At 44.3% G+C, this 57,671-nt stretch carries 46 protein-coding genes (1 of these 46 running past the window's edge); 32 read left to right on the forward strand and 14 right to left on the reverse strand.

The window, feature by feature from the left end; translation table 11 throughout:
- Positions 1 to 48: 48 nt before the first annotated feature.
- Entirely contained in the window at positions 49 to 864 is an 816-nt protein-coding gene (locus Q0590_RS31085) for a choice-of-anchor tandem repeat GloVer-containing protein (protein WP_302041560.1), read from the reverse strand.
- Positions 865 to 1,430: 566 nt separating this feature from the next.
- On the opposite strand from Q0590_RS31085, the gene Q0590_RS31090 reads away from it, so the two are divergent.
- Entirely contained in the window at positions 1,431 to 1,559 is a 129-nt protein-coding gene (locus Q0590_RS31090; RefSeq protein WP_302041561.1) for a hypothetical protein, read from the forward strand.
- A gap of 407 nt (positions 1,560 to 1,966) precedes the next feature.
- Here Q0590_RS31090 and Q0590_RS31095 read toward each other — a convergent pair whose 3' ends face one another.
- Entirely contained in the window at positions 1,967 to 4,255 is a 2,289-nt protein-coding gene (locus Q0590_RS31095; RefSeq protein ID WP_302041562.1) for a carbohydrate binding family 9 domain-containing protein, read from the reverse strand.
- A 540-nt stretch (positions 4,256 to 4,795) separates the two neighbouring features.
- Here Q0590_RS31095 and Q0590_RS31100 point away from each other — a divergent pair.
- Both Q0590_RS31100 and Q0590_RS31105 read left to right on the forward strand, forming a co-directional pair.
- Positions 4,796 to 5,029 (forward strand): hypothetical protein, encoded by a 234-nt coding sequence (locus Q0590_RS31100; protein WP_302041563.1) that lies wholly within the window; start codon positions 4,796 to 4,798, stop codon positions 5,027 to 5,029.
- Positions 5,013 to 5,399: a hypothetical protein gene (locus Q0590_RS31105; protein WP_302041564.1), complete on the forward strand. Its 387-nt coding sequence runs from the start codon at positions 5,013 to 5,015 to the stop codon at positions 5,397 to 5,399. The genes Q0590_RS31100 and Q0590_RS31105 overlap by 17 nt, the downstream gene beginning before the upstream one ends.
- A 414-nt stretch (positions 5,400 to 5,813) precedes the next feature.
- On the opposite strand, the gene Q0590_RS31110 is transcribed toward Q0590_RS31105, so the two are convergent.
- Positions 5,814 to 6,773: a serine hydrolase domain-containing protein gene (locus tag Q0590_RS31110; protein WP_302041565.1), complete on the reverse strand. Its 960-nt coding sequence runs from the start codon at positions 6,771 to 6,773 to the stop codon at positions 5,814 to 5,816.
- 525 nt (positions 6,774 to 7,298) lie between these two features.
- Here Q0590_RS31110 and Q0590_RS31115 point away from each other — a divergent pair.
- Together Q0590_RS31115 and Q0590_RS31120 are read left to right on the forward strand one after the other, a co-directional pair.
- Positions 7,299 to 7,973, forward strand: coding sequence for a Crp/Fnr family transcriptional regulator (locus tag Q0590_RS31115; protein WP_302041566.1), 675 nt, complete (start codon positions 7,299 to 7,301; stop codon positions 7,971 to 7,973).
- Positions 7,954 to 8,688, forward strand: coding sequence for a CatA-like O-acetyltransferase (locus tag Q0590_RS31120; protein WP_302041567.1), 735 nt, complete (start codon positions 7,954 to 7,956; stop codon positions 8,686 to 8,688). Before Q0590_RS31115 ends, Q0590_RS31120 begins: the two co-directional genes overlap by 20 nt.
- Positions 8,689 to 8,731: 43 nt before the next feature.
- Here the strand turns inward: Q0590_RS31120 and Q0590_RS31125 are convergent, their stop codons facing one another.
- The 3 genes from Q0590_RS31125 to Q0590_RS31135 form a co-directional block, all read right to left on the reverse strand.
- On the reverse strand, positions 8,732 to 9,271 hold the full coding sequence (locus Q0590_RS31125) for an RBBP9/YdeN family alpha/beta hydrolase (protein WP_302041568.1): 540 nt from the start codon (positions 9,269 to 9,271) through the stop codon (positions 8,732 to 8,734).
- Positions 9,272 to 9,366: 95 nt separating this feature from the next.
- Positions 9,367 to 9,537, reverse strand: a complete 171-nt coding sequence (locus Q0590_RS31130) for a hypothetical protein (RefSeq protein WP_302041569.1) — start codon at positions 9,535 to 9,537, stop codon at positions 9,367 to 9,369.
- Positions 9,518 to 10,960, reverse strand: coding sequence for a pyridoxal phosphate-dependent decarboxylase family protein (locus Q0590_RS31135; protein ID WP_302041570.1), 1,443 nt, complete (start codon positions 10,958 to 10,960; stop codon positions 9,518 to 9,520). The genes Q0590_RS31130 and Q0590_RS31135 overlap by 20 nt, the downstream gene beginning before the upstream one ends.
- A gap of 104 nt (positions 10,961 to 11,064) precedes the next feature.
- Between Q0590_RS31135 and Q0590_RS31140 the strand changes: the two genes are divergently transcribed.
- Positions 11,065 to 11,643 (forward strand): Crp/Fnr family transcriptional regulator, encoded by a 579-nt coding sequence (locus Q0590_RS31140; RefSeq protein WP_302041571.1) that lies wholly within the window; start codon positions 11,065 to 11,067, stop codon positions 11,641 to 11,643.
- Between the two features lie 258 nt (positions 11,644 to 11,901).
- On the opposite strand, the gene Q0590_RS31145 is transcribed toward Q0590_RS31140, so the two are convergent.
- On the reverse strand, positions 11,902 to 12,429 hold the full coding sequence (locus Q0590_RS31145) for an SET domain-containing protein (protein WP_302041572.1): 528 nt from the start codon (positions 12,427 to 12,429) through the stop codon (positions 11,902 to 11,904).
- A gap of 568 nt (positions 12,430 to 12,997) precedes the next feature.
- On the opposite strand from Q0590_RS31145, the gene Q0590_RS31150 reads away from it, so the two are divergent.
- The 6 genes from Q0590_RS31150 to Q0590_RS31175 all read left to right on the forward strand — a co-directional run bounded on the left by Q0590_RS31150 (position 12,998) and on the right by Q0590_RS31175 (position 23,219).
- Entirely contained in the window at positions 12,998 to 13,603 is a 606-nt protein-coding gene (locus tag Q0590_RS31150) for an RNA polymerase sigma factor (RefSeq protein WP_302041573.1), read from the forward strand.
- A gap of 78 nt (positions 13,604 to 13,681) precedes the next feature.
- Entirely contained in the window at positions 13,682 to 14,701 is a 1,020-nt protein-coding gene (locus Q0590_RS31155) for a FecR family protein (protein WP_302041574.1), read from the forward strand.
- 119 nt (positions 14,702 to 14,820) lie between these two features.
- Positions 14,821 to 17,898, forward strand: coding sequence for a TonB-dependent receptor (locus Q0590_RS31160; RefSeq protein ID WP_302041575.1), 3,078 nt, complete (start codon positions 14,821 to 14,823; stop codon positions 17,896 to 17,898).
- 125 nt (positions 17,899 to 18,023) lie between these two features.
- A complete protein-coding gene (locus Q0590_RS31165; RefSeq protein ID WP_302041576.1) occupies positions 18,024 to 19,139 on the forward strand; it encodes a phytase in 1,116 nt (371 codons plus the stop codon).
- A 1,192-nt stretch (positions 19,140 to 20,331) separates the two neighbouring features.
- Positions 20,332 to 22,476: an ATP-binding protein gene (locus Q0590_RS31170; protein ID WP_302041577.1), complete on the forward strand. Its 2,145-nt coding sequence runs from the start codon at positions 20,332 to 20,334 to the stop codon at positions 22,474 to 22,476.
- 338 nt (positions 22,477 to 22,814) lie between these two features.
- On the forward strand, positions 22,815 to 23,219 hold the full coding sequence (locus Q0590_RS31175; protein WP_302041578.1) for a response regulator: 405 nt from the start codon (positions 22,815 to 22,817) through the stop codon (positions 23,217 to 23,219).
- Positions 23,220 to 23,446: 227 nt separating this feature from the next.
- Here the strand turns inward: Q0590_RS31175 and Q0590_RS31180 are convergent, their stop codons facing one another.
- Positions 23,447 to 25,870: a TonB-dependent receptor gene (locus tag Q0590_RS31180; RefSeq protein ID WP_302041579.1), complete on the reverse strand. Its 2,424-nt coding sequence runs from the start codon at positions 25,868 to 25,870 to the stop codon at positions 23,447 to 23,449.
- Positions 25,871 to 26,750: 880 nt separating this feature from the next.
- Between Q0590_RS31180 and Q0590_RS31185 the strand changes: the two genes are divergently transcribed.
- The 3 genes from Q0590_RS31185 to Q0590_RS31195 all read left to right on the forward strand — a co-directional run bounded on the left by Q0590_RS31185 (position 26,751) and on the right by Q0590_RS31195 (position 29,119).
- On the forward strand, positions 26,751 to 27,284 hold the full coding sequence (locus Q0590_RS31185) for a RidA family protein (protein WP_302041580.1): 534 nt from the start codon (positions 26,751 to 26,753) through the stop codon (positions 27,282 to 27,284).
- Positions 27,285 to 27,295: 11 nt separating this feature from the next.
- Positions 27,296 to 27,823, forward strand: a complete 528-nt coding sequence (locus Q0590_RS31190; protein ID WP_302041581.1) for a GNAT family N-acetyltransferase — start codon at positions 27,296 to 27,298, stop codon at positions 27,821 to 27,823.
- Positions 27,824 to 28,099: 276 nt separating this feature from the next.
- Positions 28,100 to 29,119 carry a ScyD/ScyE family protein gene (locus Q0590_RS31195; RefSeq protein WP_302041582.1) on the forward strand — a complete coding sequence of 340 codons (1,020 nt, stop codon included), beginning with the start codon at positions 28,100 to 28,102 and terminating at the stop codon, positions 29,117 to 29,119.
- Positions 29,120 to 29,563: 444 nt separating this feature from the next.
- Here Q0590_RS31195 and Q0590_RS31200 read toward each other — a convergent pair whose 3' ends face one another.
- Complete coding sequence (locus tag Q0590_RS31200; RefSeq protein ID WP_302041583.1) at positions 29,564 to 29,755, reverse strand: cold-shock protein; 192 nt, start codon at positions 29,753 to 29,755, stop codon at positions 29,564 to 29,566.
- 256 nt (positions 29,756 to 30,011) lie between these two features.
- A complete protein-coding gene (locus Q0590_RS31205; protein WP_302041584.1) occupies positions 30,012 to 30,233 on the reverse strand; it encodes a VF530 family protein in 222 nt (73 codons plus the stop codon).
- 807 nt (positions 30,234 to 31,040) lie between these two features.
- On the opposite strand from Q0590_RS31205, the gene Q0590_RS31210 reads away from it, so the two are divergent.
- The gene (locus Q0590_RS31210) at positions 31,041 to 32,282 is read left to right on the forward strand and encodes an aminopeptidase (protein ID WP_302041585.1); all 1,242 of its coding nucleotides are present in this window, start codon (positions 31,041 to 31,043) and stop codon (positions 32,280 to 32,282) included.
- A gap of 150 nt (positions 32,283 to 32,432) precedes the next feature.
- Positions 32,433 to 32,894, forward strand: coding sequence for a hypothetical protein (locus tag Q0590_RS31215; protein ID WP_302041586.1), 462 nt, complete (start codon positions 32,433 to 32,435; stop codon positions 32,892 to 32,894).
- On the opposite strand, the gene Q0590_RS31220 is transcribed toward Q0590_RS31215, so the two are convergent.
- Positions 32,881 to 33,276, reverse strand: coding sequence for a hypothetical protein (locus Q0590_RS31220; RefSeq protein WP_302041587.1), 396 nt, complete (start codon positions 33,274 to 33,276; stop codon positions 32,881 to 32,883). The two genes, Q0590_RS31215 and Q0590_RS31220, sit on opposite strands and share 14 nt — an antisense overlap.
- 125 nt (positions 33,277 to 33,401) lie before the next feature.
- Here Q0590_RS31220 and Q0590_RS31225 point away from each other — a divergent pair, with 125 nt between their 5' ends.
- Both Q0590_RS31225 and Q0590_RS31230 read left to right on the forward strand, forming a co-directional pair.
- Positions 33,402 to 34,169, forward strand: a complete 768-nt coding sequence (locus Q0590_RS31225; protein WP_302041588.1) for a hypothetical protein — start codon at positions 33,402 to 33,404, stop codon at positions 34,167 to 34,169.
- 13 nt (positions 34,170 to 34,182) lie between these two features.
- A complete protein-coding gene (locus Q0590_RS31230; protein WP_302041589.1) occupies positions 34,183 to 34,947 on the forward strand; it encodes a hypothetical protein in 765 nt (254 codons plus the stop codon).
- A gap of 195 nt (positions 34,948 to 35,142) precedes the next feature.
- On the opposite strand, the gene Q0590_RS31235 is transcribed toward Q0590_RS31230, so the two are convergent.
- Complete coding sequence (locus Q0590_RS31235) at positions 35,143 to 35,532, reverse strand: hypothetical protein (protein ID WP_302041590.1); 390 nt, start codon at positions 35,530 to 35,532, stop codon at positions 35,143 to 35,145.
- A gap of 791 nt (positions 35,533 to 36,323) precedes the next feature.
- Between Q0590_RS31235 and Q0590_RS31240 the strand changes: the two genes are divergently transcribed.
- From Q0590_RS31240 to Q0590_RS31275, 8 genes are all read left to right on the forward strand, one after another.
- Positions 36,324 to 37,223 (forward strand): ABC transporter ATP-binding protein, encoded by a 900-nt coding sequence (locus tag Q0590_RS31240; protein ID WP_302041611.1) that lies wholly within the window; start codon positions 36,324 to 36,326, stop codon positions 37,221 to 37,223.
- Positions 37,220 to 40,819 carry an ABC transporter permease/M1 family aminopeptidase gene (locus Q0590_RS31245; RefSeq protein WP_302041591.1) on the forward strand — a complete coding sequence of 1,200 codons (3,600 nt, stop codon included), beginning with the start codon at positions 37,220 to 37,222 and terminating at the stop codon, positions 40,817 to 40,819. Before Q0590_RS31240 ends, Q0590_RS31245 begins: the two co-directional genes overlap by 4 nt.
- Positions 40,820 to 41,307: 488 nt before the next feature.
- The gene (locus Q0590_RS31250; RefSeq protein WP_302041592.1) at positions 41,308 to 42,807 is read left to right on the forward strand and encodes a mandelate racemase/muconate lactonizing enzyme family protein; all 1,500 of its coding nucleotides are present in this window, start codon (positions 41,308 to 41,310) and stop codon (positions 42,805 to 42,807) included.
- Positions 42,808 to 43,271: 464 nt separating this feature from the next.
- The gene (locus Q0590_RS31255) at positions 43,272 to 43,637 is read left to right on the forward strand and encodes a DUF2200 domain-containing protein (protein ID WP_302041593.1); all 366 of its coding nucleotides are present in this window, start codon (positions 43,272 to 43,274) and stop codon (positions 43,635 to 43,637) included.
- Between the two features lie 194 nt (positions 43,638 to 43,831).
- Positions 43,832 to 44,371 carry a cysteine hydrolase family protein gene (locus tag Q0590_RS31260; RefSeq protein WP_302041594.1) on the forward strand — a complete coding sequence of 180 codons (540 nt, stop codon included), beginning with the start codon at positions 43,832 to 43,834 and terminating at the stop codon, positions 44,369 to 44,371.
- Between the two features lie 57 nt (positions 44,372 to 44,428).
- Positions 44,429 to 46,216, forward strand: a complete 1,788-nt coding sequence (locus Q0590_RS31265) for an arylsulfatase (RefSeq protein ID WP_302041595.1) — start codon at positions 44,429 to 44,431, stop codon at positions 46,214 to 46,216.
- A 388-nt stretch (positions 46,217 to 46,604) separates the two neighbouring features.
- Positions 46,605 to 47,009, forward strand: coding sequence for a response regulator (locus Q0590_RS31270; RefSeq protein WP_302041578.1), 405 nt, complete (start codon positions 46,605 to 46,607; stop codon positions 47,007 to 47,009).
- A gap of 315 nt (positions 47,010 to 47,324) precedes the next feature.
- Positions 47,325 to 47,720: a GlcG/HbpS family heme-binding protein gene (locus Q0590_RS31275; protein ID WP_302041596.1), complete on the forward strand. Its 396-nt coding sequence runs from the start codon at positions 47,325 to 47,327 to the stop codon at positions 47,718 to 47,720.
- 307 nt (positions 47,721 to 48,027) lie between these two features.
- On the opposite strand, the gene Q0590_RS31280 is transcribed toward Q0590_RS31275, so the two are convergent.
- Positions 48,028 to 48,630, reverse strand: a complete 603-nt coding sequence (locus tag Q0590_RS31280) for a hypothetical protein (RefSeq protein ID WP_302041597.1) — start codon at positions 48,628 to 48,630, stop codon at positions 48,028 to 48,030.
- Between the two features lie 634 nt (positions 48,631 to 49,264).
- Between Q0590_RS31280 and Q0590_RS31285 the strand changes: the two genes are divergently transcribed.
- The 4 genes from Q0590_RS31285 (at position 49,265) to Q0590_RS31300 (ending at position 53,527) form a co-directional block, all read left to right on the forward strand.
- Positions 49,265 to 50,935, forward strand: a complete 1,671-nt coding sequence (locus tag Q0590_RS31285) for a sulfatase family protein (RefSeq protein ID WP_302041612.1) — start codon at positions 49,265 to 49,267, stop codon at positions 50,933 to 50,935.
- A gap of 261 nt (positions 50,936 to 51,196) precedes the next feature.
- Complete coding sequence (locus tag Q0590_RS31290; protein WP_302041598.1) at positions 51,197 to 51,766, forward strand: Crp/Fnr family transcriptional regulator; 570 nt, start codon at positions 51,197 to 51,199, stop codon at positions 51,764 to 51,766.
- 67 nt (positions 51,767 to 51,833) lie between these two features.
- Positions 51,834 to 52,889, forward strand: coding sequence for an alpha/beta hydrolase family protein (locus Q0590_RS31295; protein WP_302041599.1), 1,056 nt, complete (start codon positions 51,834 to 51,836; stop codon positions 52,887 to 52,889).
- Between the two features lie 206 nt (positions 52,890 to 53,095).
- Positions 53,096 to 53,527 carry an EamA family transporter gene (locus Q0590_RS31300; RefSeq protein ID WP_302041600.1) on the forward strand — a complete coding sequence of 144 codons (432 nt, stop codon included), beginning with the start codon at positions 53,096 to 53,098 and terminating at the stop codon, positions 53,525 to 53,527.
- A gap of 227 nt (positions 53,528 to 53,754) precedes the next feature.
- On the opposite strand, the gene Q0590_RS31305 is transcribed toward Q0590_RS31300, so the two are convergent.
- The gene (locus tag Q0590_RS31305) at positions 53,755 to 54,846 is read right to left on the reverse strand and encodes a serine hydrolase domain-containing protein (RefSeq protein WP_302041601.1); all 1,092 of its coding nucleotides are present in this window, start codon (positions 54,844 to 54,846) and stop codon (positions 53,755 to 53,757) included.
- Between the two features lie 185 nt (positions 54,847 to 55,031).
- Between Q0590_RS31305 and Q0590_RS31310 the strand changes: the two genes are divergently transcribed.
- A protein-coding gene (locus tag Q0590_RS31310) for a sensor histidine kinase (RefSeq protein WP_302041602.1) crosses the window boundary here: on the forward strand, positions 55,032 to 57,671 show its 5' portion. It continues 168 nt past the right edge of the window; 2,640 of the gene's 2,808 nt are visible here — the first part of the coding sequence; the start codon lies at positions 55,032 to 55,034; its stop codon lies off the right edge, out of view.

Raw genomic sequence — 57,671 nt, forward strand, 5'->3', positions numbered from 1 at the left:
ACAAAGCTAATTCATTTTGAGCCCTTTATGCTTTTACTAATCCATAGTTCACGTTCTATAACCTGAACCATCAGCAGAGAGCGTAAAGATGATGCCACTAAGATTGGTGCCACCGGTTGCCTGGCCATACAAGTAGCCATCACTTGCCTCTATCAGGCCGCCTACAGGTATGTTAGCAGCGGCAAACGTCTTAATCAGCCTAAACCCCGAGCCATCCGTAGAGAGCTTAAAAACCGTGCCCCCACTACTATTTATACCACCAACTGTCACCCCATATAAACTACCATCGCTTCCTTGAATGAGGCTGCCTATCGGAGAAGCGCCGTCGATGAAAAGGTTGTTCTTTATTACCCTAAACTCTGAGCCATCAAGGGCTAGCTTGAAGATGGTGCCTGCATCACCAGACCCACCAAACATGGCCTGGCCATACAAGTAGCCATCGCTTGCCTCTATCAGGCCGCCTGTAGGAAAAGCGCCGTCCGTAGAACGGGTAAAGTATTTAATGACTGTAAACTCTGAGCCATCAGGAGCCAGTTTAAAGATGGCGCCATTATTCGTGGGGCCACCACTATTTGCCATGCCGTACAAATAGCCATCACTTGCCTGGAGCAAGCTGCCTGTAGGACTATAAACATCCAGGCTGAAGGCGTGCTCCACGGTAAAATCTGTTCCGGTGCTTTTGAGCGAAAATGCTGTTCCGGCACCCTTGGGGCCAGCGGCCGAAGTTAAGCCCCATAGCACCTCTTGCGCAAGGGAAGGCGTTGTAAGCAGGCAACAAAAAGGTAAAAGGATAGCCCATAGGCAGCTCATCGCTAGGTTAGCGCAGCTAGGCTTGAGTGAAAAGGATGGTATCAATCGGTTCATTGTATGGAAGGAGTTTGGTTAGGTGAGAGTAGAAAAAGGGAACTATAACCACTACTTGCAGCTAGGGCACGGTCTGTTCTAGGTTAGGACAAAGCATGAGCATATGTATGGCTGGATCAAGCCTGTTGGGCCATTTATAGAAAAATGTAGAGGAGTGGCCTAGTAAGCTGTGGAGCAGATAAATAGCCTCGTGGGTGGGCAGCGGATCAAATGCATAGGGGCAAAAAACTATGAAGTTAAAAGATAGAACCAAAAACAGCTACCCTACTAAACCTTGCGAGAACCTATACCTTTATAAGTTTGACTGCTACCATTCCACATCTAAATACCAGGAAATGAAAAAAGAGCGTGGGTAGTGAAACTTTCTTCATCTCCGCATCCGGACTTGTTTACCTGCAGGCAAAGAGCAGCCTTGTTCTCCCTTAGATACCTACAACCAGGAGAAAAACGATTTTAACTGCTGCCAATGAAAGATAAACTATAGAGTTGGTTTTATCAATACCCATTTTCAGGTATTTTATGCTAGCAAAACAGGTTTGTTTTCTATGGGCTTATCCGGCTATCGGTTGACAAAAGATCGTCTTTTGCTTTTAGCTAAAAAGAAACGGGAAGAGGAAGAAACAAAAAGTAAGGAGTTGAGTGCTATGCTTTCTCCTCCTGCCTATGGTGCCCATGTAGATGAAGGGAGGGCTTGAGTTAGGTTAAACGCCATAAAACTTAACAGTTTGGATAAATAGCAATGGATATTCTGATAGTGAATTATATCAATCAACCCTCGCCCAACGTTCAGTTTCCTAATGGCTATCAACGACTTTGGCTACCAAAAGAAATACCTTCTGAGTAGCTATATCTCCTTAGTAAGCGGTGCTGAAAAAATAAGGTTATAACACCTGAGACAAAAATTTGCGGCAACTATTTATCCGCCAACTACACGCTACTAGAAGCAGGTTGTTTCCAAATAACAGCTATAAACACTCCCTGCTTAGCAATACTGGAAAGCTTTGTTAATGGCCACAAATCAGTAACCCGCAGTAAAGTAGGTGGTGTAATTACAAGCATGGCAGATGGATTAGCCGGTCAATGGAAAAGTTGTTTACTTGCCTTAAAACTGCTTCAGGTAAGTAACCTTTCCGATCAAATGCTGGCTATGTTGCCGTTCGGCAGAGATGGGGGTAAAGGCTCGCTGGTTATACACCAGGTACACAAAAGACAAAGGTTTGAACTCCCAGGCTAAGCGCATATTCCAGACATCCCGTTCACCTGCCGTATTTTTCTGATAGAAGCTGATTAATTGTAGCCTGGGATTGATGGCCAGCCGGCTCTCCAGGCTCAACAAGTGGATGGTAGGCGACCTTTGTTGAATACCTACCTGCTTAAGCCGATTATTTTCATAGCTTACTTGCAGGGAAATGTGGGGTATGGGAGAAGCCCGCAGGTTAACTTGTAAGTAGTCCATCGTTCCATTATAATATCCCCCTGTTTCATAATTTATCATATAAGAGATTTTTTTGGAGGGGTCACTTCCCAAGAGCACATTGTATCGCAGAAAATGATACCTTCCGGCGGCAATATCTGTATCTAGGGGACTAAACGTGTCGTCAAGTTGCTGATAAATGCGGTTAATGAACACGCCGAGCATGCCACCCGATTGCAAGGTAAACCATACAGGGTTCAGGCTTACCTGCATTTCCTGAAACTTGCCGGTAGTAGCCTGGTGATAGAATTCGGAGAAAATTCCCGGCTCAAAACTTCGGATAAAGGCAGGCAGCCATTTGCTGCGGTTTACTAAGAAGAAACCAGGAGTGGTAGCAATGACATTGCTTCTGGAAACAAAGCCAACATCGGGCTTAAATTGCTCGCCAACGAATGCTTGTGTCCACCAGCCTACCAGTGAATTGCTGTTGTAGTTGAGCTGCATGTAGCCGGCTAAGCCCTTGCTTTTCTCCCCTGCATCGCTGGCACCTATAGCCATCAAATTTAACGATAAGGGCTGGCTCAGCCTGAAAAACCCATCGATGGCACCTACCGCATTAATATTGCCAGCCAATGTATCCAAGGATTCTGTATGCTTTAGCGTCACTAAAGCTCCTAAGCGGTGTTGCTTCCCAATATTTTCTGAGTAACGGCCTACCGCATAGGTAGAGGCAGCCTGAGCTGTACTTCCCCGCTGACGCATCAGCATCCCCCCATAGTTTCTGTCTGTAGAACGGTATACTACCCTGGCTCCTGCATCAATGGGCAGCGGATTGCCCGACGCATCCAATCCAACTGAGCGGCTGAAAAAAGGTTGGATTCGCATGGCACCTCCAACCAGATCATCTGAAGGACTTAAGCCGGCGCCGAATAAACTGGCATTTTCCAGAAAAAACTGCCTTCGCTCGGGAAAAAATACAGAAAATCGTGAAACGTTATTTACCTGCCTGTCTACATCTGCCTGGGCAAAATCTGTATTGACTGTTACATCAAGTACGGTATTGGGGTTGACCGCCCATTTTACCTCCCCTCCGAATTTATAGCTAAAATTTTGCCCATACCCTACCTCACTGCCCTTATACTCATCAAAGGATGCTAACACATAAGGCTGTATGCGTACGTTAGGTGAAGGAGGCGGAGGCTGTAGATTAGTTAGTTGCCCGGCATAGGCCATACGCAAAGGAGAAAAAGCCCTGGGAAAAGGTGACCAGCCGGAAAGTTCATTGCTATAGCGCCTGTTGCGGAAAAAATTAATCCCCCAGGTTTGCCTCTCAGAGTCCGGATAGCGTAGGGTCTGCCAGGGAATAGCTATTTCGGCCACCCACCCGGAATCTGTTCTCGAGGTGCGTACCTTCCATAAGCCATCCCAGTCGGTATCATACAGCAGGTCATCAAAAGATAGCAAATCACGCTGTGTTCCATAAGGGTTGGTCATAAAGGTCATCGCATTGCGCTGGTCGCTGAACCCATCAATGGCCACACCAAATACATCATGCGCGACATCCTCAAAGTCGCGTTGAAAATTGGGAGCCCGTAAACTTTTTTTACCCAACGAGTCCTGACAGAAGGCAGCTATATAGAGAAAGGCATGATTATACACCATTTTTACTTCTGTATCGAAGTTTACCGGCTTTCCCTGGTAAGGTTCTACCTGTGTAAAGTTGGCCACAGGTGTAGCCTGCTGCCATTCTGTTTCCTCCAGCAATCCATCTATCTTTAGATTTCCCTGAACAGGGGTAGCTTCGATCGTTTTTTTTACAGTATCAGGCTCAAATATGTCCTGACAAAAGGCTGAGGGTATATAAAGGTGCGTAGCAGCAATAAGAACAGAGAAAATAAGGCTACTAGTAGGATAAGCTTTACTAGCTAATTTGCCAAATACAAGCACCTGTACTTTTACAGCAGTAATACAAAACATATAAGGGTGAACGCCTAAAAATCCTTGCCAAATATATCACTTATCGGCCAATATCGATGGTGCTTGGATTGATTAACTTTTTGTGAAAAGCTAGTCAGCTAGCCAATTAGCAGAAGCTAATCAAGGGAGAAGTGTTACTTTCCGTAGTAGGCTATTTAGTGTAGGTAAGAGGGGAGCAGCTAATGGCCTGTGCCTAAGGCCCTACAAGGCTATCTGCGTTGTGCCCATACATGGAGTTTCTTAGAACAAAAAAATCAAAGTACTTAGCTTTCCTCTACATCATTCTCTGTGAGGCAAAAGCCGTTTTCTGCTAGGAGCTGAAAACCAAAATTAGCATATAATTTTTATGGGTTGATACCCTGATATAAACACTATGCTATTGATTTTCAGTGGATTGACGGAATTTTTATTGCTACTGTCTACCTTTTATCCACTTGCTCTGTTGGGAAGTCGTCTTTTAGTCCACCTTCTTTTTTTGGGGATTGCAAGCCCTTGCCCTTGTTTTGTCACAAGTTTAGTATTCACCAAATTCTGAAAAAAATGATGACAGACCACTTTGCCAGCCGCGCGCAATTCCTGGCAGCTTATGCTGAGGAAAAAGGCATCTCCTGGAAACAGGATGCGCAACACCTGCCTAAAGGCGACCATTTCGCACGCTTGGGCTTTTTAGCTGACCGTTTAGGGATATCTTTTGCGCTAGCCCTGGACGAAGCACTAACCAAAGAAACTCTTCACAACCTATCAAACAAGAAAGACCATGCCAGAATTAGCTGATTATGAAGTTGCTGCCAGTTCAACTTTTCTCTCGGCAGGTAAACTGCTGAGTACTACTTTTAATAGCGGAGGCAGAAACGCCGGAAAGCGTGCATATGCTCAGATATCTGCCCTTGGAGGCCTGAAAACAAATGTTCAGGGCATGGGTTTTAGAATGGTCCTCAATGGCACCTCTATTGGCACGCACTATGTCAGCCGGTTCCAGGAGGGTCAAAACTTTGTTATTTATGATCAGATGCTGGTAGAATTTTCATCGGATCTGCTTAAACCAAGTGGAGACAATACGTTTGTGCTCCTTCCGCAATATACCGACCAAACAGATTATTGCTGGATTGGAACCGCTATTGTGCACTTTCGGCAGAATAGCTAAATGTAGCAATACAGGCACCGCTGGTAATTCGAGCGGTGCCTTTGCTTACTGCTTGTTGGCTTGCCTAAGAAGAATTGCTTCTAGTTGGATCAGGTATTCCAAAGGGCAGGTTATTATATAATACATGCTTACTTTAAGTGAATGATGGCCGAAAATACGTCAGCACACCCCTAAAGCTAAAGAGGAGTTAATATGCTTATCTCTTTCCTCAGCTTGCAGAGTTTGAGTCTGCATTTACCCCGCATTTGAACTTTTGACATACCTCATTGTACATTCACAGCACAGACTACGTTAAGCATCCGCTAAAATAAAGTGGTTAATCTTAAAGCCCAACCTGATAAACTCTTCCATAGGCTAAAGTCAGGTTTATAGATACTTGGCTGTCTAAAGCATGATACCCTGCATGAAGAGGTATTAGTGTTGGTACTCAGCAAATGCCTCAAGTAAGTGCTCAAGTAAATGATCAATGGATAGCGTAGGCGTGTTGAAAAAATTACTCCCATAGATGACTATCACGGCCTCTAGTTGGGGAATGATAAATAATCGCTGGTCGCCCCATCCCCGCGCAGCTATCACCTCTATTTTACCTTGATGGGTAAGCCTCCACCATTGATAGCCATACTCGAAGCGGGTTCCCCACCCATTTGCTCTGTTTGTCGCAAAATGGGCTTGTACAGACTCATCGATCCATTGCTGGGAAACGATACGCTTGCCTTGCCAAACGCCACCGTTTAGTACCATTTGTCCTATCTTGAGCAAATCCCTGGCAGACAGAAATAATCCTCCCCCGGTATGATATTGTCCTTTCTTTGTGCTCTGCCATTTGTAATGCGTGATGGAAAGCGGCCTAAAAAGATATTGGTTAGCAAACGCTTCTACGGTTTGTCCTGATACCCGTTGAACAATACCTCCCAAAGCAATCGAGCAGCCACTGTTGTAGTAGAAGCGGCTTCCCGGTGGCTCCTTCATCGGCTGGCTCAAGAAGTAGCCTATATAATCTTTGCTGTCGTTCATGGCCAGCTGATCATTGGTTTTCCGGTCTACTACTCCTTCTTCCTGCCAGTCGATACCAGAGGACATGGTTAATAAATCCTTCACCCGTATCCTGGTTTTAAGCGAATCAGTAAAGTAAGTATGAGGAAAAAAGCGGGTAATGGGTTCCTCTACTGATGGTAAATAACCCTGATCCAGAAGAATACCGACAAGTAAAGCATTGATACTTTTAGTAGCAGACTGTAGCGTATGTAGCTTTGAGGAATGATATTTATGGAAGTATTGCTCAAAAAGTAGCTTATCTCTAACAGATACCAAAACAGCATCCACTTGCCCAAAATCTCCGGCCCTTATCTGCTCATTAACTTTGTTGAGTTGCATAGAGTCAAGGGTGCCTTGCGCAAGGATGCATGCAGGAGGAAGGCATGAAAGGAAAAAAGACAGGATCAATAAAGTTGGCTTGATGAAAGAAAGCATAAGGAATAGGTACAGCCTTACCAAGGCCGAGGGCTAGCCGGTATGGAAAGATATAGACTCTTTACCAGCCAAACAACAGATAGCCTAGCTAAATCATGCGTGTACGCTGAAACTTCCTTCACCCTTGCTTCAAAAGACAGGTCATAGACCTGCCCCTTATACATTACCAGATTACCGCGTTTGTTCTTCTTGGCTTTTGTCCGAAAACTTAGAGCCAGACACAAGTATACCTTCCAAAAAGTAGACTGGGCTAAACCTATCAAAACTATTACCCCAATACCTAAGCTGACAGCCAATATACTTTGTATCATCTAAACTTTCCATCTTCACGCCACAACATTTAACTTACATAACCCTGCTCTATCTTGCTACTTAGGCCTACCGGACATTTGTCCTTTTATGCAAAAGTAAGAATAGTGATCTTTGTGTATGCAATACCACTTACTCTCTCAATACAGGACAGCGGTCATTCAATATTTAACTAACCATAAGCAGTTATTTGAAAAATATAGCATCAGCCCTGTGCTGCACCAACCACGTCAAACGCTGCTCAAACAGGATGCTGCACCACATAGTGTTTTTATCCTTTCCTCTGGCCTGGTGAAAGTCGTACATACTACCTCTCTGGGCCAGAGATTTACCTGGGGTGTTTTTGAAAGAGGAGAAGTAGTAGGAGATGTGGAAGCGATTATGAACATGCACTACTTCAGCACGGTAGAGACCGTAACCCAATGCAGCCTCTGGAAAGTGGCTCCTGAACAATTTTTGCAAATGCTCTCAGAAGATGCCGGTTTTAATCTGTTGATTCATCAAGCCATGATTTCTAAACTTCTGAACACCTCTTATAAAGCAGCTATTCAGTCTACCAATAAACTTTTCTACTCGCTACTCATTGTTTTGCGTGAGTTCTCCAGGCTCAATGAGCTAGAGATCTCTAAGCAACTACTTTCAGAGACCTTAGGTACCTCTTTGCGGAATTTGAACAGATTATTAGTTGAGTTAGAGCAGGAAAAGGTCATCAGGATAGAGCACACCCTGATCAAAGAAATCAACTTTCCTGGTTTGCAACAAAAAATCCATGCCTATGAAAACGCTATACAATAAAACACCTTTCCTGACAAAGGGATGGGCGCGGGAAGAGACTTTTAACTTCTTCCTGTCCTTTTCTCAACCTTACTTTAATGTGCATACAGAAATAAATATTACCAGCCTCTATCATTATGCAAAGTGGGAACGGCTGTCGGTATTTCTATCTTATTTGCATGCTGCCACAGAAGCGATGCGCAAAACAGAGAACTTTTTGTTAAGAATAGAGGAGACTGAGGTAGTAAAGTATGAGGCGGTAGATGTATCCACAACCGTGTTGACAGATAGTAAAACCCTGTCTTTTGTACACCTGCCTCACCACCCGGACCTACCTACTTTTTGCCGGGAGGCCTCTCAACTGGTAAAAGAGGTACAAAAGAACAATAAGCTCTTCAATGGCTATAATGGCTCTGACTTATATCATGCCACTACACTACCCTGGTTTAAGTTCCATGGTATGGAGCATGCCTATGAGGACAAGTCAAAAGATGCCATTCCCAAACTAACTTTTGGCAGGTTGGAGTGGAGAGGCAATCAGGTGATACTTCCGGTAAGTATACGGGTACACCATGCCCTGGTAGACGGCTACCAAATACACGTATTTCTGGAAAATATGCAGCTAAGTATGCAGGCTGCCGTTACTGTTAGTGCTGCAAAGCCAAAGCATACACTTGAGAGAATGAAATCCATGCGTCGATTTTTAAAACCGATCATGCAAGCCTATAATCTATAGTTACCTTAAAAGGTTTTTTTAAAGGATTACTACCAGTTAGGGCTTACCGATGTTGATCTAATGTAAGAAGCAGTTGCAACCCTTGCGGCCAGTCTTTTAATTGAGTGGCTGAATTAATATGGCCCAAAGCCCCTACATTGACAAATTGACTACCCCAGCATTGGGCAAAATAGCGGGCTCTTGCTAGGCTCACATATTCATCATTGGTGCTGGCCACCACTATAGAGGGAAAAGAGAGCTTCTGCAAGGGCATGGGAGAAAAGCCAATCGCTGTGGAGGGAAAGTCTGCCGCTTCTGTATCGGCCGGTGCTACCAGTAAAGCCCCTTTTATTGTTCTGCCATATTTTTCAGCCCAGGCAGCCATGGTGGCACATGCTAAACTATGGCAAACCAAAATTACATCTGATGCAGCATAGTGAACGACGGCTTTGTCTAGTGCTTGCACCCAATCCCTACAGGTGGGTGTTTGCCAGTCGAGCTGGTTTACACGCGGAAAATGGTATGATTGCTCCCAGTACGATTGCCAGTGTTGCTCATCGGAATTTCCTAGTCCGGGTACAAGCAGGATACTAGATTTAAACATGAAAGGTTTTGTTAGATGCCATACTTTTTGAGCAAGTTTTCCTGCTAGCTAAATTAATGAACCTTACAAGCATAACCCTTATTTGCTGGTAAAAGTTATTGGTCTTTTTCTGGCAAAAGCCCTCTCAATTCTTTTTCTCCATCTAACAGGTAATAGGCAATGAACTCGAATGGAAAGTCACAAGTAGCTGTTACGCCTGAGGTGCCAATAACTGCCAAATGACCTAGATGCACTGTTGGGGGCTGTTTATCGGTATGTTTTTTCAAATGCATCAATATGTTCAAACAACACGTTTATATGCTCCTTTTTGAAAAAAGGATTCAGCAACACTACCCTTAGCCATACATTATTTTTGTAGGTAGGGAGTGAAATAAAATAACCTGCATTTTTTAGTAAATATCCCTGTAGTTGTTCATTCCATTGATCGTACGCATGGTCGCCTATATACTCTGGCTCTCCACGGAAGCACACTATATTTAATTCCGGCTGACTGGATACCTTTAAATAGGTTCGTTTCGATAACTCTTCAGTAAAAATTTTGGTAAGATGCAGATTGTAATCAATGAGTTGTTCATAGCCTTGCTTGCCTATGCTAGTAAGAGAAAGCCAGAGTTTTAAAACTTCAGCCTTTTTTGTCCCTTGAATACTGATTTCTCCTAAATTGATAAACTCAGGTTGTGCTTTCATGTAGGGGGCAGCCACCTGAAAGCTCTTTACCATGTTTTGAAAATCTCTAAACAGAACCATTGAACAAGTTTTTGCGACGAAAAGCCACTTTTGTGGGTTAAACGAGATGGAGTCCGCATGCTCAATTCCTGCCAATAGATGCGTATACTTTTGGGAAAAAATGAGTGCACCCCCATAAATAGCGTCAATATGTACCCACAAGCTGTATTTTTTCGCAAGAGCCGATATATCTAATAAAGAATCTATCGTACCGGAAACGGTTGTCCCGGCGGTAGCTACAATGGCAAAGGGCTGTTTTCCCGAAGCTAACAGATTGGTAACCTGGTATTCTAAATCTGCTATGTCCATTTTAGCATCCTGGGTTGTCTTTACTTTTACCACGTTTTCTCTACCGATACCTAGTAGCATGGCAATCTTTTGAATAGAGGCATGCGCATGTTCGGATGCTATAATGACAGGCTCTTTTTGTAGACTAAAGCAGTTTCCATTTGGTGTATGCAGCACTTCATTTCTGGCAACTATTAATGCCTGCAGGTTAGATAGCGTGCCTCCACTAAGCAGTATACCACCCGAAGCATCCGGGAGACCGAAAAGAGTGGAGAATTGTTTCGTTATTGAATATTCAAGTTGAGTTAGGAACGGCGACATCTCCAGGCTCAATAGATTATTATTGATGGCCGAAGCCAGGTAATCGCCAAGGATGGACCACAGGGTGGGAATGCTGTCCATGTGGCCTATATACTTTGGATTAGCAGCATTCATACTATGTGCTAAAATCTCTTTGACAGATTCCGTAAGTTGAACATCCTTTTTAGGAAGGTCGGGAATCGTAAAGTATGGATCAGTAAAACGAGTAAATGCAGGGTATGGGGAATAGTTGCTGGCATCAGTTAAAAAATCCAAGATTTGGCTTGTCAGCTTGCTTATTGTTTCTTGAACTGATTCCCTATTTGAATTATCAGGCGAAATAAACTTTTCTAAAATTTCTTTATTCAGTTGCATAACTCTTCCTATATAGGTTAACAAATACGATGCATGTTTGCTTCTTTTTTGCAAAGGGAGAGAAACTTTGCGTACTTGGAAAGGACATTTGTCCCGCAAGTAAAATGATACGAGTTAACCTGGAATTATTACCTTACACTGTTAAGATTCATGACAAAGAACCGGATTTATATGTAACAGAGCAAAAGTTTAGCCCCGGAGAACAAATTATACAACAAGGCAAAAGAGTGTCTTATGTGTATGTGATAAAAAATGGCATAGCCAAATGCTACTTATCGGAAGATAATGGCAAAGATTTTATCCAGGAGTTTTTTGGTGAAGGCGAATTGTTTGGAGAAATAGAAGTAATAAATGATACCTTGAGTTTCTGCTGTATAGAAGCTATTACAGCAGTAGAAGTATATAAAATAGAAAAAAGGTATTTCAAAGAAAGCTTGTCAACAGACAAAACATTTTCTGAGTTAATCATAAAATCTCTAACGAGTAAAATCAGCTACAAAGCACATAGGCATGCCTATCATCAATCCCACACGAGTGAAGAGAATCTGCTAAGGCTTGTAGGCATGTTTCCCCAACTGCTAACCAAAATTTCTAAACAAGACATAGCCAGTTATTTAGGCATTACCCTTAGAAGCCTTAATAGAACAATCAATGATCTAAAGAATAGAAATTTAATAGGTTGAAATACAAGCAGGTTTAGCTACAAGTATGTACATTAATTGGACTTTTCTGGCATTCTTCTGTTGGCAGCCGCACCTGCAATTTTATCTACCAGACACCCATCTTAAAAAAACAGCAGTATAGGTAGATAGCTACTTCTGTTCTAAGGTGCCCAGTTTTCGGACAAAGACTAGGAAGTACAGAACGTGTAAGCTAGTACTGTATAAGGGATAGTTATTTTTACCAATGCGGAAGTAGGCAAAGTAAGTATGGATATAGTTTTACATAGCATTTATTTTTAGCTGTATATAGGAAGAAAAATAACCCCTGTATTTTGTTTGTAGCTGCTCTAACCGCCAGTCTGCGTTAGTGATGAGCCCCCGGCAATGAGAAGACCGGCAATTACATGGCATAGGTTCTTTATCAGCTCCAAACATGGCGTAATCAATGGTCAATTCTTCGTCAGGCATAATCTCACGCATGGCAACAAAGAGTATTTGCCCAAGTATTCCCACGTTTGGCTCACAGGAATGATTCAAAAACATCATTACAGTTTCTACTTCCGCTGTACGGAGGGGAGCAAGCACTAGCTCATCAGCAATAGGATATGCCCAATATCCTACAGGTTTAGTAAGTATTTCTTCCATCTCGCGAGTGAGAATGTGCCCCCCTCTGACCGAAATGATTTCGCCTTTATCTATTGCTTCCTTGGCAAACAAGCCACGACCTTGCGTAGGACTTGTTCGTATTTCGGTTTTCATGGACCGGTAGGAGGAGGCATTGGTAGCTGTGACTTTTGTAGGGTTCATTTGTAGATTTCTTTAATCTTCCTCATGGTAATGCATTTGCCCAGGCATAACAACAAAGCTATGCTGGCGTACTTTTGCTTTTTTTAGCTTCTGTTGAAATACCCACTATAAATTCAATCGTTTCAAGGCTCAGCTGTAGCGCATCTATAGAAACACAACAGGAGAAACACAACAGTGTAGCCATCTAATAAACCTTCATAAATCAATACTATTGCTGGAAAATACGCTTAGTTGAATGATTAAATAAAACAAAAAAAATTCATGAAATCCACGTTTTATGCTTTTTTGTAGAAGGCAACGGCAAAGGAATGGCCTAACTACCTTTTGTTCTGACTAGTGCGCTTGTCCTATGATATTCCGCTACAATTCTGGCCTCCTTGTTATTACATCCGGTTTCTATCTGCATCGGTGAGCTTATACGTATGCAGGACACGAAACGAGAGATGCGCTATTGTATTAGAGCTGTTTAAGTAGTATTAACACAAATTTCTCTATATGTTAATCTCAATAGGTTGATAATGATTTATGAAATGGGAAAATTTGCCCTGCACTTACTTTTACCTGCCCATTGAAAATTCTCTCGCTACATGCCGATACAGATGTGCTGCTGTTTTCCAGAATTAAAGCAGGAGATGAACAGGCCCTGCGCGAGTTGTTCAGAAAGTATTATGCCGGACTTTGTACCTTCGCTTATGCATTCATTTCTAACAAAGAACAGGTAGAAGAACTGGTAGCCGATGTATTTATGAAAGTTTGGGAAAAACGGGAAACAATCAATATTACCTCCAATGTGAAAGCCTATCTGTACACCATTACCAAAAATCAGGCTCTGGCTTACCTGCAAAAATCCCGGCCCTCTTTTCAATCTATAGATAAGCTGCCACTGCATCTGGCAGTGGACTATGTTACCCCGGAAGAACAGGTATCTTCTACAGAATTTTTTCAAGGGTTGAATGCTATCATCAACACCTTGCCCGGGCAGTGCCGCCTGGTGTTTATTATGCATAAAATGGATGGCTTCTCTTATCAGGAAATAGCCGGTATTCTGCAGATTTCAGTAAAAACGGTTGAAAACCAGATGGGCAAAGCGTTAAAACTAGTCAGGGAGCAACTGCTGAAAAAACCACTGCATGCCAGCAAAATTCTATATTTCCTGTCCATAACAGTATGGTAATACAAGCTTAACCGGTTTGCATAGGGGGACTTTTTTGAAATACCCATCTGTAAAGGTATAACCGCTTATACCGCCTAAATGAAAAATCCCGTTACCTGGCAATTATTGGCCAAGCATTTTGCCCAGGAGACATCTCCCGAAGAAAACCAGCAGATAGAACAATGGCAGGCAGAAGATACATCCCATCAGCAACTGTTCAATCAGGCCAGAAAAGCCTGGCAACAGCCTTATGCAGGTAATCCGGCCTTTGATCCCAATAAGGGACTCAGGCAGCTGGATGCAAGGCTAGCTCAATACTCCCGGCCACCGGCCACCTCATCCCGCACCTATAAAATGCCCAGTTGGATACCTTGGGCAGCCATGGTTATTGTTATAGGTGGCCTGGGCCTGCTTACCTATCTGTCTTCAGGGTATGTTAGGCCCCGGCCTGCCATTGAATACGTAGAACAGACAACTCCCTATGGGCAAACATCCCTGGTGACGCTGGCTGATGGCTCAAAAGTGTATTTAAATGCCCTGAGTAAACTTAGGTATCCCAGAATGTTTGCAGCTAGCACACGTGAGGTGTATATAAGCGGAGAAGCTTTTTTTGAAGTTACTCCCAATCCGGATAAACCTTTTCTGGTGCACAGCGGCCCGCTTACAACCAAGGTACTGGGCACTTCATTTAATATAAAAGCCTATGCAGGCGATAGCAGCCAGGTAGTAACAGTCGCTTCCGGAATAGTACAGGTCGCAACTGCCGGAAACCGGGCGGCAGCAAGTCAGAAAATACGTCTTTCCCCTAACCAGCAAGCCAGTTATTCTATGGCTAGTCAGCTAACCAAAGCCCAGGTAGACGCAGCTGCGCTGATAGCCTGGAAAGAGGGCATGCTTCGCTTTGATGATACACCGTTAGGTGAAGCATGCCGGCAGCTGGAAAGATGGTATGGCGTAAAAATTATCTTTCACAATAAGGCCATTCATAGCTGCCTATTAACCGCTCAGTTCCGCAACGAACCGTTGAGCGTTGTACTGGAAAGTGTGAGCCTGAGTACCGGCATCCAATACACACAGCAGGGCAAGACCATATTCTTCAAAGGCCAAGGTTGTTCCTGACCAACCTCATACGTAACCATGCTTTCATAAAGCAGAGCCACTTCAACATCTTTAAACCGACTACTAATTCCTGAACACAACCTACACCTGACTAAGACTACTGATCAACACACGTTATTATGAAAAAGAAACAACTACCCATTTTACCAAGCGCAAACAGACTTTTTGGTATAGTCAGCTTAACGCTAGCCATTCTCTTATGTAATATCCAACCGGGCATAGCAGGTTCCGGCCAGGTGCATAGCATAGAAGAAGTAATCGTTTCGCTGGAGCTGAAGAATGCCACCATTAAACAGGCTTTCGGGGAAATAGAAAGCAAAACCGACTTCCGGTTTGTGTATAACTCACGTAAAATAGACATTGCCGGTAGAATCTCGATGAAAGCCGAAGGAAGAACCGTGGCCCAGGTACTCAATGAACTGTTTGCCCATAGCCCTATTGCTTATAAACAAGTCAGCCGCAACATTGTGCTTCAGCCAAAAGAAAAAACTACTGCAGCCGCCTTAGCCATGGATGAGGAAAGAGCAATTGTTTCGGGTAAAGTACAGGATGAACAGAATGGGCAGCCGCTGCCAGGAGCGAGTGTGGTAATTGGGGGTACTACATTAGGGACATCCACAGACTTATCCGGCCAGTTCAGCTTTGTTGCACCCCTGGGAGAGGTTACATTGGAAATCAGCTATCTGGGGTATAGGTCTAAAAGTATGCCCTTTACCGTGCAGCCAGGTACAAGCAATGTACTAACTATTCCGCTTACCAGTGCCTCTTTTGAAATAGAAGGCATTACGGTAATGGGTCTGTTGCAGGGCCAGAGCAAGGCTTTAAACCAGCAAAAAACAGCAGACAATATCAAAAATATCGTAGCCGCTGAACAAATAGGCCGCTTCCCTGATCCCAATGTAGCAGAAGCCTTGCAACGGGTGCCAGGGGTAAACATTGAACGGGATGAAGGAGAAGGCCGGTATGTACTGGTCAGAGGATTGGCTCCGCAGTTTACCAATGTCAGCATCAATGGCGAACAGATTCCTTCTCCGGAAGCCGGTATCCGCTACGTAGCCCTGGATGCTATTCCGGCAGACCAGCTATCTTCCATTGAAGTAACCAAAGCTCTTACGCCCGACATGGATGGAGATGCCATTGGCGGTTCGGTAAATTTAATCACCCGCACGGCTGAAAATACCAAGCTGAGTGTATCGGGCACCCTGGCTGGCGAATACAACAACCTGATGCAGAAAGGCGGCTATCAGGGGGCATTAACCATTAGTCAGCGGGTAGGCAAAGAGGGTAAGTTTGGGTATATGCTCAACGGCAGTTACTATGCCAGCCAGCGGGGGTCAGATAAAAATGAAATGTCGGACTGGGATAGCCCTACAGACCTGTATACGTTTGAACTGCGGGATTATGAGATAGACCGCAACCGGGTAGGCCTCAGCGCTACATTCGACTACCGGTTTAATGCCAACAGCCAGATCTATTTCCGCAGTATTTACAGTGATTTGCGGGAGCACGAATGGCGCAGAAGCCTGCTGTTTGCATACGATGAGGAGGATGAAGTATGGACCATCTCCCGGCAAACAAAAGACCGGCCAGAAAATCAGGGCGTATATAGTTTTAACCTGGGAGGCACGCATACTCTCCCCCGGCTAAACCTGGATTATGAAGTATCCCTTTCCAGAGCCCGGCAGGATACCCCCTACGACAGGCAAACCAACTTTGAGTCGGATGATGTATTCTTTAATAATGCCACCAACCGGCTGGATGTATCCAATCCACTTATACCTAAAATTCCTGCCCTTGTCGATGAAGATGGGCAACCCTTCGACTACCTCAATAATGCATCTTATGTTTTCGATACTTATGAGGCCTCCCGTACCCTGGCTACCGACCGAAACCTCACTGCCAAGATTAACCTGGGTTTGCCTTACTCGCTGGCAGGCAATGCAAGTACCTTGAAATTTGGCGGCAAAGTACGGTTGAAAGACAAAAACTACCGCTTAAAAGAATACAACGAATGGGCGTACGAAGGAGAGCAAGATTTACCTATCAGCCGTTTTGCAGGAGGATTAGTAGATAATAATTTTCAGAATGGCGATTACCGCATTGGTTCGTTTGCCGATGTACCCACCTTTAAAAGCTTCTTTGATGCCAACAGTTCAGATTTTGAAAACGATGCCCAGGCAACTGCTGAAGAAAGGGCCGCGGAAGAATATACGGCTACAGAAAATGTGTATGCTGCCTATCTGATGAGCCGTACCCAGTTTAATAAACTCATGCTGCTGGGAGGTATCCGTTTTGAGCAGACAAATGTAAGCTATCAGTCGGGTCAGTGGGATGCAGAAGAAGAAATAGCAGTGCCGGTATCTGGCACTGCCACCTACCGGTACTTCCTGCCTATGGGCCACATAAAATACAGCCTGACGGATCATACCAACCTGCGGGCAGCGGCTACTTTTTCATACGCCAGACCTAACTTTGAAGACCTGGTGCAAGGAGCAGAGTTTAACCTGGGAGAAAGAGAAGCCAGTATCGGCAATCTGGCCTTGAAACCAGTAAGCGCCCTGAATCTGGACTTGTTCGCAGAACATTACTTTGGCAGCGTAGGTATCCTTTCTGGTGGTATATTCTACAAAAGGCTCGATAATTTTATTTACCGCCGCACCAATGTACAAACCTTCCGGGAAGTAGATAATGTAGAGCTTACGCAGGCCGTAAATGGCCGCACGGCAGATTTATTTGGATTTGAAGTAGCCTGGCAGCAAAATCTTACGTTCCTGCCAGGATTTTTACGTGGCCTGGGTATTTATGCAAACTATACCTACACTTCCTCTGAAGCCAGGTTGCAGAACTTTACAGAATCAGATCAGCAGGAAATCACCATATCTTTGCCAGGGCAATCAGACCATGTGGGAAACGTAGCCCTGTCTTATATGATGGGTGGATTTAATGGCCGGATATCCGCTAACTTTAACGGCAAGTTTGTGAGCGAAATCAGTGATGGAAATTTGTATTCAGTAAACAACCGCGTCCAGATAGATTTATCCGCCAGCCAGACCCTTACACCAAAGCTGCGCATATTCCTGGAAGCCGTAAACCTGACTAACCAGAAAAGAGTGGATTTTGATAACTCTCTGGCCACCCCCCGCACCCGGGAGTTCTATGGATTCTGGACCAGGCTGGGTGTTAAATTCGACTTTTGATTTTACAAACCATTCGCATTGAATATACTAGTCTCTGCTTCTCTCCATTACTCCGGCTGCCGCACAGCTATGCCGTAGCCGGAGTAAAGAAGGGGAGTGAGCGTATAATTACCTAACCCTGGTCTATGAAACAATCCATACTTATAGTTGCCGCCTGTGCGCTTTTTGCCTGCTGCAACCCGCAACAAAAGCAAGCTAATCAACAAGCTGCTACTATATCCGGTAACCCAACCGATACTATCAGGCCGGTACTAATAACGGAAGCCGCTGAGCACGACACCGATGATCCGGCTATCTGGATTCATCCCACTGACCCTGCCCAAAGTCTGATTATTGGTACAGATAAAGATTCTCTCGGTGCCTTATATGTGTATGATCTGAATGGCAAAATTATAGAAGACAAAGTAGTAAAAGGCCTGCTACGGCCTAATAATGTAGATATTGAATATGGGTTTGAGATGAGTGGCCAGCAGGTGGATATTGCCGTAGTTACCGAAAGGCTTACAAACAAGATCCGTATTTTCTCCCTGCCGGATATGAAACCCCTGGACAAGGGCGGCATCCCGGTATTTGAAGGAGAAGCCCAGCGGGCACCTATGGGTATTTCTCTCTACAAGAACCCGCAGGACACTAAAATGTATGCTATGGTAGGCCGCAAAGAAGGCCCCACCAACGGCTCCTACCTCTGGCAATACCTCCTGGAAGAAGGTCCAAAAGGTACTATCAAAGCTACCGTTGTCCGGAAGTTTGGTACCTGGAGCGGAAAAAAAGAAATAGAATCCATTGCCGTAGACGATGCCCTGGGCTATGTGTATTATTCAGATGAAGGTGTAGGCGTACGGAAGTACTATGCACATCCGGATAGCAGCCATACCCAGTTAGCCTTATTTGCCAGCAGCGGCTTTGCCCAGGACCATGAAGGCATTTCCATCTACCAAACAGACGAGCAAACCGGCTATATTATAGTGTCGGATCAGCAGGCGTCCAGGTTTCACATCTTTACCCGGGAAGGGAGCCCGGCTAATCCACATGAGCATACCCTTGTAAAAACCGTAACCCTGGCTGTAATAGAAAGTGATGGTTCTGAGGTGACCAGCCAGAGCCTGAATAAACAGTTCAAAGGCGGGTTATTTGTGGCCATGTCTGACGACAAAACATTTCATTACTATGCCTGGAAAGATATTTCGGGGGGAAACTTAAAAATCAAGGAAGAAGAGGCTCTAAAGGAATCATTCGATTAACAGAATTTAAAATCTTTTTGCTTGTAATTTTAAAAGCTGATATAAAATTTCCAGCTACCCCTAAGCTATTTGCGGAATAAGCGAAGAAAGGATGAAAGACAGACCAGGATTTGTTGTATAATATATAAATCTTTTCAATCATCGTTTGTTATCGATTACTGTTTAGCTTTTAATGAAAGTCCATCAGGTGAAATGGATAAGCTTTGTAGTTTTTTCTTAAGATTGTAGTTCTCTATTGATTGTCACCAGGCGTTATTTTGTAAAATCTATTGGCAGGAGTAGTAATTTAATGGTTAATCTTTTATCAGCTAAGATGTAACAGCTAACAGTCTTGTTCGGCTATCAGTTGACAAAAACATCAGTTGAATATTCGCTAAAAATAAAAGGGGGCAAAGGGGGCTGTAGGAACTTGAAGCGCAGGATAAAACCACTTTAATCACCATTACTTATACAATAGCTTTTTCCTTAGTGGCTACTATTTCGTAGCAAGACTACTTTCCACTTTAACGGGGGAAACCCAAAAGCGAGCAATCGCTGCGTGGAAAGGCTCTGCAGCACTTGATCAAGGGCTTGTATTTTACGCTCGTATGTCTCAAGGCGTTGTTGGTAAACCAGTATTGCTTGATTATTGGCTATTCTTTATAGGTCAGCCAACTTGTAATGTTAGCTGTATGTAGCAGAGCTTATACAGCTGCTCAGCAAAAAGCATAAGCTAGGATAGAAACGGTCTTTCGCTGAAACCCAATATTGTCCAATCAAACGGAAAAGTAGCTATTGCCATTCTCACTACAAAGCTGTCAAGTACTTAAATCTTGAACCATGTTTTTAAGGGCAGTTTGCCTCATCTTTTCTGAAGGGAACAATGCGTGTGAGTGGCAGACCAGGCAAGCAACTGTCTAAGGCAAGAAGCTAACCGGATAAAGCAGGCTACCAGTTAATGCAACTACCCTAGGAGCTTCATTTTTTTTCGTTTCAAGCAGTAACTTTTTGTGTATGAGCCAATCCGAGAGTGAGTTATGTTGCAGAAGAATAGTATTTGAATCATAACTTTTTCGTATTAGATTTACTGAAGGTCTGTATTCTTTCCTCTTCCTATGCCTATCTTAGAGAAGCAATGGATGCCAAGAAGCTTTTTTTTAACTAAGAAGATGGATTTGTAATACTTTTTGAACTGTGTTAACTTTTAGCTTGTATGGATCTGCTTGGCTCTTTGGAGAAAAAAATAGTGGTGGGCTCAATTGTTGCGTTGATTCTGCTCTTGATCATTGGAGTAGTTCCATTGCTTAGTATCCAACGCTTAGTTGCCTCTGCAGAACAGCTGCAAGATGTGGAGGCCTCTCTAGAGAGCCTTGGAACAACGCTGTCTCATCTAAAGGATATCGAAACAGGCACCAGAGGCTTTGTTATTACCCGGAGAAGGGAGTTTTTAGAACCTTATCAAAGTGCTTTAGCACAACTTCCCCATGAGTTAAGCCTACTTCCTGGCACGTTGCATGCTGCTAAGAACAGGTCCTATTACCTGCCTACGTTGCACGCGCTAATCACCCAAAAAATAGCTTTATCTGAAAGCATTATTGAAAGGAATACAAAAGAAGCATCTAGCCAAGCTTCCCAGTTGCAGCAAATTGAGCAAGGGAAAAGACTAATGGATCAAATCCGGGTGCTTATTTCCCAGATGCAAATCGAAGAGAGAAACCTGCTTTCTATTCGGGAAAAACAAAATGCGAGTCTCATTACAATCACCTATGTAGTTATCATAGGCTGTAGCCTGGTAGCTATCTTTTCTGTTTTGTTCTCGATTATTTTTATCAGAACAGATGTAGTTAAACGCAGGAAAGCAGAAGAAAACCTGCTAAAAAGTGAAGCCTTACTCAATGAAGCCCAGCGTATAGCTAAGATGGGCAGCTGGGAGTATGATGTGGAGAAAGATCAGCTTTCGGCTTCCGATTCCTTACACAAGATTTTCGAAGTGAGCGATACAAAGCATGCGCTGGAAACCTCTGAGCAATTTTATCACTATCTACACCCAAACGATAGGGCAGGGCTCCAACAAGCAAGCAAGCAGTGCATAGAAACTGGAGAAAGCTTTCAGACAGAATACCGGCTTTTGCTGCCCGGAGGCAATCAAAAATACATCTTGAGCTATGTAAGGCCCTTGAAAGAGCAAGAGGGAAATGTCAGAAAAGTAAGAGGCACCTGTCAGGACATAACAGAACTCAAATATGCGCAAGAGGCGCTTGTTCAATCTGAGAAATTATTTTCTACTATTTTCAAGTTGATTCCTTTTCCTACAGGCATTACCCGCTTGAGAGATGGAAAAGTGATTGTGGCCAATGAGAAAGCCTTACAGGTGTTTGGGTATACAGCTCTTGAAGTGAGCAATACCACTACAATCGAGCTGAAGCTATGGAACAATCCTCAGGAAAGGGAGTTGCTCGTGCAACAGCTAAAAAGGCAGCCCATCCTCGAGTTTGAAAAAAAATATTATACCAAAGAAGGCAAAGAGTGGGATGCCATCACCTATATAGAAGTCATAGAATGGGATAACGAACCCTGTTTACTCATTATTTTGCAAGATATCACCGATCGTAAAAGAGTAGAGGAAGCCATTAAAGCCTATGCAGGACAACTCGAAGAGCTCAATGCAAGTAAAGATAAGTTCTTTTCTATCATTGCCCATGATTTGCTGAGCCCCTTAAATGGGATACTTGGCTCGGCAGACTTGTTAGCCAATCAACTCAACCATCTACAAGAAAAAGATATTCAAGAGCTTTCCAGGGCAATTTACAGCTCTACAACCCACCTAAAAAAATTACTGACCAATTTATTGGAATGGGCAAGGATGCAAAAAGGAGAGCTGGGTTTTCAGATAGAAAGGGTAAACCTTTACAAGATTGCTTGTGAAGAAATTGCCTCCTTGCAAGAGAATGCCAGGCAGAAAGAGCTTACCTTAGATATATGTATTCCTCAAGCACTACTCGTGCAAGCAGATGAGCCAATGCTTCGTACTGTAATCAGAAACCTAGTAGCAAATGCCATTAAGTTTTCAAATACAGGCGGCTATATCTGCATAAAAGGAGAAGGGCGGCAAAAACAAGTGCAAATCAGTGTACAGGATACAGGTGTAGGCATGAGCAGGCAAATGCAGCAAAAACTGTTTCACTTAGAAGGCAAACAAACCTCTGTTGGAACAGCCGGAGAAAAAGGAACAGGCTTAGGACTTATGCTCTGTAAAGAATTCATAGAAAAACATGGAGGAAAGATATGGGTAGAAAGTGAGCCTGGCAAAGGGAGCATTTTTATGTTTACCCTTGCTAGCCATGTTGAAAAGGAATAACTGTTAAGACTTTTTTATGTAGAAGCCTTCGCTTACTCACAACTAAAAATCACCGGCTGAAATCAGCGGCTGACTGCTTCCAATGAGCTAAGCAGGTTCTTTATCAGCCCTATTCAGATTAAAAGCCAGGTGATCAAAAGCAGGCAGGGTAAGCATAAAACAAAGTAACTAGAGAGGACAGCACAGGAAAAAGGCAAATTGCTTGAGTCAAGAGTATAGGGCTTATGAGACATACTTCTATACTAGTTTACCGGGCCGGAGAGGGTTAGGTATAATTTATTGGTAGTATAGGCCCATAATTAATACATTTATAGGTACACCTAGCATGGATCTGCTTTATGAAAAAATTATACAAGACCATTCTCGTAGATGATGATGCTACCTGTGTCTTCATTGCTCAGATACTGATGAAAAAAGCAGGCATAACCCAAGGCATCTATACGGCTGAGAATGGCCGGCAGGCACTGGAGCTAATTGAGCGAAGCTGCCAAAAGGATTATCAAGGGAAGGATGCCTGCTGTCCGGACCTGATTCTGCTTGACATCAATATGCCGGTTATGAACGGCTTTGAGTTTTTAGAAGCCCTTGATCAACGATGGGGCTTAAATCCGCAGATTACCAGGATCTATTTGCTGACTAGCTCTACCAATCCTGCGGATGTAGAAAAAGCCAGCCGCTATGCCATAGCCGGGTATATCGAGAAACCACTCACTTTGGAGAAATTAATCAGTCTTGGGCTTTAAGGGGAAGCTGTCTACCTGTTCGCTAATTTCAAAACGCTCACGCCTACTTCCGGACAGATATTGACAAGCAAAACGCACTTGATATACTGGAAGGTTTCAAAAGTAAACCTCTACCCATAAACCTGTTATTCTCAATGCCAGCTTACTTAAGTAAAACAGCATGTGATGGAGATGATAAGAAGTGTAAAAGAAAGGTGAATTTTGCCATTATTCCTTCAATCTTAGTTTCACTGCACTCTCCGGCGCTCCTCTTCCGAACCAGTGGCTCTTTGCTTAGCCGCTTTCACCTGGCTGTTGCCAAAATTGCGTGAATAGGTAAGACGTACGACCCGGGGTTCAAAACGAAAACCTATATTCTGATACATATCTAAGGCAGGCAGATCATTTATTGCCTCAAAAGGCATCGTCCAGAACAGATCTGATACGGATACTCTTAACGTACCCTTATTGTTGATTTTTTTCTGAATACCTACATTCACAAATCCATAGGGCTTAATTACCAGGATACCAAAATAGGAGCGCGACTTATAAAGGGCTGATACTTCAATGGAAAAATCCTTTGGCAAATTGAATGTTTGAGTTGAATTAATTTGACCTGAATACCCACGTATGTGCAGCGTTTCTCCCCCGTAATCTGTCATGCTCTGCTGCCAGTTGCCCATCAGATTGTTCTGCATTTGCCACCAGGAGCTAATGCTTAGAGGAATAGTCAGATTTAGTGAATAAGTCCGGACGCGATTAATGTTGTCTTTATAGGTATATTGTTTATTTTGCTCAGGATCAATCCGCATCACCCAGCTAATGGCATTGGCATCGTGGCTATACTGTAGAGCAAGCATGTACTTTTTCTTGTATTGATAAGAGGCCTGCAAAGCATTGGTGATGGCAGGTTTTAAAGAGGTATTGCCATACAAGGAAGTGTAGGGATCAACAAAGGTAAACACTGGCGCCAGATCATTGTAAGTAGGCCTGGTGATGCGGCGGCTATAGGAGAATTGCATACTGTTATTTTTATTGAGGTCTCTGGAAATAAACACACTGGGGAACAAATAGTGGTAACGGCGCTTCACTATGTTTTCTCCGGCCGTAGTGGTTAAGTCTGTGTGCGTATATTCCCAGCGTAAGCCCGTTTGCAGGCTTGTGTTCGCATCAAACTTGTGATGAAAGTTCATATAGGCTGCCCCAATATCTTCCAGCATCTCAAGATTTTCACTAAACTCGGGCTCTCTTTGCCATGCATCCTCATAGCGTTTTTCAAGCAGCACATTATTCTTTAATCTGGAAAAAGTAGCTTTGACGCCGGTTTCCAGCTTTGAATGTTCATTGAAATTTTTTGAGTAATCCGCTTTTCCAACCCAAAGGTGGAGAGGGGTACGTTTACTGCTGTTGAGCTGCTCCAGGCTATGGGTATTTTCTTGTCTGTATTGGTAAGCATTGGTATACCAATGTGGATTGTTGTGATGATAGAGCAGGTAATCCACATCTACACTTAGCTGCCCTTTGGAGGCAAAGGAATGCTCAAGGTTTACGTTTCCCATCAAATGCCGCCACTGGTTTATCTCATGGTCTTTCACATCTATGGTTTTCTCAATTTGTTTCGCTTGATAAAAGGCCGCCTCGTTGAGGGCAAACTGCTCTTGCCTGTTATTAAAGCCTGCGATCAGGCCGCTTAAGCTAGTTTGGGTGCCTAGTGAATATTCAAATCCTAGCCTGCCATTGTAAGTCAGATGATGTGTATTGCGGTTAGATACATTGCTGCTCTGCTGCAGTGTTTGATCATAAATAAACCTGCGGCTGGTATAGGTAGAGAACCAGTAATGATCCCAAAGAAATGAGCCATCCGCAAAGACATTTACTTTCTCCCGGCGGTGGTTTACATTCACGCTGGCAGCTGGCCTCTCATACCAGCCATACCCCATCGTTACCGAGTAGTTGCCATTGGTGCCAATATCGGTATTCTTTTTTAGCACAATATTGATTATACCCGCATTGCCTTCGGCATCATAGCTGGCGGAGGGAGCCGTGATGAGTTCAATCTTTTCAATGTTTCCGGCATTCATACCACTTAACATCTGCAAAATAGCTTCCATAGGTAAGCGGCTAAGCTTTCCGTTAATCATGACCAGTACACCTGTTTTGCCACTCATCGAAAGAGAGTTATTCTGCCGGTTAAGGCTAATGCCAGGCGAACGTTCCAGGATGTCGAGTGCTGTTGAGCCTGCTGCCGTAATACTACTGCCTACATTTACAACTAACTTATCTAGCTGCTGTTCAAATAAAGGCTTGCTTGCCTCTACAGTCACTTCATGCAGTTGCCTGCTGTCTTCTTGTAGGGTAACTGTTTTGAGATCAAAAATATCGTTACTGGAGGTTATCTGGAATAGGGAAGAATAACTCTTCTTATAGCCAACCATGGAACCAAGCAATATATAGGCGCCAGGTTTTATATCAGCTATATGATAGGTGCCGCTCTCGTTAGTTACCATGCCTTTCACCAAGGAAGAATCCTTGGCACTTAGCAGCAGCACATTAGCAAAGGCTAGCGGTTTGCCATCGCTTTCTACTTTACCACGAATGAGTGACTGGCCAAAGGTCTGCTGTGAAAAACAGAGAAAGAGCAGAAAGAGGGGATAAGTAAAGGTGTGTTTCATAAAGGGTAGCTTTTGCAATGATTCTACTTGAGTGGGATAGACCGATAGCAGCAACTGTGTCAGTATGTTCCATGTTCAAAAGTAAATTATGGAGACCAGGAAGCGGACTACTTGACTCGCTGCCAGATTTCCTCTAGAGCATAAGGCTTTTATGAGAAAAATTAGGCGGCGATTAGAATTGAAAAGCTAGCTGGCTTACTCAGATTAAGGAAGAACCACTTTACTGAAAAATGTACTAGAGGAGAATAAATATATTCTACCCTATTGGGCAATACTCCTATGCATCGCTTTCGCTGAAGCTATGCCTAAAAGTATAAGGTATGTGCGTTAATTCTTTGCGTTTGTATGTAACCTAAAAAGGTTGATTTGATGGAAGAGTTGATAACAAGAAGCCAAAAATGCTGTTACTTCTGCTGGTTTGATAAATTGAATTTACAGTATAACTGATTAATAGTCAATACTTAAAATTAGGTATTTTTTTATATTGACCTTTCTAGCCTCCTATCTTCTCCTAGAATTGTCTGCTAGAAACCTCTTCTTGTAAACAAATTCATCAGGGTAGGATAGGAGGCAACTAATTACACCTGGTGGAATAGCTTTATTGCCGGCAAAGCATGAGTCGCGAAGATGCATAGTGCCGATTGAATCAATTTTTTGGAAAATTTGCCTATGCGTTTTTTAGACAGGGAATTGATATGTTTTTTTTCTGCCATCCTCCACAACACTGGGCTCTTGTCTTTCCAAGAAACGATAGATAGATCCTTTCAGGGTTTATCCTTGCAATAACAGGATAAAATCTTTAAATAGTAGGAGCTTTAGTAAGTAAGTCTCCAGTTGATTTCTCCTTATCATTGCTAATACAAATCCATCCATGCATTCTATGACAAAGCTATTTTTTTCTCTTTTACTAGTAGTATTGCTCTCTACCCAGGCTAGCCTTGCCCAGAATAAGCAGGTAGACCCTGAAAAGCGAATCAAGGAACTAGGTATCACCTTAAAAGAACCCCCGGCACCTATAGCCAATTTCGTTCCGGCAGTGACGGCTGGCAAACTGGTTTTTATTTCAGGGCATGGACCTGTAGAGGCAAATGGGCAATACCTAAAAGGGAAAGTGGGTAGAGACCTGGATGTGGAGCAGGGTAAAGCAGCCGCCAGATTAACAGCGATTACTCTACTAGGGGTGCTCAAATCGCATGTGGGGGATCTCAGTAAAGTGAAGCGTATCGTGAAAGTGTTAGGCATGGTGAACGCTACCGAAGATTTTGATCAACATCCGCAAGTAATCAATGGCTTTTCTGATCTGATGGTAGAGGTGTTTGGGGAAAATGGCCGTCATGCCCGTTCGGCTGTTGGAATGGGTTCTCTGCCGATGGGGATTCCCGTAGAAATCGAGATGATTGTGGAGTTAAAATAAGCAGGTAGTTCTTGCTGAAAATAAAACATCGCATGGAGTATATTATAGAAACGCCGAGAGTAGGCTTACGAAAATTTACCCTGGCAGATACAGATTTTATACTTCGCCTTCTAAACAGTCCGGGATGGTTACAGTTCATTGGAGACCGGCATGTAAAAACTCATCAGCAAGCAGTCAGGTATCTTCAGCAGGGTCCTTTACAAAGCTATCATCAAAATGGATTTGGTTTATGCCTGGTAGAAAAGAAGGATGACAAAACGCCTATTGGCATGTGTGGGCTACTTAAAAGGAATAGCTTAGAAAACCCTGATATAGGATTTGCCTTCTTAGAAGACTTTCAGGGACAAGGCTATGCTTTTGAAATGGCTAGCGCTACGTTAACCTATGCCACAAATAGCTTAGGCATATCAAAAATTTGGGCAATCACCTTACCCAATAACCTGAAATCAATCCGCCTTTTAGAAAAACTAGGACTTTACTACCTCAAAACCCAATGGTTTGCCGATAGTAAACAGGAACTTTTCATATACAGTAATTAAATGCCCTGCCCATAACCGCAGCCTCCAGCTAAGTATGGTATCAGCCAGGATTCACGAAATAAAGATGCATTGCCTTAAAGTTGGTGCATCGCAGAAAAATAGACAGCAGTGTTGATCAGCCTACCTGAGCAAGGGCTGAAAAATAGTGGTCTTACAGCATAGGTTCTCATGCATCTTTGCTTATCTTGATAAGCATTTGAAATGGGCCTCCAGCATCATTTAGCTATTTTTTTACAATGTATCTATACTCATTTTTCATTATTCTCCTCTATAGTTATGCGCACTAAAACCACCTATCTAGTTGTAGTAATACTGTTTCTTTCTTTCACTAGTTGCCAGCACCTGTTGGAACTGGTGGAGCCGGTAACCCCCCGCGAGCCGCAGATTAGCACCTATGCCACCGGCCTTACGGCACCCTTAGGCATAGAATCCGATGCAAAGGGTCAGTTATGGATTACAGAAGCAGGTAGCGGGCTTTCTAACGACGGGGCACTTTCACTCATTACCCCGCAAGGAGAGGTACATAGGGTTGTAACCGGCTTTGCGTCGAGTGTAAGTCCGGAAGGGGCAGTTTTTGGCCTCAATCACCTGCTGCTCAAAGGCGATACCCTCTTTATGTTACATGGCGTGGAAGGAAGATTGTATAAATTCAATGTTTCTTCTTTTCATATCGGAGATGCGCCCCTGCAAGCGGGAGATCTTGCTTTTGAAGATCTGGGCTCTTTTGTAAAAAGCTATGATTTTGAGCAAGATACTGATGAAACCGATCTTTTCAACCTCACCATTGGACCCCACGGGGATATATTCATTGTAGATGCAGCGGCCAATGCGGTCATCCGCCGCAAGTCTGCAACCGGAGAACTAAGCGTATTTGCCAGTATTGCTCCCATCGATAATCCTTCTGCAGAACCTGCTCAGGTAGAAGCCGTGCCTACCGGAATTGTTTTTGATGGGCACAACTTCTACGTCTGTACCTTTACTGGCTTTCCTTTTCCCAAGAAAGCCACCATATACCGGCTTGACCAGGAGGGCAAGAGTTCAATCTATCAGACAGGCCTTTCAACGTTAACCGATATTGAGTTAGGCATTGATCTTAAACCAATAGTGGTAGAATATGGCAGCTGGACAGGAGAAGGATTCAGCGAAAATTCGGGGAATGTAATAAGAGCTGCTGCAGGTAAAAGCAACAGCTTGATCAGGGGATTAAATTTTCCAAACTCCCTTGAACGAAGCGGCCTGCGAACCTACTATATCGCCCAAACCTTTGATGGCCTGATTAAAAAAGCCACATTTTAAGCTACAGGGCTTGCAAGCTAGTACCTGTATCTAATAGGCTTTATGGACTGGCCTAGGGACATTACGTATTACTTACCGGGTCATTCAGCAGGGCAGGAATAAGATCACGCTACCCTGTTTTACCGGCAACTAATGCAGCACTGCCAGCGGGTAAGTCCCCTGGTTTTCCTGTCAGGCATACCCCAGAGAAACCACCTGTTTTTGGGTCAGCTAGTAGGCATAGTGGATTCAGTACATGGAAAGGGCTTGAGAGCCCTTTCCATAACACAGGTAATGGAACAGATATATAACCCTCATACTTAGCCTACCCTGAAGTTTATTCAGGATAAGCCTTGTATTTTTTCCGTGGGAGATTCCAGCGGAGATAGCAATAAAAAAGCCCCTTGAAAAAGGGGCTAGCAAAACTATAGTTATATCTTACAAAGATCTCTAAATAGATTGCACTTAAGCTAAGGCTACATTGACTGCGTTCAGGCCTTTTCTGCCTTCTTCTACCTCAAAAGTAACACTGTCATTTTCCCGGATTTCGTCCACTAAGCCTGTTACATGTACAAAGATGTCTTGATTGGTACCCTCTGTTTGAATAAAGCCGAATCCTTTGGCTTGATTAAAAAATTTTACTGTTCCTTTTTGCATTGATGTTGTGTTCTTATCTGTACATATTGTTATGTACAGGAGCATAACTGCCTGGGAGCTTAGTAAGTTCAGATCCCTACCTATTTCTTTTGCAGTTTTTAAAGCAGGATCACCTTTGGGCGTTTTGTTGGATGAAACCCGCTAACCCTTTTCTCCCCACAAGTCTGCTGCAAAAAGAACCCAGCCATAGCGAATCCAGACAGGGTAAACAATCTTAGGGATGCATACTTTCTGTAGAGTCTGCCAGTACTATCAATTATCTGCCTATACTTTCTATGTAGAGATCTTCCACTTTTTTTCTTGCCCAGGGTGTTTTCCGAAGAAAGGTCAGGCTGGATTTAATACTAGGATTGTGAGTGAAACATCGGATAGTAATCCTGTTTCCTAATTGTTCCCAGCCAAATTGCTCAACTAAATAGGTAAGGATCATTTCCAGGGTTTTGCCATGTAGTGGATTATTGAGTTGCTCTTCTTTCATAGTAACATTCGTATATAGGTATAACCTGCAGCAGCTTATAATTTACAGCAGCGTGTATCTTTGTGCTAAATTAGTAATCTATCATCGTCCCGATAAGCCATGCCTTAGCTGTTGATTGACCCCCATCTATGCTTGCTGGCAGCACTACTTTTTTCTCTAGCATGTTTTAGTTTTGTGCACCAGCTTTCACTTTGTGAAAAAAAGAAATCGAATCTACCTCTTGCTCCGGTACCCGTCAATCGGAATCGGCAAATTAATGCTTTTGTGAAATATTTTTAATTGTCTACCTACAATAGTTGTTTGTCATTAGCTCTTCTAAACGTATTTACATGGAAAAGATAAAGGTTGGTATCTTTAGCATATTGGGGCACATCCCTCCCAGGCATGCGTATCTTAATAAAATAACTGTTTAATAGCTGTTTTTATCCTAAGGTGGGGGTGGACGCAAATATTCCTAAGCATTAAAAAGATTTATTTCACGCATCACCCAGGTAAATACCTCCACTGATTTCATAGGACTAACCCTTGCTCACCATACATTCCATACACGGTTACGCAACATATATAGACAGGCAATAAGTGTCTGCCATGGCTTAAAAATACCTAAAATTAAGTATTGCAACTTTGCTGATTTACAGGTACTTTTAATCTAAATATCTAGTATCCCCGTTTGCCAGCCAGCTAGTTACCCAGGCATTGCCTGGAATTTTTTATCTAGTATGTTCCCCTTGTTTAAGTAAGTTATCATCATTGCCCGATTCTAAAACCAGGTAAAGCCTTTGCCAGGTAACACATATTTTTTAACCTATGAACCCCACTCGTATGAAAACCAACGTATCCCTAAGTACTCTTTTGCTGTGCAGCAGTCTATCCCTTTTGGCGCAGGTGCAACCTGTAAACTCAACAAGTCAGGAAAACCTGGTGAACCGGATTGTTACAAGTGTGGCTAATATAAAACCTGGAGAAACCGTATTAATAGAAGGTGACAAACAGCAAATAGACCTTATGGAGGCGCTTGCCGAGCAGGTTCATAAAAAAGGTGCCTATCCCATGTTACTTCTTGAAACAGAAAAAGTAGCCAAAGCCGGAGCCTTATTAGTTCCAGAAGCACATTTGGCTGCACACCATAAAGCCCTACATAAACTGGATGGAAAAGCAGACCTTGCCATCATCTTATCTTCGAATATAGATTATAATGCCATTGATAGTCAAGTTCCCAAAGCGTATGCAGATAAACGTCAGAAAGCAAGGCAACAGGTGCACAACGGGCAAGAAGAAGATTTGCGAACAGCCAAAACGGTCTATATTGGACTCCCAACCAAAGCAGTGGCAGAAGCCAATGGATTAGCTTATGGGACCTATGAACAGATGACCAATGCAGCCCTTGCGGTTGATTATGAAACCATTGCAGCCAAAGGAAAGAAAATAGCTGCTATGCTGAAAACCGGAAAAAAAGTGCAGATCACCACAGCGAATGGCAGCGATTTTACCTTTGATTTAGCAAGTCGATCTGTTATTATAAATGATGGCGTGATTTCAGAAGAAGATATAAAAAGCAGCGTTAAGCTAGACCGGTATGTTACGCTTCCTTCAGGATTTATTGTGGTAAGCGGTGTGGAAACCTCAGCGAATGGAAAAGTCTTTGTAGCAAGAGATAGGTTGTATGGAAATACCGGCGAAGAAAAAATCACCAATCTCTCTTTTGATTTTGTAGACGGAAAAATGACTAATCTAAAAGCAGCTACCAATCAGGCATTCCTGGAAAAGATACTTACAGATGCTGATCCCCGGATGAACCAATTTGCAGGATTTGCCATAGGGTTAAACCCTGCGCTGAAAGTACTAAGTGATGAAAAACAAGACTACCGCCCCATAGAAGCAGAAGGCCTGGTCTCCCTTCTGTTAGGGGGAAATGATCTGTGGGGAGGTACAAACAAGGTGAAAGAGGGTATAGGCTTTGCCATTGAAAAAGCCAACGTCTCCATTGATGGAAAAGTAATAGTCAAAGATGGGAAGTTAATGCCTGATAAATTAACAACCAGTAATTGATCTCCTTTTGTATCACTACCGGCTATCAAAGGTTAGTACTCGGTAAACTATAGCAGGCCAACACTTTTCAACGCATCCTCTTTATAATCCATTAAATCTCTTCTACTATAAAATCTACTTTATTGATGTATCACTATTACCTATACTCGTATGAAAACGCTATGTTTTAGTTTGGCTAAAGTAATTGTTTTTCTGCTCCCCGTTTTGTGGGGCTGTTCTACAGAGGAGGTTGCCCCTTCTTCCCTAAAACGTGATGCCAATGCACGGATTGGTGCCAGCAAAAAAGCCATAAGGATTACGACAACTGCTACCGGTATGCTAAATGAGTATACCTTTGTAGGAACAGTACAAATCGAAGGAGCCATTACGGCCACAGGAACCTATGTGATGCCTATTGCATTTAAAGGACAAACGTATCATTGCCTGGTTTATATTACCATACCCGGTCATGGAACCATTACCGTACGGGAAAACTGTAGTGCTGTTACTATGAATGGCGTATGGAAAGTTTTAGCAGGCACAGGGCATTATGCCGGTCTTGAAGGAGGAGGAAACCTGGTAATGCCAGATGATATACATGAAATTTTAACTGGAGGTGTTACCTGGCATTAACTGCTTTCAAGACAACATCCTGGACTTGGTTTGTCTGCCTGTTATACCACACTTCGGCATAAAAACTACCCATCCAGTACAGATTGATTCGATAACAGTCTTCTCTTCGGCTCTTGCAATACCTGCCATTGTTCCACACATAGTGGGCTTTTTCCTGGAGTGTTAAAAACATCATTTCCGTAATGGAGAGCATAACATCAGATACTTGGCTAGTAATCTTACCTGGTAGAATAAGCTTTAAAATCTTAAAATTACCTAAAAGTAAGTATTGCAACACTGCTGAATCTCCACTACTTTCATCTATTACTTCGCTTTGCTTGCTTTTCTCAACCAGCTTTTTATTTCTCAACCTGCTATCGCCATTATTTTTTCTTGTTAGCAAGCCTTTGTTGGCTAATAAAGCAACGTATGTGCTGGCTTAATCCTTTACAGCAAGGTAGGAGTCGCTTCCTTATCAATCTCCTGATAATCTTCTAAACCTGATCCACCCTCTAAACCCATTCTATCATGAAAAGCCTATTCACTATTTTCCTTTGTTGCCTTTCCTGGCAAATTCTTGCTCAAACCAATCCCTTAGTAGGTACTTGGATGATGGAAAGTGACACCATGAAAGAAATCAAAATTCTCACCCCTACCCATTATAGTTTTGTTGTGTTAGATGCAAAGAACAATAAAGTAGCCTATACTGGCTATGGAACGTATTCTGTCCAAAATGGTAAGTATATCGAAAACGCAGAATATGGTAACTTTGAACTGGATAAAAGTAAAAAGCTTGAATTTGATTATAAAGTAGAAGGGGATAAGTTTTACCAGAAAGGTTCTGTTACGCTTGCTGATGGAACAATAAACCGTATCAACAACTCATTTACTAAAGTTAAGCTTCCTGCACAAAATAATCCGGCGACCGGTACTTGGAACCAGCTAACTTCATCTGGTGTAGATGCAAAGGGCGAAAAGTGGTCACATACTTCTGCTACTCATATTCGCTACATGACTATTTCCCCTACCCACTACATCATTATAAGACAAAAAGACAAGCAGTTTGAAGATGTGCTGGCTGGAAGCTACCGCATGGAAGGAGATAATTTTATTCCTAATTGGGAGTTTGTTTCTAATCCTGTAACAGATGATATAAAGATTAAAATTATTCAGCGAATTCAAGCAGGTAAATTGCTGTGGGATGGAATGATGGTAGATAAAGAAGGTACACACACGTGGCATGATGTGTATGAAAAAGTAAATGGGAAACCTGCCAAAACTGCCTCCACTAAATAACCCGTAAGCTATTATGAAAATCAAATTACTTTTTTCTGTGCTATTACTGGTATTATACCTGCCATTACTAGCCCAAACCCAGGTCTTGGTAGGTACCTGGGTCATGGAAGATAAGCAAGCTGGGACAAAAGAAATGAAAATTATTACACCAACCCATGTTGGCTTTATGGTGATGGATTCAAAAAAGGATACGCTGATGTACGCAGGTTTTGGTACATATTCCATTGAAAACGGAAAGTATGTGGAGTATATAGAATTTGCTAACTACCAGGGAGATAAGTCAAAGCCCCTGGCATTTGACTATAAACTAGAAGGGGATACGTTTCACCAAACAGGCGCAGTGACCTTTGCTGATGGAAGAACTGTGATAGTAAATAACGTATTTACCAAAGTAAAGCTTCCAGCCCAGAATTTACAACAAATCGTAGGCACTTGGCAAATGGTATCCATGCAGTCTGAGGGAAAGGATGAAGAAAACACAGATAATACCAAGATGAAACTTATGCGCATAATTTCCCCTACGCACTGGATGGATATTGCCCAAACGGTAGATGGTAAATTCTCTTATGCACTTGCTGGAACCTATACCACAAAAGCTGATAAAATAATCGCACAATCCCAGATTCCCGCTATGGCTAATGGAAGGGTAGAAGTTACTTCCCGGCTAACAGGAGATAAAATCACCTTTACTGGCATCCATCGCCAAACAGATGGAAGCGCTCATACATTCACCGATGTATTCCAGAAAGTAGCTTTTAAAAAGGTTTCTATAAAATAATTCTGTAATCCCCTGCATTAGGTAACTTAAAATACTTCTTTCTCTCTGCCTGCTCCTTGTATCTAGTGGTGCAGACAAAGCCACTGATAGGAGCCTGCAATTTTAAAACTATCGTATTGGCTGTTGATAGAAGTATTCGGCAGCCAATACGATAGTGTGATGCTCCATCCATCCTGAAGATAGGCTGTGCTGCTGCTAGGCTAGCCACTTTTTGGCCTCTTCCAGCGTGGTAAAGTTGTGAATCTGAATTTGCTGATTCTGCACAGTGGTCAGCAGATTATTGGCTGAAGCTTGTCCGAAAATATCGGCAGACATAATTACTGCTTGCTTTTTATAACAGCCGCTTGAGACAGCTCTTACTACCCACTCACTGCCTGCCCATTCCTGATCTTTGGGTGCTAATACTTTCATGCTGCTAATATCCGATATCCAGTTATGGATCTTATGCTTTTTGGCAGCTACTAACGCTTTATCCAGGGCTTCTCTATATTTGGCACTCGGAATAAAGCCTTTCCAGGTTAGCAGAATAGCGGTCGCATTATTGACTAATTCTACGGTTACAAATTCATTCTTAAACTCGATCATAATGTAGAGGTAAACTTGTTGATGCCAGCAAACATACAAACTAGCTGGCAAGCGTATTTAACAGTTCACCTTGAGAACCTACTTCAGAAAGATGTGAAGCAAATTCTGACAAGTAAGCATATACCCAGATCTTCTGTAGTTAAGCAACACTTCCAGAAAGTGAAGAGAGTGTATAGGATGTATATGGCAGCCAAAAACTTAAAGCCATACAGTTGTTTATCAAAGCTAATCTTCCTGCTAGAGTAGGTAAAGGGAAATACGCCTGGAGACCGCTTAAAAGGAACAAAAAGGGAACAAACATACAAGGCTGGCGCGTAAAACAAAATTGAAGTCCTTTCCCTGTGCCCTTGATACTGAGTAGCTGTATAGGTGAAGTTGTTCTAACTCACCCTTTCTTTTTTTCTTTTACTGATTTTTTTCTCTGCCATCCCGAGGGTTTTCATTTGCCATTTCCCGTTTCAGGCTTCTATATATTTGCCGGGTTTCATGCCAAATTTTGTGTAGCCGCCCATAGTACAATTGCTTTATTGTTTACCTACAGTGCCTACTATACTTTGACTGAACTCATTCTGCCAGGTAAGAAGGAGTTGGAGATAACACAGCAAATTTTTTTAAAATAAATTTTGATGTATAAAAAGTTTTGTTACATTCGTAGTGTACTAAGTAAGTAGTACACTATAACACTAACTATCGAACAAGGTCAGCTTACTCAAACATGTGAATCCTAAACTTTTTAATACCATAGAATGATAAATTATACGCCCACAGGTGTTCAGGAAACGGCCAGGCAAATAGAATTAACTATTTCCAATCTCTCCAAAACCTATTCAAATGGGGTACAGGCCCTAAACAAGGTAAGCCTTACCATTCCCAATGGAATGTATGGTCTGCTTGGCCCCAATGGTGCCGGCAAGTCTACGCTAATGCGCATCCTGGCTACCTTGCAAGAGCCAGATACAGGAAGTATTCACCTGGGTAGAATAGATGTGTTGAAGGAGAAAGAGAAAATACGCCAGACGCTGGGCTATCTTCCCCAAGAATTCGGAGTTTACCCCAGCTCCAGGGCGGAAGATTTGCTGGATTACTTCGCTGTGCTCAAAGGAATCACGAGCCGTGCTTCTAGAAGAGAAGTAGTAGAAGCCTTACTGAAACAAACCAACCTTTGGGATATGCGCAGGCAGAAACTTGGCGGCTTCTCTGGTGGGATGAAGCAGCGTTTTGGCGTGGCCGTGGCGCTGCTGGGCAACCCCAAACTGATGATTGTAGATGAGCCGACGGCTGGGCTGGACCCTGCCGAGCGGGTGCGGTTCTTAAACCTGCTCAGTGAGCTAGGAGAGAATAGTGTGGTGATTCTATCCACCCACATAGTAGAAGATGTGAGCGAGCTTTGCACCAGGATGGCTATTATCAACAAAGGACAAATTTTGCAGGAAGGAGAACCTCTAAAGGCAGTAGCAGGACTACAAGGAAAGATCTGGCGACGCATGGTGGAGAAAAGGTTGTTGCCAACATTGGGGCAGGAGCATACCATCATCTCTACCAAGCTGCTAAGCGGACGGACAGTCATCCATATTTATAGCGAAGAAAATCCCGGCAATGGCTTTGAACCCGTGGCCCCTGACCTGGAAGATGTCTATTTCTCCACCATGGCCGGACGTATAAGAAACTATAAACCGGAGGTCGCACAATGAAGCTCTGGACGATCTTTCGCTTTGAGTTCGCCTATCTGGTAGGGCGCCCTTCCACCTGGCTCTATTTGATAGTGCTTCTCGGATTTACCATATTGATGAACCTATTTATTACCCCTGGCGACGGGGTTTACCCTAACAATACCTTCCACATTACGGCTATTACTGTCATAGGCGGGCTTATCTGGCTGCTTATGGGTGCAGCCACAGCTGGTCAGGCAGCCGCCCGGGATGTGCAGATGCGTATGTATCCCCTGACTTACACAGCGCCAGGTAGTAAACTTCACTACCTTGGAGGTCGGTTTCTGGCAGCTTTTGCCGTGAATGCAGGGCTGACTCTTTCTTTGCCGGTAGGTGTGCTGCTTTCCTTTTATCTGCCAGGTATGGATCAAGGTCTATTATTACCGTTCAGGCCATCGGCGTATCTGAGTGTCTACTTCCTGATTGCCTTACCCAATACTTTTGTTGCCACAGCGCTCCAATTCTCCTTTGCAGCACTTAGCCAAAAGGTAATGGCAAGTTATCTGGTCAGCCTGTTAGTAGCCATTTTTGCTCAGATTATCGCGCTAGCGGTGGCAAAGCTTCTGGGGAATTGGGACCTGGTAAAATTACTGGACCCGGTAGGTGTTGCCGGAATTGTAGGCAGCGAACTGCAAACATGGACGCCGGTAGAGAAAAATACCCGGATCATTATGCTAGAAGGCATGTTTCTTTGGAACCGTGTCTTGTGGGGGAGTGTAGCTATAGGTTCGTTAATACTTACCTATCTTCGCTTCCGCTTTACTCAACCTGTAACCAAAGGAGGAAAGATCCGCTTTACATGGTGGAAAAACGTGGGGGCTACTACCGCTGCCGAGACCGCTGTAAGGAACGCAACCGCCATTTCCGTTCCGCAGGTTCATCGAAGCTTCGGCTTTGCCACCTATTTGCAGCAGCTAATTACAATTGCCTGGGCCTCTTTTAAGATAATAGCCAGGCACCCGGTAGGACTTACGCTTGTTGGTGCTGCTGCCCTAGTTTCAGTGATGTTCGGCAACCAAATCATGACCCCGTTTGGCATTCCACTGCTTCCCACAACCGCGCAGGTGTTAACCTACCTGACCGCTCCGGTAGGTAACAGCACTACCCCATGGGTGGTTATTCCGCTCCTCATCCTATACTTTGCTGGCGAGCTTGTCTGGAGGGATCGGGATGCAGGCCTACGTGATCTAACTGATGCTTCTCCAGTACAGGAATGGGTACTTTTTACAGGTAAATTCCTGGGCTTAGGTCTCATCATTGGTGTATGGATGGCATGGCTGATGGCAGCAGGTATAGGGATGCAGGTGGGCATGGGCTACCATAAGGTAGAGATAGGCTTGTACGTGCAGGTTCTGTTTGGACTCCAGCTCATAGACTATCTGCTTTTTGCCTTGCTTGCCCTGGTGGTACACATAGTAGTGAATCAAAAATATAGTGGCTATGTGGTGGTGCTTTTAGTGTTGGGCTTTATAGCCTTTCCTGCCACATTCGGGGTCGAGCACCCAATGCTCATTTTTGGGAAAGACCCGGGATGGTGGTACACCGACATGCGTGGCTTCGGACCTACACTTGTGCCCTGGCTGTGGTTTAAACTATATTGGATAGCCTGGGCTCTGCTGCTTGCTGTGGCCGCAAGATTGCTTTGGGCACGGGGAAGAGAACAAAATTTGAAATACCGTCTCCGGTTAGCAGGGCACCGTCTTAGCGGCTTAACCACCTGGGTTGCCATCATAGCCGCAGGGCTCATTAGTACACTGGGGAGCTTCATTTTTTATAATACCAATGTGCTCAATGAGTACCTGACCAGCGCCGACATGAATGAACGGAAAGCCCAATACGAACGGCGATACGGCCAGTACAGAAACACCCCGCAACCCCAATTAGTTGCTACCAAGCTGCAGGTGGAGATCTACCCCGATCAACAGCAAGTCGAGATCCGGGCCGTGTATACACTGGTGAATACGGATAGTGTATCTATTGATTCCATACATATAAGCAGCAATTGGGGCATAGAACCCAGTGAAGTGAACTTCAGCCGTAAAGCTGCCGGCGTACAGATAGACAAAGAACTACATTACCAAATTTATGCACTCAAGCAACCACTACAGCCAGGAGATTCCCTACTAATAAACTTTGCCGTGCACTATAAAGGGCGTGCGTTCGCTCATAGCGGCACAAGCGCCCTGGTGGTGGATAACGGTACTTACTTCACCAATTACGACCTGCTGCCAGCCATTGGCTACCAGCGCTACCGGGAAATGAATGATGCGGTCCTTCGGAAAAAGTATAGGCTTGCTGCGCGACCTGAGCTACCCTCTCTTTATGACCGGGAGGCACGTAATAAGCCCCTTAGTAGGGATCAGGCCGCCTTTGAGGCCATCGTAGGTACGGCAAAGGAAGAAGTTGCCGTTGCGCCGGGTAGGTTGCTCAACTCCTGGACCGTTGGCGGCCGGCGCTACTTTCACTACAAAACAGATGCTCCCATCGGCGGGGAGTACGCCCTCTTATCAGCGAAGTATGCGGTGAGGGAAAGCACATGGAAGGATGTAGCGGTCAGGGTTTATTATCATCCGGGCCACGCTGCAACTATAGACCGGCTGCTGCGGAGCATAAACGCATCACTGGCGTATTTTACCAGGCAGTTTGGTCCTTACCCCTATAGCCATTTAACAGTAGTAGAGCGCGCCGGTTCCGGGGGCGGAGCAAGTGCGGATGCGAGCATGATCAATTATGGAGAAGTGTATTCCCTGATGAATCCTGATGAGGGTCCGGATGGTTTTGACCTTCCCTACTATATTTTGGCCCATGAAGTGGCGCACCAGTGGTGGGGACTTGCCAGACTAACCCCTGCCAACGTGGAAGGGGCGGGTGTGCTGATTGAAGGGCTTGCCGTCTATTCTGGTATGCAGGTGCTGGAGGAGAGCTATGGGGATACTCATTTGCGGCAATACGTGGACTTACTGCATTCATCCTATGAGATGCCACGCTCCCTGGCAACCGCTTCCTTACTTGAGGCCAACGAATCCTTTTTATACTATCGGAAGGGCGGAATCGCCATGTATGCCCTGAGTAAGTACCTAGGGAAAGAAAAGGTTAATGGTGCGCTTCGAAGTTTGCTCCAAAAACGCACCACAGGAGTGCTACCCCTGCCCACTACCCTGGATCTTTATGGAGAGCTGCAACAAATTACCCCAGATTCCTTACATTACCTGTTAGATGACCTGTTTAAACTCAACACCTATTGGCGCCTCAAAACAAAACAATTTGCCCTAGAGCAAACGGATGGGGGAAACTGGCAGGTAACACTGAAGGTGCAGGCTCAAAAGGTGGTAGTGGATCGTACGGGGTATGAAAAGCAGGTACCGATGAATGACTGGCTGGAAGTGGGCATATATGAAGAAGGAAAAGGGCTAGACGAGCCGCTCTACCTTCGGATGCACCGTATCCAGTCTGGTGAGCAGACCATACAAGTGATTGTGCCCCGAAAGCCTCAACGCGGCGGTATTGATCCTAACCACCTGATGATTGATTTGAGGCTTGATGATAATATGAGGCAACTGGACGGGGAGGCAGGTTAGCTTTAAGGTATGCCAGTTAAGCTATTCTAAAAAGTTCATTGTGTTTGATAAGGGCAAAAGGGAAAGGTATAAGTTATCGCTTCCTGCGTTAACAGGCGTCCTTCCTCTCTTGTCCCTATTTTTGTATCGATGCCCATAAGACTTTTAGGAAGTTGTCTGAAAAGGGAAATACCATTACCGGCAAGCTTGCTTTTGTTGATAATAAATAAGTTCAGCAATAGCTTACAGGCTTAGCCGGAGCCTTGTAAAGCCTCCAGGAATTCGAGTATCCCTTGTTTTCTCAAGATACGTATAAAAAATATTTATATGATGAGGGTATTTTGTTGCAAACAGGCTCTTATGAGTGAAAGAAGGATTCTATAAGAATTTTTTGCTTGCTTTCTAATGCTGACAGCCTTCCAAAGCAGCCAAATTAGTACAATGGCTGCAGCTGCTGTTAGTTATTAATTAATTTTTCACTAATTATTTACCCCAATCCTTTCATCCAAATGAAAAGTATTTTACAACAAATTATTGCCCAGAACAAAAAACAGGAAATAGCCGATGCAGCTGCCCGTCAGCAGGAAATCAATCATCCGCAAACTACAGATAAGCGCAGGGATTTCCTGAAAAAAACGGCACTTGGCGGTATTGCCTTGGGTGGTTTTATGGCAGCTTCCATAGAAGATACCCTGGCGCAGACTACCTCTAAGGTGAAACGCGCTTCCAGCCCTTCGGAGCTGAAAATTACCGATATGCGCTATGCATTAACCAATGTCATGGGTGGCACGGCTATTATCCGGATTGATACTAACCAAGGTATCTATGGCTTGGGAGAAGTCAGGGATGCGGCTGATGTGCGCTATGCCCTTTTTCTAAAAAGCCGCATACTAGGAGCTAACCCTTGTAATGTGGAATTGATATTCAAGACCATTCGTCAGTTTGGGGGGCAAAGCCGGCAAGCAGGCGGTGTATGTGCCGTAGAGATGGCCCTTTGGGATTTATGCGGCAAAGCCTACAATGTACCTGCCTGGCAGTTGCTAGGGGGCCGCTACCGGGATAAGGTCAGGTTATATGCCGATACACCTGAAGCTGGTTCTGTGGAAGAGCAAAAAAAGCTGATCAACTACCGCATCAATGATCAAGGCTATACATGGCTTAAAATGGATCTGTCCATTGCAGAGTTAAAAGGGAAGCCAGAAACCCTGGTGAATGCCAAACCCTGGGAGAACAGCAAGGGCGATCTTGCGCAGTGGGGAGACCAGACCAACCCTATGTCCTATGCCAATACCTTACACCCCTTCACGCAGATACAAATTACAGACAAAGGCCTGGAGGAACTGGCTGCCATCGTGGATAGCACCCGTAAACTGATAGGCTATGATATTCCTATTTCTACCGATCATTATGGCCATTTTGATATGAATAATGGAATCCGGTTAGGAAAAGCCGTAGAAAAATACCGCTTAGCCTGGCTGGAAGATCTGGTTTCCTGGGAATTAACCAGCCAATGGAAGACCATCTCTGATGCGCTGGAAACGCCTACAACTACCGGAGAAGATATCTATCTGCTCAAATATTTTAAGCCCTTGATCGATGCACGGGCTGTGGATATTATTCACCCGGATTTAGCCAGTTCGGGTGGGCTGTTGGAGACCAAACGGATTGGTGATTATGCAGAAGAAAATGGCATAGCTATGGCCATGCACCAAGCCGGAACACCTGTTTCCTTTATGGCTTGTGTCCATTGTGCAGCGGCTACTCAAAATTTCCTCTCCTTAGAGCACCATTCGGTAGATGTTCCCTGGTGGGAAAGTTTAGTAAAAACCACCGATGGCCGGCAATTAATAACCAAAGGCTATGCTACTGTGCCACTTTCTGCACCCGGATTAGGTATAGAGCTCAATGAAGATGTAGTCAAACAACATTTGCATCCAAGAGATAAGACCTTTTTTGCCCCTACAAAAGAATGGGATGAAAGACGTTCAGTAGACCGCATTTTTAGTTAATTCTTAGGTTACCAAAAGTGTGACTTTTCGCTCAGATAGTCCTACGCAATGGATGTTGCGTAGGACTTTTGCATAGTAGCATTCTTTTCAGCTTTTCATTGTCAAAGATAAACTGATGCTTTAGCTAGGGATAGACATGCAGGAAAAACAGAAAAACGAATGTTAATTCCATAAATCAGGATGATCTATGGATGAACAAGCTACAGTTGAATGAAGCGTAAAACAAGCCTGTCAGGATCAGATGAACGGAGAAGTAGCTTTTTGGGAAACAAACAGGTAGAGGAATTGCCTTTATGACTTAAAAATTTCCTTCCCTAATTGCCTGACAGGGATGATTGATTTAACTACCTAATGATCTATCAATGTAGAATCAATGACTGTAAGGGAAGGTAAAGAAGGGAAATTGATCCGTATTTTTATTGCATTACCCCAAGTGATACTACCTACTAACAAGCCTATAAAGCATGAACATAACACCCGAACACGAGGCAAGAATGGCAAAAATGACGTTCTCTTCTGTATATCCGCACTACCTCAAAAAAGTGGAAAGCAAAGGCAGGACCAAAGAAGAGTTGCATCAGGTGATAGCCTGGCTGACAGGCTTTGACGACAAAAAAATACAAGAGCTGATTGAGGGGAAAGTAACTTTTGAAACATTCTTCCAGATGGCCACAGTAAACCCAAATGCACACTTGATTAGGGGAACCATTTGTGGCTACCGGATAGAAGATATTGAGCATCCTTTAACCAGACACGTCAGGTATTTAGACAAGCTCGTAGACGAACTGGCCAAAGGTAAGAAGATGGAAAAGATTTTGCGGCAAGCCTAAAAGCAACTGATAAACATCTACCAACATAAAACGGCTACGCCCCTTGCCTGTAGCTTATGGCACGTTGTGTGCTAGATAGAAAGTTTCTGGCGCTTTGCCAGGTTGGTCATGAGCCGGAAGAAACCTGCTTCAAAAGAAGCAGAAGCCAACATCAAGACAGGCAAACAGACTTGACAAAATAAAATAAACCGAACATGAGAGTATTACTTGTGATAGATATGCAAAAAGAGTCTTTTCCTGCTACCCTCCAACGATTTGACTCATCTGGAGTCATTCAACGGATCAACCGGCTAGCGGCTAGCTTCCGGGCAAAGGGAGATAAGATAATCTACATACAGCATGATGGCACTAGAGAAAACTGTTATATTCCCTTCACGGAGGGATGGGAACTGCTCTCCCAACTGGACGTGCAAAGCAGTGACCTGATTATGGCCAAAACCGCTAACGATGCTTTCTATCAGACAAACTTGAAAGGGCTACTCCAGGCTCTTTCCTTGGAAGAGGTGGTTATTACTGGTTGTGCAAGCGATTTTTGTGTGGATGCCACCGTTAAGTCAGCGCTGAGCAACGACTTTCCGGTAACGGTCATCTCCAATGGTCACACAACGGCAGACCGGCCCGGGTTAACGGCAAAGCAAGTGGTGGATCATTATAACTGGATATGGCAAGAACTATCTCCCACAAAATCTAAAATTAAGGTGCTAGATTTGGATACCTATTTACAAAATAACTGATTCGATCTAACCCGCATAAAAACGTACTCCACAGGTAATTATTCGTAAAACAGCTTGATGAGATCCTTACCTTATCTGATTTGTCTCCTGCTCCTTGTGGCAGCTATGTTTTCCTGTGATGGTGGCAGGAAAAGAATAGCACATGAAGCTACTATTCAACAGCCAAATATCATCATTCTTATGTCAGACGACCAGGGATGGGGTGATTTAAGTCTTAGCGGGAATAAAAATTTACAAACACCCAACATAGATCTTCTGGCCACAAAGGGTGTGCAGTTTACCCAGTTCTATGTAAGCCCGGTTTGTTCTCCTACCCGTGCCGAGTTTTTGACTGGCCGCTATCATCCCCGCTGCGGCGTATACAGCACCTCGGAAGGAGGCGAACGTATAAACCTGGACGAAACCACTATTGCCCAGATTTTCAAAAAGGCAGGATATGCCACGGCTGCATTCGGAAAATGGCACAATGGCATGCAATACCCCTACCACCCCAACGGAAGAGGATTTGATGAGTTTTACGGCTTTTGCTCCGGGCATTGGGGAAACTATTTCAGCCCTTTGCTGGAACACAATGGAAAACTGGTAAAGGGAAACGGATTTATAGCAGATGATTTGACAGAAAAAGCGATAAGCTTTATTGAAGGAAACAAAAATAAGCCTTTTTTCCTCTATGTTCCGTATAACACGCCCCATTCCCCCATGCAGGTGCCTGACCGGTGGTGGAATGCGTTTAAAGATAAGCCACTCAAAATGCGGGCCGATGATCCGGAGGCAGAGGATACTGATTTTACCAGAGCAGCCCTGGCCATGTGTGAAAATTTGGATTGGAACGTAGGACGCATCCTGAGCAAACTAAAAGAGGTAAACCTGGAACAAAACACCATCGTCGTTTATTTGAGTGACAATGGCCCCAATGGCTGGCGGTGGAATGGGGGCATGAAGGGCCGTAAAGGCTCAACAGATGAAGGAGGTATCCGCTCTCCCTTAATCATCCGCTGGCCTGCTGCCATAAAAGCGGGCACCCAAATTGAGCAAATAGCCGCTGCCATAGATCTGTTTCCTACCTTGGCAGATTTAGCAGGTATCCCTTATCACACAGAAAAACCTTTGGATGGCATAAGTTTGAAACCCCTGTTGCTTAACCAAACACATTCCCCGGATGAACGCCTGCTTTTCGCTCATTGGGATGGCCGGGTCAGTGTCAGAAAAGGGCAATACCGCTTAGATGATCAAGGCAAACTTTATGATATTAAAAATGATCCAGGACAAGAGAAGGATATATCGGATAGCCAACCAGAGATCGCCAATCAGTTAACGACAGCTGTAGAAAGCTGGAAAGGGGAAATGCTCAAAAACATATCGGTTGATAACCGCCCATTGCCCGTGGGGCATGCTGGTTTTCCCTATACCCAGCTGCCTGCCCGGGACGGCAAAGCACATGGAAGGATAGTAAGGTCTAACAAATACCCCAATAGTTCTTTTTTTACCAACTGGAAAAGTCCGGATGACCGCCTTACATGGGAGGTAGAGGTACTAACAACGGGCGATTACCAGGTAGAAATATACTATACCTGCCCGGAAAAGGATGTAGGGTCTACCTTGCAAGTATCCTTTGGCCAAGATAGGATAGAGGGTAAAATTACGCAGGCGCAGGAACCCAAGCTTATCGGCAAAGAAAACGACCGAGTAGAAAGAATGGAATCCTATGAACAAGAATTTATTCCTATGAAAATGGGCAGCATTCACTTAGAAAAAGGCAGAGGGTACATAACCTTACAAGCCCTGCACATACCAGGCTCGCAGGTAATGGATTTCAGGCTGCTGATGCTTACAAAAGTAAACTAAGCAAGCAAAGCGAGAACACAAAAGTTGATTATACATTCAGCAACAATATACTTGGAGAGTAGTGTTACTCACCTTCCCGGTATAATGGATATGATGGGGACTAAGTAGAAAAAGGGGAGGCTGCTGCTTTCTCTGTCCGGCTCCAGGATTAACAATCCATTTTGTTCATACTCTGTAAGTTCATCAAAAGCAGGCAGGGTAAGCATAAAACAAAGTAACTAGAGAGGACAGCACAGGAAAAAGGCAAATTGCTTGAGTCAAGAGTATAGGGCTTATGAGACATACTTCTATACTAGTTTACCGGGCCGGAGAGGGTTAGGTATAATTTATTGGTAGTATAGGCCCATAATTAATACATTTATAGGTACACCTAGCATGGATCTGCTTTATGAAAAAATTATACAAGACCATTCTCGTAGATGATGATGCTACCTGTGTCTTCATTGCTCAGATACTGATGAAAAAAGCAGGCATAACCCAAGGCATCTATACGGCTGAGAATGGCCGGCAGGCACTGGAGCTAATTGAGCGAAGCTGCCAAAAGGATTATCAAGGGAAGGATGCCTGCTGTCCGGACCTGATTCTGCTTGACATCAATATGCCGGTTATGAACGGCTTTGAGTTTTTAGAAGCCCTTGATCAACGATGGGGCTTAAATCCGCAGATTACCAGGATCTATTTGCTGACTAGCTCTACCAATCCTGCGGATGTAGAAAAAGCCAGCCGCTATGCCATAGCCGGATATATCGAGAAACCACTCACCTTGGAGAAGTTAATCAGTCTTGGGCTTTAAGGGGAAGCTACCTACCTGTTCGCTAATTTCAAAACGCTCACGTCTAGTTCCGGATAGATATTAACAAGAAAAATGCACTTACGAACATTGGATGGGCATTCCTTCTACCTTACAAAATAAGAATCTGTAACCAGAACGACACGCTTACTGGTGCTTGCCATAGCCTGAGAAAAATAAAGGAGAAGAAAAATCGATCAGAAAGGAATCTTTTAGCTAATTAACCCGTACCTGCTAAAACAAATCTGATAGGCCCCGAAAGAGGAGTTATAGCAGTAGCATAGCTTAACGGCCTAACCACTAAACCAAAAACTAAGAATGATTACACTACAGGATGCCAGAAGAGTAATTGCCGCTGCTGAAGAGAAAGCCGGACAAGTAGGTCAACCAATGAATATAGCCATCGTGGATGCAGGAGGTAATTTAGTAGCCCATGTCCGCATGGATGGAGCCTGGGTAGGCAGTATTGATATCTCGATCAACAAGGCTTTTACCTCCCGTGCCTTTGACATTTCTACCAAACAATTAGGGGAAAATGCTCAACCCGGTGGGCAGTTTTATGGCATTCATGCTTCCAACAATGGCCGCATCATGATCTTTGCCGGAGGTATTCCCCTGACAAAAGAAGGTAAGGTCGTGGGTGCCATAGGGGTGAGTGGAGGGTCCGGCGAGCAAGATCAGCAGGTTGCCCAGGCAGGTGCAGATGCTTTTTAGCCGGGCATGCCAGCTTGTAGAAGCGTATAAGTACTCTGTTGGCAGGTTGATTGAAAGTAATCCATTCCGGTAGCTGCATTACCTCTCCCTTTACTGGCTTTTACATACGATTTTCTAGTAGAATAGCTCTATGTTGGAATACTTAGTTGTTTTTTGGATTTTCCATAAAACAGGAGGAACTGAAAGTATATCAGGCCTCCTGTTTTTTGCACAAAAGCTACCAGGCATAAAACCCAAATGCAGGTATGGGAATGAATGGGTAGGATAACTACCCTCTGATAAATCTATGTATTTTACGAACCGGGCGTTATTCAGAACCCAGTTTACGTTTACCTCCACCAATGTCAAAGCCTACTTTAATGCCCAGATAGTCATTTCGGCTCTTAAGCCTGCTGCTTCCCAAATGGGCTATGGAAGCCGGAACGGCATTATATTCTACACTAACCAAAAAGTGTCCGGCTTTGATACCTGCCCGCAGCAGGGCTCCCCATTTGTTGGCTGCTGTGAGGGTAACTTCTTCCCAGGATTGGCCGTCGGTTATTTCTATAAGCCCACTGGAGGTAATCCGGTAAAGTCCGCCACCAAGCCCTATAAAGGGCCGTGTCTTGGTTTTGCCAAATACATAGTTGCCTGTCAGCAGGTAGGAACCCAGATAATTTACCTCCCCTGTAGAAGTACGGCCATTGACGGTAACTCCCCGGGCTACTAAGGCCCCTTCCAGGCGAACGCCCACATCCAGGTGGTCAGTTATTCCATATTTGGGTTCCAGGGCAAACAAGACACCTCCAGAGATACCCGTTACCAGAGGCTGGGCATAGCCTACGGAAAGATTGACTTTAAAAGGTTTATAGGTTTGCCCGCTAGCCGAGAAAACGATGAACATGAACAGAGGTAAGAGGAAATATTTCATAGGTTGTTAATAAAATGGTGGTTAGTAAGTATACCAGATACCAGCCCTGGCATGGCGCATAAGTTATGATTAAGTTCTGTTGGGCTGAAAATAAAATTTTGTAGCTAAGTAGTTTCATAAAGCCCTAGCAGCAAACGATATATAGGGTACTAGCTTTCGTATACATAAGGGGCATTTTACTACTAAGACAAGAAAAAGAAAGCCTACCCCTAAGCCCGCATGAACTAATTTTTTGATCAGGAAAAAAGGAGATGACCTTATAGATTTAACAATACAGGTTTAACAAGCCTGCTAGCTGCGAAGGGTAAAAGAAAACATTTAGTGACAACCATACGGTTTGCAGACGTATCGTAAAGGGCAGAAATTACTACTACGGTTAACCCGGAGCTATACCTTCATTTGAAATAACTCGCTATTTCTTTTCGTATTCTTTTTTCAGGTATGGAGAGGAGAGTACGTTAGAACAAAACATACGGAGGGTGTATGTGCGGCTCTTCATAGAATTTACAAGGATTTATTTTATCTTTAAGCCATCTATTTTTTTTGAGTGCCGGCTTTTTCAAAGAAGAAGCTTGTCTGTTATTTAACCACCCATAAACCTGTAACTGTGATAAAACAAGCTTTACTCCTGCCTTTGATCTTGTTGCTTGGGATACATGTGGCCTTCTGCCAGCAAAAAGCAACCACAGACCGGCCCAATATCATCTTCATTATGTCCGATGATCATGCCTATCAGGCGATTTCGGCCTATGATACCCGCTTAATTAACACACCCAACATTGACCGGATTGCCAAAAATGGGATGCTTTTTACACAGGCTTCGGTTACCAATTCCATCTGCGCCCCTTCCCGGGCAACAATTTTGACAGGCAAGCATACCCATATCAACGGAAAAGTAGACAACCATTTCCCCTTTGATACCACTAACATCACCTTTCCCCAGATCCTGCAGCAGGCAGGGTACCAGACGGCTATGTTTGGCAAACTGCACTTTGGCAATAGTCCCAAAGGATTTGATCAGTTTAAGATTTTACCCGACCAGGGAGCATATTATAATCCCGACTTCATCACCAAAAAGGAGGGCAATATTAAAGTGGAAGGCTATGTGACGGATATTATCACAGATATGACCCTGGAGTGGCTGCAGAAAGAGCGCAAGCCAGAGCAGCCGTTTCTATTAATGTACCTGCACAAAGCGCCTCACCGTTCCTGGCTCATGGCCGAGCGGCATCTGACAGACTTTACTACCAAGACTTTCCCGGAGCCTAAAACCCTATTTGATGACTATTCCGGCAGAACCTCCCCGGCCTTGGAAGCAGAGATGAATATCTTGCACCACATGGCCTGGGCTGGTGATAACAAAGTCTTTCCCGAGGTGATGGATGAGCTGGGTATTGCAGAAATTGGCTTTGACAAAGCCCGGTATGCCTATGAAATGGGCCGTTTTACTCCTTCACAAGGTGAAAACTTTCGCAAAGCCTATTCCAAAATCAATCAGGATTTCAAAAAAGCCTATCCTGCCATGAGCGATAAAGAGAAGATGCAGTGGAAGTATCAGCGTTATATGCAGGATTATCTGGGCACCATCCAGGCCGTTGATGAAAATGTAGGAAGGGTATTGGATTATCTGGAAGAAAATAACCTGATGGAGAATACCATTATTGTCTATACTTCAGACCAGGGCTTTTATCTGGGGGAGCATGGCTGGTTTGATAAGCGCTTTATCTATGATGAATCCTTTAAAACTCCGCTGCTGATCTCATGGCCGGGGAAAATAAAGCCGGGAAGCCGCTCAGATGAACTGGTTCAGAACCTGGATTTTGCCCCTACTTTCCTGGAGGCTGCCGGTGTAAAAGTTCCTTCCGATATGCAGGGAGAAAGCCTGCTTCCGTTGCTGAAAGGGGAACCTCAAAAATGGACAAGAAAGGCTGTATATTACCATTACTATGAGTATCCGGCAGAGCACATGGTAAACCGGCATTATGCCATTGTAACAAAGGATTACAAGTTAATTCATTACTATTATGTGGAAGATCAGTGGGAGCTGATCGACCGGAAAAAAGATCCCTTAGAGCTGAAAAATGTCTACAACGATCCGGCCTATGCCAAAGTAAGAAAGCAATTGCATGGGCAGTTGTCTGGGCTCAGGAAAAAGTACGGGGATACTGACCAGCTCAGCGGGCAATATGTAGAGAAGTTTATGGAAGATGCCACGCAAGGAAAAGTGTTTGGCGTAAGCAAAGAAAAAGCACAGCAGATCAAGTCCAGACGTGCGGCTAATACGAGGGCAACCAATTCCAACTAAACTTCCTTTAAAAGGTATTGGCAAGTAGGTTTATTTGATCATCAGCTACATATCACTTATCCTTACCCTTGAAAGTGTTCGTTAGATGCTTCCGCAGGTATACGCATATGCCGGCTTATACAAAGTTGTCAATTCGGGAAAGGAGATCATCAAACCAAAGACAGGCTGACAAGCAAGGCAAAGCTTTGGTAACGTAGCCTAAGCGGGCAGGAGTAGGGGAGTGGCCTGCAACTCTTCATTTTACTATAATAGTACCGTCCTATGCATCCGGCTTTAAAAAAATACCTGGAAGGGAAGATCATCCTTTCTTCCCAACAAGAGCAACTAGTCGGCAATTGTTTCAAACCCTTAGTTACCAAACGTAACCAGATACTATTGCAGAAAGGCAACACTGCCAAGTATATATATTTTGTAGTAAAAGGCTGCCTGCGGGTTTTTCTAACCACGGAGGATGGCAGCGAATCCACCCGGTTCCTCATATTCGAAGGTCGCATGGGCACGGCTTTTCCCAGTTTTATCTTACAGCAACCTTCCCAGGCAGCCATTCAAACCCTTGAAGCTTCCCACTTACTCATGCTCAGCAACACTGACCGGCAACGGCTCTACCAAGAGGTACCAGGCTGGGAGACTATGGACCGTAAAGGCATAGAACTGGATTATATTGCCTCTATCGAGCGTATCGAAAGCTTTATCACCATGGACGCTAAGGCCCGCTATGATTCCCTTATGCAGCAGCATCCGCAAATGCTGCAACGTTTGCCTGCTAAAATCATCGCCGATTATTTAGGGATTTCCAAGGAAACGCTTAGCCGCTTAAAATCGAAGAGGTAATTTATTGACATTTGTCAATCTTTTTAAGACAGAGAACCAATAGCTTTATGGTTCATCTCTTATAGCCATGTACAGACCTATAGTAATTGTTCTATTGCTTCTTTTGCCCTTTTATAGCTTTACGCAGCCCAAGCCGGCAGAAACTATTGGGCAACGCACCTTAACGTTTAAAGACTTGACCCGTAACCGCCCCGTGGTAACAGAGGTATGGTATCCAACCGGAGATTCTTTGAAAGCGAGTGATCGGGTAGCGGGTCCCTTTAGGCGAAAGCATACCGTACGCAATGGCCGCTTACCCTCCGCCAGATTACCCCTGATCCTGCTTTCGCATGGTACAGGCGGTGGCCGGCTCACCTTGGAGTGGCTTGCTCAAGCATTAGCAGAACATGGGTTTATGGTGGCTGCTGTGGACCATTGGGGCAATACCTATGATAATAAAATACCACTAGAGTTTCTTAACCCATGGGAACGTCCACTCGATATCAGCTTTGCCTTAACCGCTTTGCTGGAAGATAAGGAATTCAGCGCTGTTATCGACCGGCAACGGATTGGGGCAACAGGCTTTTCATTTGGCGGCTACACGGTTATTGCCCTGGCCGGTGGGGTGCTTGCGTATGATGCATTGGTTACTTATCACAAAAGCACAGGCTACAAAGAGCTGGAGTTGCCAGAATTTCCTGGTCTTTCTCGGTATCTCGAAGATAGCACCTTACTGGAAGGCATAAAGCAGGCCCGGCCATTAAAAGATACCCGCATACAAGCATTTCTAGCTCTTTCGCCAGCGTTGGGGGCAGGTTTCATTGATCAACAACAAGTGAAAGAGATCAACCGGCCGCTCTACATTATTGGCGCACAAAGCGACAGTATTGCGCCTGTAGAAACAAACGCCAGGCATTTTCACAAGCTCATTGCTGGTTCAGAGTATTATGAGTTTACAGGAAAAACCGGGCACTATGTCATGTTAAATGAGGCTAATGATGATCTTAAACAAGGTGCACCTACCTATTTTTTGGATGATGCGTCTGTAAGCAGAGTCCGGGTACATGAACAGGTAAGCAGGTTGGCTGTGCATTTTTTTAATGCGAAATTAAACGAATTACCTAAGTTGAAAAAGCGTCAGTGATTGATAAGCAGGGATTAGCTATTTTTGTAAGGCTAGTTAGGTTGTTTGCCTATAGAAGAAATACACTTTCTCTGAGATCAACGCAGCAAAGCCCTTTGAAAAGAAGCATTAGAAGGCGAGATACATGTAGGGCTTTTTTTCAAATCTACGCTCAGGAGTAACCTAACACCCGCAAGCCGCGTAAGACCTGTTTACTCATCAACTTTATGTGGATTGTCTTGGCTCTTTTAGCGGCTTTAACAGCTGCCGTGGTGGTTACTTTGTCAAAAGCCGGTATTAAGAACATAGATTCTAGTCTTGGATTTGCTATTCAATCTGTTTTGATCCTGCTGATCTCCTGGGGACTGGTAGCCTGGCAAGGCAACCTGCGGGAAGTGATGCGCATTGAAAAGCGTACCTGGCTGTTTCTTATCCTGGCAGGGGTGCTTACCTGTATTTCCTCATTGCTCACGTTTCGCGCACTTAAATTAGGAGATGCCTCCAAAGTGTCTCCTTTGGAAAGAGTTTCACTAGTATTTGCTATTATCTTTGCTGTTTTATTTTTAAAAGAGAAGGTAAACTGGCAGATCATCCTTGGAGCCCTGCTCATGACGGTGGGTGCTATCCTGATTGCCATGGCCCAGCCCACAGGCAAATAACTTGTATCGGAACCTGTTTCATTAGCGAAGCTAGTAGCCAAGGTAGTTTTGGGGTAGTATAGCACATCGGCTATTTATACACAGTTACCAGAACAACAGGCTTTTCACTGCTTACTCAAATGGTGCAATCTATACAAATAAAAAGGGGATGCCCTGCTTGCAGAACATCCTTCTTATTCAGACTTTAGGTGAGGGATTTACACATATACCTCTTCCCCAGTTCCAGCTTACATATGCTTTGGTAACACCGGCTTTTGTAGCCCTTCTATAAAAAAGCTTGCCAGGGTAAAAGATAGGTAGGGCGGAAATCCCCGCTGGTTGGTAAGGACAATAAAGGTGAGTTTTTGCTTATCGAAGTGAACAAAATCGGCTAAAGCAGGCCCTCCGCTGTGTCCGGATACCTTATGTCCCTGGTAATCTTGTGCAATAAAGCCAATGCCGAAAGTGCCATTTCCTTCCTTCTTTAATGCGACAGGGGTTAAGAGCAACTGCTGAGTCTCGAGCTTTAAAAACGTTCCCTTATCTAATACCTGCGCTATTTTAGCCATATCGGTTATAGAGGTATACAGGCCACCTGCCGTATAACCTGTTTTGCCAAACTGCATATCACTTACCACATAGCCATTTTCCTGATAGGCATATACAGCTGCTTCTTTGGGAATAATGTGTTGGGTGCGAATGCCATTGTCCGTATTATTATTCACATACGTATGCTGCATACCCAAAGGCTCAAGTACATATTGTTTGAGGGCCTCGAAATAAGGCTTACCTGTCCGTTGCTCAATGATGTATTGCAGTACCCAGTAGTCGGAGCTTACATAAAAGGAACGGGTGCCGGGTTCATGGGTCATTTCCTGCTTTTTAGCCAGTTCCAGGGCTTCTTTTGAGTTGGAAGCTTTGCTGAAATCCGCCATGGCGATTCCTGACTGATGGGAGGCAAGCTGTTTAATGGTAATCTCGTTCCACTGCGGTGGAATACTATCCAGTAGCTCTTTTAGTTTCTGTTCGGGCAAAAGAAGTTTTTCTTCAAATAACCTGCCCAGCAATAAAGCTGCAAAAAGCTTTGAGCAGGAAGCCGTTTGAAAAGCCGTTTCACTATCCACCGGCATGTTCCAGGACAGATTAGCCATTCCGTAGTTTCCCTGATGAATAATTTTACCGTCTTTTACCACCGCATAGGCCAAACCCGGAATATGATGTTGCCCCATTGCCTCCCGGATAAAGGTATCTATTTGTTTGGCAGGATCTTGTTGGGCAACTGCCAGCAGGGATATATTTAGCAGCAGACTTGTCAGTATAAGGTGAAATATTTTTTTCATGTGTTTTACAGTTGATACGTGTTAAGAACTAATACAAAGGTCGCAAGCCGGTACACCGTATTCAATCGCATCTTAGGGTGAAATACAGGCAGCCTGAGCAGCCAGGCATCCCATAAAAGGGGGATATTGGGGATAGTGTTTTCCGGATTGCTATTTCCTGAGTAACTTGAATACAATTTGAGCGTATGCCCCCAAGACAAGCTATTCTTTTGATCCTCCGGCTAGTGATAGTTGTTATGGCCATGGGCCATGCAGCCACCGTATCTGCACAAGAATCTGCCTATACTTATATGCATTTGGACCAGGAGGATGGGTTAGCCAGTAATGATGTGCTTTCTATTTTACAGGACAGAAAAGGATTCTTGTGGGTGGGGACCAACAATGGATTGCAGCGGTATGATGGCCGCCAATTCATCCATTTCCGTCACAATCCATACTCACCCAACAGCCTGGCATCCGATATCATAGAATCCCTTTTTGAAGACAGCCGCGGAACCCTCTGGATAGCATCCGCCCATACAGTCACGCAACTGAATCCGCAGACACATCAATTCACCAGAATCCGGGTGCCAAAGTATACGCAGGAAGAAGCATCCGCCAGGCGCTATTTCGTTGAAGATGAAAAAAAACAAATCTGGCTACTTACCGGCAAAGGCAAACAAGCCTTTGTTTACAAAGCAGATCAACAAGCGTTTGTTACCCTGCCCCAAACACCCACATTTCCCAATCCGGACAGTGCCTATGCTTCCTTACTGGCGCCCTGGAAAAGCAGGGAAGCCTATGTATACCTCAACGACAGCAGAGGCATCTTTTGGGCGGGAAGTGAAAAACTACTGGCTCGATACCCTGGCACTGCAGGCTTTGAGATGATTCCTGCACAACCTGCTTCCCGCTACGGCATAGACTATAACCGCATCTTTGCTTTGGCCGAAGACAGGGAAGGAACCGTATGGGTAGGCACCGACAAGGGGATGTATTATTTCAATCCGGGTAAACAACGCTTTTTTTCAGTCACTATTCCCAGTTCTACCGCTACTCCTTCAGAGGGAATTATCCCTACAGATTTTATCCGGACGCAGCAGGGAGAACTGTGGGTGAGCACGCTCAACGGAGGGATGCTTAGGTATGATAGCCAATTCAAGCCCGTTACCCGGCCTGTACGTACAGCCAATGTTGCTTTGCCGCTGTGGTGCCTGGTGCAAGATACTAACGGCACCGTGTGGGCCGGAAGCCAGGAAGGGACGCTGGTAGCACTAGAACAGGATGGCCGCATCAGCTATATTCATCCCCCGGCACTTGCCGGGCAAACGATCAGAGAAGCTGTTTTAGATGCCAGCGGAATACTTTGGCTGGGTTCAGAACAAGGGCAGGTATTTACCTTTAATCCGCTTACCCATAAAGTTACCAGGCTCCCCTTAGATCAACTCTCCCATACGCTGGGACGGGTACTGCGTATTCTCCCGCAGCAAGCCGCCTATGTATGGATAGCTACTTCGGCAGGAGGTGTGTTTAAGCTCCATAAACAAACGGCAACCGTGGTGGAACATTACCACACATCCTCCAAGCCCTATGCCCTGCTCAGCAACCAGGTGGGCGATATGCAGTGGGTGGACAGCACTACGCTGGCTGTTTCTACCATTGCTGGGCTGCACCTGCTAAACACTACCCATAAAACCGGCACTACCTTTACTACTTCCGAAGGCTTACCAGCCAATGCACTGATCAATGTTATTCCGGTAAAAAATGGAGATTTCTATGTTACGCCTCAGAATGGCCTAAGCCGGTGGAACCCCCAAACACACCGACTTACCACGTTCAGCAGCAGAGATGGCCTTTCTAACACCCCTTTTCTCTTCAATGCCTCCTATCGCTTGCCCGATGGCCGGATAGTGTTAGGCACGATGAATGGCTTTTTCTATTTTCATCCAGATAGCCTCCAGGACCATACCCCACCTGCTGATGTGCTGATTACAGGCGTAAAAGTGATGGATAAGCCCATTCGCCTGGATTCCGCCATGGCCAAAGATAGCAGCCTGCGGTTAGGCTACAAGGAGAACTTTTTCACTATTGAATTTGCCTCGCTGAGCTATTATGACGACAAGCAGATCAGCTACTTTTACCAGTTAGAGGGCATCGACCAAGAGTGGGTACGTGCAGGGGTAAACAGGTTTGCGAATTACACCAACATAGAAGGAGGCAGCTACCGCTTTAAAGTGAAAGCCCAGCGGAATGATGGAATGAGTACGCTCCACGAATCAACCCTGGCCATACATGTAGCGCAGCCATTCTGGAAAACATGGTGGTTCAGGGGTTTAGTAATCCTGGGCTTGGCAGGCGTTGGCATAGGCATTTACCGCATACGTATTGACCGCATGCTTGCTTTACAGAATATGCGTGTGCAGATCTCGCGGGACCTGCATGATGATATGGGTTCCACCCTGAGCACCATCACGATTTTATCGGCTATGGCCCGCCAGCAGATGGGAAAGAATACGGGGCAGACAGAAGGGCATCTGGAGAAAATAAGTGAGTACGCCCAGCGGATGATGGAAACCATGGATGATATTGTCTGGTCGGTTAATCCCTTGAATGATGCGGCACAAAACCTGGTAGCACGGATGCGAAGCTTTTGCGCGGAAACCCTGGAACCCAAAGGCATTCCTTTCACTTTAGAAGTGGAAGAGGGAGCTTCTTCCCTGCGGCTGCCTTTGGCTCTCAAGCACAATTGCTTTATGATTTTTAAAGAAGCGGTTAATAATGCAGGCAAGTATGCCCGGTGTCAGTCTATCCGGGTCTGTTTGAACATACAAAAAAAGCAGCTCCTG

The organism is Rhodocytophaga aerolata (genome assembly GCF_030503435.1).
GTDB lineage: Bacteria > Bacteroidota > Bacteroidia > Cytophagales > 172606-1 > Rhodocytophaga > Rhodocytophaga aerolata.

What these genes read in the sequence shown, in the direction of transcription:
- Q0590_RS31280 (WP_302041597.1), bottom strand. Translation starts at nt 48,630, where the DNA reads ATGAAATATTTCCTCTTACCTCTGTTCATGTTCATCGTTTTCTCGGCT.
- Q0590_RS31275 (WP_302041596.1), top strand. Translation starts at nt 47,325, where the DNA reads ATGATTACACTACAGGATGCCAGAAGAGTAATTGCCGCTGCTGAAGAG.
- Q0590_RS31295 (WP_302041599.1), top strand. Translation starts at nt 51,834, where the DNA reads ATGTACAGACCTATAGTAATTGTTCTATTGCTTCTTTTGCCCTTTTAT.
- Q0590_RS31100 (WP_302041563.1), top strand. Translation starts at nt 4,796, where the DNA reads ATGATGACAGACCACTTTGCCAGCCGCGCGCAATTCCTGGCAGCTTAT.
- Q0590_RS31165 (WP_302041576.1), top strand. Translation starts at nt 18,024, where the DNA reads ATGAAACAATCCATACTTATAGTTGCCGCCTGTGCGCTTTTTGCCTGC.
- Q0590_RS31255 (WP_302041593.1), top strand. Translation starts at nt 43,272, where the DNA reads ATGAACATAACACCCGAACACGAGGCAAGAATGGCAAAAATGACGTTC.
- Q0590_RS31095 (WP_302041562.1), bottom strand. Translation starts at nt 4,255, where the DNA reads ATGTTTTGTATTACTGCTGTAAAAGTACAGGTGCTTGTATTTGGCAAA.
- Q0590_RS31290 (WP_302041598.1), top strand. Translation starts at nt 51,197, where the DNA reads ATGCATCCGGCTTTAAAAAAATACCTGGAAGGGAAGATCATCCTTTCT.
- Q0590_RS31120 (WP_302041567.1), top strand. Translation starts at nt 7,954, where the DNA reads ATGAAAACGCTATACAATAAAACACCTTTCCTGACAAAGGGATGGGCG.
- Q0590_RS31210 (WP_302041585.1), top strand. Translation starts at nt 31,041, where the DNA reads ATGAACCCCACTCGTATGAAAACCAACGTATCCCTAAGTACTCTTTTG.
- Q0590_RS31175 (WP_302041578.1), top strand. Translation starts at nt 22,815, where the DNA reads ATGAAAAAATTATACAAGACCATTCTCGTAGATGATGATGCTACCTGT.
- Q0590_RS31235 (WP_302041590.1), bottom strand. Translation starts at nt 35,532, where the DNA reads ATGATCGAGTTTAAGAATGAATTTGTAACCGTAGAATTAGTCAATAAT.
- Q0590_RS31180 (WP_302041579.1), bottom strand. Translation starts at nt 25,870, where the DNA reads ATGAAACACACCTTTACTTATCCCCTCTTTCTGCTCTTTCTCTGTTTT.
- Q0590_RS31085 (WP_302041560.1), bottom strand. Translation starts at nt 864, where the DNA reads ATGAACCGATTGATACCATCCTTTTCACTCAAGCCTAGCTGCGCTAAC.
- Q0590_RS31160 (WP_302041575.1), top strand. Translation starts at nt 14,821, where the DNA reads ATGAAAAAGAAACAACTACCCATTTTACCAAGCGCAAACAGACTTTTT.
- Q0590_RS31215 (WP_302041586.1), top strand. Translation starts at nt 32,433, where the DNA reads ATGAAAACGCTATGTTTTAGTTTGGCTAAAGTAATTGTTTTTCTGCTC.
- Q0590_RS31170 (WP_302041577.1), top strand. Translation starts at nt 20,332, where the DNA reads ATGGATCTGCTTGGCTCTTTGGAGAAAAAAATAGTGGTGGGCTCAATT.
- Q0590_RS31245 (WP_302041591.1), top strand. Translation starts at nt 37,220, where the DNA reads ATGAAGCTCTGGACGATCTTTCGCTTTGAGTTCGCCTATCTGGTAGGG.
- Q0590_RS31125 (WP_302041568.1), bottom strand. Translation starts at nt 9,271, where the DNA reads ATGTTTAAATCTAGTATCCTGCTTGTACCCGGACTAGGAAATTCCGAT.
- Q0590_RS31140 (WP_302041571.1), top strand. Translation starts at nt 11,065, where the DNA reads ATGATACGAGTTAACCTGGAATTATTACCTTACACTGTTAAGATTCAT.
- Q0590_RS31230 (WP_302041589.1), top strand. Translation starts at nt 34,183, where the DNA reads ATGAAAATCAAATTACTTTTTTCTGTGCTATTACTGGTATTATACCTG.
- Q0590_RS31195 (WP_302041582.1), top strand. Translation starts at nt 28,100, where the DNA reads ATGCGCACTAAAACCACCTATCTAGTTGTAGTAATACTGTTTCTTTCT.
- Q0590_RS31260 (WP_302041594.1), top strand. Translation starts at nt 43,832, where the DNA reads ATGAGAGTATTACTTGTGATAGATATGCAAAAAGAGTCTTTTCCTGCT.
- Q0590_RS31270 (WP_302041578.1), top strand. Translation starts at nt 46,605, where the DNA reads ATGAAAAAATTATACAAGACCATTCTCGTAGATGATGATGCTACCTGT.
- Q0590_RS31110 (WP_302041565.1), bottom strand. Translation starts at nt 6,773, where the DNA reads ATGCAACTCAACAAAGTTAATGAGCAGATAAGGGCCGGAGATTTTGGG.
- Q0590_RS31200 (WP_302041583.1), bottom strand. Translation starts at nt 29,755, where the DNA reads ATGCAAAAAGGAACAGTAAAATTTTTTAATCAAGCCAAAGGATTCGGC.
- Q0590_RS31145 (WP_302041572.1), bottom strand. Translation starts at nt 12,429, where the DNA reads ATGAACCCTACAAAAGTCACAGCTACCAATGCCTCCTCCTACCGGTCC.
- Q0590_RS31105 (WP_302041564.1), top strand. Translation starts at nt 5,013, where the DNA reads ATGCCAGAATTAGCTGATTATGAAGTTGCTGCCAGTTCAACTTTTCTC.
- Q0590_RS31265 (WP_302041595.1), top strand. Translation starts at nt 44,429, where the DNA reads ATGAGATCCTTACCTTATCTGATTTGTCTCCTGCTCCTTGTGGCAGCT.
- Q0590_RS31155 (WP_302041574.1), top strand. Translation starts at nt 13,682, where the DNA reads ATGAAAAATCCCGTTACCTGGCAATTATTGGCCAAGCATTTTGCCCAG.
- Q0590_RS31225 (WP_302041588.1), top strand. Translation starts at nt 33,402, where the DNA reads ATGAAAAGCCTATTCACTATTTTCCTTTGTTGCCTTTCCTGGCAAATT.
- Q0590_RS31115 (WP_302041566.1), top strand. Translation starts at nt 7,299, where the DNA reads ATGCAATACCACTTACTCTCTCAATACAGGACAGCGGTCATTCAATAT.
- Q0590_RS31185 (WP_302041580.1), top strand. Translation starts at nt 26,751, where the DNA reads ATGACAAAGCTATTTTTTTCTCTTTTACTAGTAGTATTGCTCTCTACC.
- Q0590_RS31300 (WP_302041600.1), top strand. Translation starts at nt 53,096, where the DNA reads ATGTGGATTGTCTTGGCTCTTTTAGCGGCTTTAACAGCTGCCGTGGTG.
- Q0590_RS31250 (WP_302041592.1), top strand. Translation starts at nt 41,308, where the DNA reads ATGAAAAGTATTTTACAACAAATTATTGCCCAGAACAAAAAACAGGAA.
- Q0590_RS31305 (WP_302041601.1), bottom strand. Translation starts at nt 54,846, where the DNA reads ATGAAAAAAATATTTCACCTTATACTGACAAGTCTGCTGCTAAATATA.
- Q0590_RS31205 (WP_302041584.1), bottom strand. Translation starts at nt 30,233, where the DNA reads ATGAAAGAAGAGCAACTCAATAATCCACTACATGGCAAAACCCTGGAA.
- Q0590_RS31135 (WP_302041570.1), bottom strand. Translation starts at nt 10,960, where the DNA reads ATGCAACTGAATAAAGAAATTTTAGAAAAGTTTATTTCGCCTGATAAT.